The following is a 57,671-nucleotide window of genomic DNA, read 5'->3' as shown; positions in this document are numbered from 1 at the left end:
GCCGATTTTCGCTCTCGTTTCAACGACGAAAACCGGACTCTCCGTCGTCTCCGTCGAACTCGGGCATAGTCGGCTCCACGATCGTGGCTGCTCGTTTCCGCAGGTAGCAGCCGGTCCCGTCCAGCTCGGGGCGTGGCGCGGGCACTGCCCGATCCTGCTGTCAATGCTGCCCTTGCGTAGTCAACTGAGACGTAGATCTCCACCGTTGGAGTGAAAATTGCCCAGTTGGGCAGCTTAGGCTCTTACGGCGCGTTACTACTTGAGAAACATTCACTTCGGTCCGGACAGGTTCGCGACCGGATAACGAGGGAGGCGCCGTCGTGGAAACCGAACCGCAGGTCGTCCGCGCGACGATCATCTTCGGGCTGCGCACGTTCGGGTCCGTCCCGCTGCCGGTGCGCGCCGATGTGGAATACGACCCGGCGGATCCGTTCGCGGTGTCGGTCGGCTATCACGCCGGAGGCGGTGTCGTGCGCTGGCTGTTCGGGCGCGACCTGCTGGCCGACGGCCTGCTCGCCCCGGCGGGCGACGGCGACGTCCAGGTGCGTCCCGCCGCCGACGACAGCCGGGTGCTGGTGGAGCTGAACGCCCCGGACGGTTCCGCGGTGCTGGAAGCGGCGGCCAGCGAGCTCGCCGACTTCCTCGACCGCACCTACGACGAGGTCCCGGTCGGCTTCGAAGACCGGTGCTTCGACTTCGACGAGGAACTGGCGAAGCTCGCCCTGCGCGACTGACAGTCCACAGTGGACGCCCGCGTGAGCGAAGGGCGGTCGGCTCTTGAGCAGGCGGACTGATCTGCCGCAAGGGCGGCCGGGGCACGGTCGCCGCGCGGATCGGCGGGTGGAGCGCGAGCCGCGCAAGCGAGGGTTGGGCCCCCGCCGGTGGGCGGTTCGGCTCGGCACCATCCGGCTCGGTGGTTGGAGTGTGAGTGGTCCGAGCGAGGGTGTGCTCCCGCTGGTGAGCGGTTCAGCTCAGCATCACCCGGCTCGATGATTGGAGTGCGAGCGAGGGTGCGCCCCCGTTGGTGGGTGGTTCGGCTCAGCGCCGCCCGGCTCGGTGGTTGGAGTGCGAACGAGGGTGTGCTCCGACTGGTGGGCGGTTCGGCTCGGCACAGTCCGACTCAATGGTTGGAGTGCGAGCCGCGTGCATTCGCCGGAGAGTCAGGCCGCTCGGCCGCTGTCGGCGGTTCAGTTCAGCTCTGCCCGAATCGATAGTCCAAGTCGCCTGCCGTGCCGTGCTCGCTCGAAGTGCGAATCGATGACCGCCGAGCGCGCAGGCTTCATCAGGCCGCATGCACTGGAGTTTTCTCAGCAAGCAGGTGCGGTGCCCGGCGTCCCTCACGGACCACGCAGCCATGCCACCAAGCCGGACAACGCCCCGCATCCCGATGCGAAGCTACGCGCGACCGCTGCTGAGAAAACCTCCCTGCAGCCGAACGCCGCACAAGTAAGCCGCGAAAGTCGAGCGGCTAACCGTCCCGGGCGAGGCGGACGAGCCGGGCATCCCCCGCTCAGGTGTCCCCGTGAGTGAACGGCCGATGAACGAATCCCCGCACCCGCCGCATAAATCGGCACTACGCCAATAGTCCGCAAGGCAGACTCAATCACAGCGCAATCCGGCGACCACATCGAGAAACCGAGCCCCCGAACAGGCAGACGCAATCGCCACGCACCCCGGCGACCGCCTCGAGAGACCAAGCCCCGAACAGGCGGACTCAGCCTCCCCGGGGGTGAACCCGGGTTGACCGCACTGGCAGAACGCGTACGGTCGCCAGTGTTGGCTGTTGTCCAGAACCACTGCGGTCAGCGCCCCCAGCAGGTCTCTGCGAAAGGAGCGCAAAGCCATGGGTGTCCCTCTTTCCGGCGCCACCGCGCCGATGGATTTGACTATTCGCGCGGCGAGGCGGCCGGACTCGATCCATCTCGCCCTGGCCGGTGATCTCGACGCCGCCACCGCGCACGTTTTCGCCGCGGCGGTCGCGCCGTTGCGCGGGCCGGTGGTCGTCGACCTGTCCGAGATCGGGTTTTTGAGCTGCGCGGGTGTTCGCGCCCTGCTCGACGCGCACGAGCGGATTCCGTCGTTCGCGATCGTGCCTGGCGAGGCGCATTCGGTGCGGCGCTGTCTGTCGGTGACCGGCGCGGGCGCGATCCTGCGCGTGCGCGAGACGGTCGCCGCCTGATCGTGCGAGTGCGAGTTTCACCGCCGCGACCCCCGGGTAGGCCGCCGACATGACGATCGAGACGAACCGCGTTCCGCAGCTCGAACTCAATAACGGCGTCCGGATTCCGCAGTTCGGCCTGGGCGTCTTCCAGATTCCGCCGGAGGAAACGGCTTCGGCGGTGCGCGAGGCGCTGGAGGCCGGGTACCGGCATCTGGACACGGCGCAGATGTACCGCAACGAAGAAGGCGTCGGCGAGGGCATCCGCGATTCCGGCGTGCCGCGCGAAGAAATCTTCGTCACCACGAAGCTGGCGAACGACGCGCAGGGCCACGACAACGCGATCAACGCGATGGAGGGCAGCCTGCAACGGCTGGGCCTCGATTACGTCGACCTGTACCTGATCCACTGGCCGCTGCCGCACCAGGACAAGTACGTCGCCACCTGGCACGGCTTCGAGGAACTGCTGCGCGCCGGGAAAGCCCGCGCGATCGGGGTGTCGAACTTCCAGATCGCGCACCTGGAACGGCTGGCCGCCGAGTCGGCGACGGTGCCCGCCGTCAACCAGATCGAACTGCATCCCGCGCTGCAGCAACCGGACCTGCGCGCCTACCACCAGGCGCACGGCATCGTGACCGAGGCGTGGAGCCCGCTCGCCCAGGGCGAGGTGCTCGAAGACCCGCTGCTGGCCGAACTGGCCGAAAAACACGGCAAAACGCCCGCTCAGATCGTGCTGCGCTGGCACGTGCAGCTCGGCAACGTCGTGTTCCCGAAGTCGTCGTCGCCGAAGCGGATGCGGGAGAACATCGACATCTTCGACTTCTCTCTCAGCGACAGCGACCTGGACGTTCTCAGCGGCCTCGACGAGGGCCGCCGGACCGGCTTCGATCCGGACACCTTCGAAGGCTGAACCAGAACGCCCCGCCGTCCGTTGTCTCCAGTGAGGAGGGAGGCAGCGTGCGACTGTCCTGTTTCGTGGTGCCCGGCGACGTCGACGACCGCAGCGTGCCCAGCGGCGGCAATACCTACGACCGGCGCGTCGCCGAGCACCTGCCGGTCCGGTTGCGGCCGGTCGAGGGTGCCTGGCCAGACCCGGACGAGGCCGCGAAGCGCGAGCTGGACCGGGCCTTGGCCGAGGTTCCCGAGGGCGCGAAGGTGCTGCTCGACGGCCTGGTCGCCTGCGGAGTGCCCGACGTCCTCGCCCCGCACGCGGACCGGATCGAGCTGGCTGTCCTCGTCCATCTGCCGTTGGCGGACGACAGCCCGCACCGCGCGGCCGACCTCGACGCCCTCGAGCGGAAGGCACTCCAGCTGGCGCGCCAGGTCATCGTCACCAGCCCAGCCGCCGCCCGCGCCGTCGAGAAGCGGCACGGCCTCGCCACCGTCCACATCGCACCGCCCGGGACCGATCCGGCGCCGCGGGCGGCCGGGACCGACGGGGTGTCCCAGCTGATCTGCGTCGCCGCGGTGACCCCGCGCAAGGGGCAGCATGTTCTCATCGAAGCACTGTCCGAAGTGGACGATCTGCGGGTGGACTTCGTCGGCTCACGCACCCGAAACCCGGCCTACGCCAACACCTTGAGCCACTCCCGAGCCCGCTTCACTGGTCCTCTTGAGGGGGCAGCGCTCAAAGCCGCCTACCACCGAGCTGATCTGCTGGTCCTGCCCTCGCACGCCGAGACCTACGGCATGGTCGTCACCGAAGCGCTCGCACGCGGGATCCCGGTGGTGGCCTCGGACGTCGGCGGCGTACCGGACGCCCTCGGCCGCGCACCGGGCGGCGAGCAACCCGGCCTCCTCGTCCCGCCTGGCGACCCGGCTGCGCTGGCGGCCGCGCTCCGAAGCTGGCGTGATGACCCTGACCTGCGGAAACGACTCCGGGAGGCGGCTGTCGCGAGAACGCGAACCCTGGAGGGGTGGCCTGCAGCGGCGGCGAGGCTGGGCGAAATCCTGGCGGTGTCGTGATGCGGTGGCTGCGACTGCTGGCCGGGGCCGTGCTCATCGCCGCCTTGTGGTGGCGGCTCGGCACCGGGGCGTTCGCCGGTGGCCTGCGCGCACTCGGGCCGGGACCGATCGCGATAGCCCTGGTCATCGGGGTGGTGACCACGCTCGCCAGTGCCGCACGTTGGCGGCTGGTCGCGGCGCGGCTCGGCCTGCGGCTGCCGTTTCGCGAAGCCGTCGGCGATTACTACGGCGCGCAGTTCCTCAACGGCGTCCTGCCCGCGGGGGTGCTCGGCGATGTCCATCGCGCGATCCAGCACGGACGACGGTCGGGCGACGTCGGTCGCGGCGTTCGGGCGGTCGTCCTCGAACGCGCCGCGGGGCAAACCGTGGTGGTGGCCGCCGGGCTGGCTGTCGTGGTTTCCCGGCCGGAGCTGCTTCCGCGTCAGGTGCTGATCTGCCTGGGGATCGTGGTGGTGACGCTGATCGTGGTGGCAGCGGCGATGCGGCAACGGCTGCGGCACGTCTGGGCGGCCGACATCCGGACCGGCGTGCTCGAAGCGTGGCCCGGCGTCGCCGGGTGGTCGCTGGTGGCGGTGGCCGGGCATCTGACGCTGTTCGTGGTCGCCGCCCGCGCGGCTGGCGCGACCGCGCCGTTGAGCGTCCTGCTGCCGCTGCTCGTGCTCGCGTTGCTGGCAATGGGCATGCCGTTGAACGTCGGCGGGTTCGGTCCGCGCGAGGGCGTCGCGGCGGTCTCGTTCGCCGCCGCCGGGCTGGGCGCGGAGCAGGGCGTGTCGGTCGCGGTCGGGTACGGCGTGCTCGGTCTCGTCTCAACGCTCCCCGGCGGTGCGGTTCTCGCGCTCCGCCGGGTGATCCGGCGGCCGGGACCGGACGCCCGGCCGGTATCGTCCGGCCGGTGGGGGCTTTTCGGGGGATTCGGCGACGATGGTTCGCGGCACTGTCCGTCGTCCCCGTTCTGGCCGCGTCGGCCTGTGCGTCTTCGGTCGCGGCGATCAGCCGGGCAGGCGACGTCGTGCACACCGCTGCCGGTGCCGTCCGCGGCAGTGTCGCTCCCGGTCACCGGCTCTTCCAGGGCATTCCGTACGCGGCCGCCCCTGTCGGCGAGCGGCGCTGGCGGCCGCCCGCCCCGGCCGAGCCCTGGACGGGGGAGCGCGACGCCACTAAGCCAGGACCTCGCTGTCCACAGGCCGCCAGTGGAGCCCTGACCAGCGAGGACTGCCTCTACCTGAACGTCTGGACCCCGCCGGCCGGCGAGACCGGGCGGCCGGTCCTGGTCTGGCTGCACGGCGGCGCGTTCCTCAGCGGCGGTGGCGACCGCTACGGAGCCGGACGGCTCGTCGAGCGCGGCGACGCGGTGGTCGTCACGCTCAACTACCGGCTCGGCGCGCTCGGCTTCCTCGCCGACCCGGCGCTGGGCCCGGAACCGGGGAACTACGGCTTCCTCGACCAGCAGCAGGCGCTGCGGTGGGTGCGCGACAACATCGAAGCCTTCGGCGGCGATCCGAACCAGGTGACGATCGCGGGGGAGTCCGCGGGCGGGATGTCGGTGTGCGACCACCTCGTCGCCCCCGGCTCGCGCGGGCTGTTCCGGGCCGCGATCATCCAAAGTGGACCGTGCCAGGCGCAGGCCACGCTGCCCGCCGCCGAACGCAAGAGCGTCGAGTACGCCGCCGCACGCGGTTGTACGAACCGCGCGACCGCCGCGGAATGCCTGCGGGCGTTGCCAGTCAAGAAACTCCTCGCCGCCCCTGCCTACGGTTCGATCGCGGGCATCGAGATGCCGGGGCCGGTCACCGGCGGTTCGGTGCTGCCCGGCAAGGTTCCCGCGACCCCGGTGCCGGTCCTGTTGGGCACGACGCACGACGAGTTCACGTATTTCCTCGCCGAGCAGGCGGCAGCCGGGCGCGAAGTCACGCGGCACGGTTATCCGCAAGCGCTGGCCAACGTCTTCCCGAACGCGGCGGCAGTCGCTCGCAAATACCCGGTGGATGCGTTCAGCGGCAACGCTTCCCTCGCGTACGCGGCCGCTGTCACGGACTGGGCGTTCGCCTGCCCGACCGCGCGGCTCGCCAGCTCGCTGCCGAGCGTGTCCACTTACGAGTTCAACGACCCGACCTCCCCGGCGGCGGCCGAGCTGCGCGCACCGTTCCCGCTCGGGGCCACGCACACCGCGGAACTGCCGTACCTGTTCGATTTCGCTGAGCAGCCAACAGCTTTCACCCTGGCGCAGCAACGGCTGGCGGACCGGATGGTGGACGACTGGACGGCGTTCGTCCGCGGCGGTCCGGCCGGGCAGGCGGTGGCGTACCGGCCGGGTGGAGCACAGCCGTTGACCGGATTCGCGAAAGATCACCACTGCGGCTTCTGGGCGTCACTACGCTGACCGGATGACCGTGCGCGCCGAAGACCTCGACGAAGCCCTTGCCCGCGTATCCGCCGCTCTCGAACCCGCCACCGGCGGCGACTGGACGCGTCCGGCGGGCGATCTCGACTGGGATTGCCGTTACACCGCGGAGCATCTCGGCGACACACTCCTGTCCTACGCCGCCCAGGTCGTGAGCCGCCCGGCAGACCGTTACGTGCGCTTCTTCGCCAAAACCGACGCCGACGCGTCCCCGGCCGAACTGCTCGAATTCGCGCTGACCGGCGGTCGCCTGCTCGCCGCCGCGGTCCGGAACAGCCGGCCGGACGAACGCGCTTACCACCCGACCGGCCGCTCCGATCCGGCCGGTTTCGCCGCGATGGGCTGTGTGGAACTGCTGCTGCACGGCGACGACATCGCCCGGGGCCTCGGCGTCGCCATCGATCCGCCGCGCGAGGTCTGCGCCCGCGTCGTCGCCCGGCTTTTCCCCGAGCAGGGGCCGATTCCCGACGCTTGGGACGCGCTGCGCTGGTGCGCCGGCCGGATCGACCTGCCCGGACGGCCCCGGCGGACCGGCTGGAAGTGGCGAGGCAGCCCGGCCGGGGACCTCGCGGTTCCCGAGGAGTGAACACGCCTGCCCGCGGGGTGGTCACATCCGGTAGTCTTGACCACCAGGTCGAGAGGCGCTGCAACGGACCGGTGGTCCGCCACGCTCGGCCGGCACCACCATCCAAGGGCGCCTCCGTGGACTCATGCGGAGGTGGCGATGACCCAGAACCTGCGGAACCTGCTCGACCAGCGCGTCGTCGTGCTCGACGGGGCCTGGGGCACGATGCTGCAGGGCGCCGGTCTCGCTCCCGAGGACTACCGGGCGGACTGGCTCGAAGGGCACGAGAAGGACGTCACCGGCGACCCGGACCTGCTGAACCTCACGCGGCCGGACGTCGTGCTCGACGTGCACCGCCAGTACCTCGCCGCGGGCGCGGACATCACCACCACCAACACGTTCACCGCCACCAGCATCGGCCAGGCCGACTACGGGCTGCAGGACCGGGTGCGCGAGATGAACCTGCGTGCAGCGGAACTCGCGCGCCAGGCCGCGGACGAGTTCGGCGACCGGTTCGTGGCCGGGTCGATCGGCCCGCTCAACGTCACGCTGTCGCTGTCGCCGCGCGTCGAGGACCCGGCGTACCGCGCGGTCACCTATGAAGACGTCAAAGCCGCCTACGCCGAGCAGATCAAGGCGCTCGCCGACGGCGGCGTCGACCTGCTGCTGATCGAGACGATCTTCGACACCCTCAACTGCAAGGCCGCCATCACCGCGGCCCGCGAGGTCGCGCCGCACCTGCCGCTGTGGATTTCGGTGACCATCGTCGACCTGTCCGGACGCACCCTGTCCGGGCAGACCGTCGAGGCGTTCTGGACGTCGATCGCGCACGCGCGCCCGCTGGTCGTCGGCGTCAACTGTTCGCTCGGTGCCGCTGAAATGCGCCCGCACGTGGAAGAACTGGCGAAACTCGCCGACACTTACACCGCCTGCCACCCGAACGCGGGCTTGCCCAACGCCTTCGGCGGCTACGACCAGACGCCCGAGGAGACCGGCGGCATGCTCGGCGAGTTCGCCGGGGCCGGGATGGTCAACATCGTCGGCGGCTGCTGCGGCACCTCGCCCGCGCACATCGCGAAGATCGCCGAGGCGGTCAAGGGGCTTCCGCCGCGGCCGGTGCCCGCGCACGAGCCGAGCACGCGGTTCTCCGGGCTCGAGCCGTTCAAGATCGGCGCGGACACCGGGTTCGTGATGATCGGCGAGCGCACCAACGTCACCGGCTCGGCGAAGTTCCGCAGGCTGATCGAGGCGGGCGACCACCAGGCGGCCGTCGACGTCGCGCTGGAGCAGGTCCGCGGCGGCGCGAACCTGCTCGACGTCAACTTCGACGCCGACCTGCTCGAATCCGAGCGGGAGATGACGACCTTCCTCAACCTGATCGCCACCGAGCCCGAGGTCGCGCGCATCCCGGTGATGATCGACAGTTCGCGCTGGAGCGTGCTGGAAGCCGGGCTCCGCTGCGTGCAGGGCAAGGGCGTGGTCAACTCGATCAGCCTCAAGGAGGGCGAGGGCCCGTTCCTGGAGCAGGCCCGGCGCATCCACGACTATGGCGCCGGGGTCGTGGTGATGGCGTTCGACGAGAAGGGCCAGGCCGACACCGTCGAGCGCAAGGTCGAAATCTGTGCCCGCGCCTACGATCTGCTCACCCGCGAGGCCGGTTTCGCCGGCGAGGACATCATTTTCGACCCGAACGTGCTCGCCGTCGCCACCGGCATCAGCGAGCACAACGGGTACGCGAAGGCGTTCATCGAAGCGCTGCCGCTGATCAAGGAGCGCTGCCCGGGCGCGCACACCTCCGGCGGCATCTCGAACCTGTCGTTCTCCTTCCGCGGCAACAACGTCGTGCGCGAGGCGATGCACTCGGCGTTCTTGTTCCACGCCGTGCGCGCCGGGCTCGACATGGGCATCGTCAACGCCGGCCAGCTCGCGGTGTACGAGGACATCCCGAAGGATCTGCTGGAACTGGTCGAGGACGTCCTGTTCGACCGCCGCCCGGACGCCACCGACCGGCTCGTGGAGTTCGCCGAGACGGTCAAGGGCAGCGGCACCAAGCGCGTCGTCGACCTGTCCTGGCGCGACAATCCGGTGGCGGAACGGCTTTCGCACGCGCTGGTGCACGGCATCGTGGACTTCATCGAGGAGGACACCGAGGAGGCCCGGCAGCAGTTCGCCCGGCCGCTCGAGGTCATCGAGGGCCCGCTGATGGACGGCATGAAGATCGTCGGCGACCTCTTCGGCTCTGGGAAGATGTTCCTGCCGCAGGTCGTGAAGAGCGCGCGGGTGATGAAGCGTTCGGTGGCCTATCTCGAGCCGTACATGGAGGCGGAGAAGGCGAAAATGGCGGCGGAAGGTCGCATCGACACCTCGCGCGGAAACGGCAAGGTCGTGCTCGCCACGGTGAAGGGCGACGTGCACGACATCGGCAAGAACATCGTCGGCGTCGTGCTGGGCTGCAACAACTACGAGGTGATCGACCTCGGCGTGATGGTGCCCGCCGCGAAGATTCTCGACACCGCGGTGGCCGAGCACGCGGACGTCGTCGGGCTGTCCGGGCTGATCACGCCGTCGCTGGACGAGATGGTGTCGGTCGCGCAGGAAATGCAGCGGCGCGGGCTGAAATTGCCGCTGCTGATCGGCGGCGCGACGACGTCGAAGCAGCACACCGCGGTGAAGATCGCCCCGGCGTACGACCACACGACGGTGCACGTGCTCGACGCTTCGCGGGTGGTCGGCGTGGTGTCCGACCTGCTCGACACCGACCGTGCGGACGCGCTGGACACCGCCAACCGCGCGGAGCAGCAGCGCTTGCGCGTCCAGCACGAAAACCGGCACGCGACGCCGATGCTCACGCTCGAACAGGCCAGGGCGAACGCCGAGAAGGTGTCGTTCGACGAGATCCCGACGCCGGAGTTCACCGGCGTGCGCGTGGTCGAGCCGTCGATTCCGCAGCTGCGCGAGATGATCGACTGGCAGTTCCTGTTCCTGGCCTGGGAACTCAAGGGCAAATACCCGGCGATCCTCGACCAGCCGGTCGCGCGCGAGCTTTTCGACGACGCGAACCAGCTGCTGGACGAGATCATCGAGAACGGCTCGTTCACCGCGCGCGGCGCGTACGCGTTCTGGCCCGCGCATTCCGAGGGCGACGACATCCTGCTCGACGGCGAGTACTCGGACTGGAAGTTCCCGATGCTGCGCCAGCAGACGCAGAAGCCGGACGGCCGCGCGAACCGATGCCTCGCCGATTACATCGCCCCCGCCGGTTTCGGCGACCACCTGGGCGGGTTCGCCGTCGCCATCCACGGCGCGGAGGACCTGGCCGCGCACTACGAGGCCGAACACGACGACTACCGGGCCATCATGGTGAAGGCGCTGGCCGACCGGCTGGCCGAGGCGTTCGCCGAGCACCTGCACCTGGAAGCCCGCCGCCGCTGGTTCGAGCCGGACGCGCAGCCGGACCTGGCGGACCTGCACGCGGAACGCTTCCGCGGCATCCGCCCGGCGCTCGGCTATCCGGCCAGCCCGGACCACAGCGAGAAGAAGGACCTGTTCGAGCTGCTGGGCGCGAAGGAACTGGGGATCGGGCTGACCGAGTCGTACGCGATGACCCCGGCCGCCGCGGTGAGCGGGCTGATCTTCGCGCACCCGGACTCGCGGTACTTCACCGTCGGCCGGCTGGGCCGGGACCAGACGGAGGACTACGCCCGCCGCCGCGGCGAGGAACTGTCCGAAGTGGAGCGGTGGCTGCGGCCCAACCTGGCTTACTGAGGTTTTCTCCTCGCCGCGGTGCGTGGATGGTCCGTGAGGGGAACCCTGAGGGAATCAGATTCCCTCAGGGTTCCCCTCACGGACGTTCGCGGGAGCGGAGCCCGCTGGCCAGTCCGGCGCACCCGATGCCGGTGCGGTCGTTCCCCCTTTTTCAGGACAGCAGGTCGGCGAGCCGCTTCGTGTCGCGCAGGTACTGGTCGTACGGGAAACCCGCTGCCAGCAAGCTGTCGCGCAGTTCGTCCTGCAGCGGTTTCCCGCTGTCGTGGAAAGCGGCCCGCCCCGCGTCGGTGAGGGTGACGAGCCTGCGCCGGGCATGGTCGGGGTCCTGGCGCACCTGGACGAGCCCCGCCGATTCCAGCGGGCGCAGCGCGCGGCTGATCGCCGGATCGGACACCGACATGGCCTGCGCCAGCTGATGCTGCGTCGCCGGTTCGATGTCGTCCACTGTGCCCAGCAGCCTGAGCTGGCTGTAGGTCAGCCCGCCTGAGCTGTCCGCGCGCTGCCGCGCTGCCTCGCCCAGCAGGTACACCACTCGATGCAGGGCATCGCCGAGTCCGTCGTCCACGAGAACGATCCTAGCAGAGTGTTGACGGGTTAATATTAACCATGCAACACTCATCGGCATGGAGATCCCTTACGCAGCCCAGACCGCCTTCCCTCTGATCTGGCCGCTGATCGCGGTCGCCGGTGCGCTGGTCCGCACCCGGCACAGCCCGTCGCCGGAAGCGAGACTCGAAACCTGGCAGCGGTGGTGGGCCGTCGCCGCGCTCGGCTGCGGCAGCCTGTGGATGGTCTTCGCCTTCCTGGGCGCGCCGGGCGTGATGGCCGAGACGATCGGGTTCGCGCCCTCGGCGTTCCAGTTCGAGATCGCGTTCGCCAATCTCGGGCTCGCGGTGATGGGCTTCCGCGCCGCCTCGTCCTCGGCCACGGCCCGCGAGCGCATCACCGTCGGCCTCGGAGCCGGGATGTTCCTGTGGGGCGCGCTGATCGGCCACGTCTACCAATGGTTCGCGGCCGGCGACCACGCGCCGGGCAACACTGGTGGCGTCCTGGTGTGCGACCTGTTGTTCCCGGCAGTGCTGATCGTCCTCGCGGTCCGCTCGCGGCGGCTGGCCGCGGCCAAGCAGCCCGAGCTTGTCTGATCAGCCTGCGCACCCCGGCCGCTGGGGTTAGTTTCGACGCCGTGGCAAGACTCAGTGTGGTCCGATTAGGACTCGTCGCCGGGCTGGTCGTCCTTGCGGCCGGGGCGACGGCCGTCAGCGCGGCGGTGTCGGCGTGGTGGTGGTTCCTGGCGGCGCCGTCGCTGGTGCTGGCGGCGACCGGGGTGTACGACCTGATCCAGCGGCGGCATTCGGTGTTGCGAAACTATCCGGTGCTCGGGCATCTGCGGTTCTTGCTCGAAAGCATTCGGCCGGAAATGCAACAGTACTTTGTGGAGCGAAACTTCGACGGCCGCCCGTACGATCGCGACGTCCGGTCCATTGTGTACGAACGGGCCAAGGGCACTGCCGCGGAAGAACCATTCGGCACCGAGCGCGATGTGTACGCCGACGGGTACGAATTCCTCGTCCCGTCACTCGCGCCGGTGCCGGTTCCGGATGACGTGCCGCGGGTTCGGGTCGGTGGCCCGGACTGCACGCGGCCGTATGAGATGGCTTTGCTGAATGTGTCCGCGATGAGCTTCGGTTCCTTGTCCAGCAACGCGATCCTGGCTTTGAACCAAGGATCCGCGCGCGGTGGTTTCGCCCACGACACCGGCGAGGGCGGACTTTCGGAGTATCACCTGCGCGGCGGTGGCGACCTGATCTGGGAAATCGGCACCGGCTACTTCGGCTGCCGGACCTCGGACGGTGATTTCGATCCTTCCGAGTTCGCCGAAAAAGCCGCGCACGACGCGGTTAAATGCGTTTCCCTCAAACTTTCGCAAGGCGCGAAGCCCGGGATGGGCGGAGTGCTTCCCGGCAGCAAGGTGAACGCGGAAATCGCCCGGGTGCGCGAGGTTCCGGCGGGGGAAACGGTGATTTCCCCGCCGTACCACCGGGTTTTCTCAACGCCGCGCGAACTGGTGCGGTTCCTCGCCCGGATGCGCGAACTGGCCGGTGGGAGGCCGACCGGGTTCAAACTGTGCGTCGGCTCGCGCGTGCAGGTGCTGGCGGTGTGCAAGGCGATGCTGGCCGAAGGAGTCACGCCGGACTTCATCGTGGTCGACGGCGCCGAGGGCGGTACCGGGGCCGCGCCGCTGGAGTTCGCGGACCACCTGGGTACGCCGCTCACCGAGGGGCTGCACACTGTCCACAACGCACTGGTCGGCACCGGGCTGCGGGACCGGATCCGCCTCGGAGCGAGCGGAAAGGTCGCTACCGGTGCGGATGTGGTGAAGCGGCTGATCCAGGGCGCGGACTACACCAACGCCGCGCGGGCGATGATGTTCGCGGTGGGCTGCATCCAGTCGCAACGGTGCCATACGAACAAATGCCCGGTCGGCGTGGCGACGCAGGACCCGCGCCGGGGACGGGCGCTGGACGTGGCGGACAAGACCGAACGGGTGCGGCGGTATCAGGAAGCGACGGTCGCCTCGGCCATGCGCATCATGGCGGCGATGGGGGTTTCGGACCCAGCGGATCTGTCGCCGCGGATGCTGCGCAGACGCGTCGACGCGCGGACGGTGCTGTCGTACGCGGAGTGGTACGACTGGCTGGAGCCTGGGCAATTGCTGGCGGAACCGCCTGAGGGGTGGGCGAAGGACTGGGCTGCGGCTGATCCGGACCGGTTCGCCTGACCCGAGGGCGGCCGGTGGTGGTCGACGGTGCGGCGGGCTGGACCGCCGGGTGCGGGCTGGGCCGGGTGGCTTTCTGCTCCTGCGGAGAACCGGGCGGGAAGTTTTGGCGAGGCGAGGTTGGGTGGCTGCGGCGCGCTCCGGCAACTGGCTCGCCCTCGTACTTGCCGCGTCGCGTGGCTCTGTTGCGGTGGAAGCTCGGCCGGGAAGTTTTGCTGTAAGGCGATCGGCCCGCCCGCTGGCTTGCGGGGCTGTGGCTCTCGGCTTCGGTGGAGTCCGGCCGGGAAGTCTTCGTGCAGGAAGATGGTCGCGGCACGCTCCGGCAATCGGTCCGCCCTCGGGTGTGCGGAGCCGCGTGGCTCTCGGCTCGTGGGGGAGTCCGGATCTTGGTGCGGCAGGTCGGGTGGCAGCTGCCTGCCTTCAGACTCGCCACGTCGCGTGCCTCTGTTCCGTGGAAGCTCGGGCGAGAAGTCTTGAAGCAAGGTGGTCGCTGCGCGCTCCGGCAACCGGCCCGCCCCCGAGCTCGCCGCGCCCTTCCCCGCGACCGACCTCCCCTGACGGTGGAACGAACGCGCGGCCGGGCGGGTACTCGCGTGCCACCGTTCGGGCGGTTCACTGGCGATCCGTCCGCCGATCGGGCACGATCGGTAATCGTGGCTTCGGGAGACGGGCAGGACGCGGGCGACCTCGAGGTGTCCGTCCGGTGGCGGGGACCCGCCGCGGTCGTGACTGTGGGCGGGGAGATCGACCTGGTCACCGCGCCGGAACTCGGCGAGGTCGTGGGCGGGGTGCTCGAACGCGAACCCGGCGTGCTGGTGGTCGACCTGCGCGCGGTGGACTTCCTCAGTTCGTCCGGGCTGCAAGTGCTGGCCGGCGCGCATCGGAAGCTCGACGCGGGTGCGCTGCGAGTGGTGAGCACGTCCTCGATCACGTCGCGGCCGTTCACGAGCACCGGGCTCGACGAATGGATCTCGCTGTTCCCCTCGGTCGACCAGGCGCTGGCCGGGGTCGCCGGAGCGGGCGGTTGACGATGGACGTGCAGGAGGGCACCCGCGCGCTGAGCTGCCACGGGATCGTCGCGGAACCGGGGGCGTTGCGCGCGCTGCGGCACCGCTTGCTGGCCTGGGCGCTGGAGTCCGGCATTCCGGACGATCGCGCGCACGACATCGTGCTGGCCGGGTACGAGGCGCTGGCGAACGTCGCGGATCACGCCTATCCGGGGGAACCCGGGCTGGTGGACCTGGACGCGGTGTGCCGTCCGGGCAGCGTCGAGGTCGTGATCGCGGACCACGGCGAGTGGCGTCCGCCGGACGAGGCCGAGGACGATCCGGTTTCGGTGCGCGGGCGCGGATTGCTGCTGGTGCAGGCGACGGCGGATCGGGCGGAAGTGCGGACCACCGCGGACGGCACCGTGGTCACGCTGGGCTGGCAGCTCTGACGAGACCTGCTTGTCGCGGCCGAGGCAGGCGGGGGTGGCGTGCGGGCGCGGCGAGCCGGTGGACGGCAGTCCGGTTTGGTGTGTCGGCGCGGTGGTGGCGAAGGCTGTCCGGTCAGGAGGGCAGCTGAAAAACTCAGCTCACTGTCTCGGCGGCGCGACGACGCAGCAGGTACCGCTGCACCTTCCCGCTCGGGTTGCGCGGCAGGCCTGGGACGAACTCCACGCGGCGCGGGTATTTATAAGGCGCGGCAAGGGATTTCGCGAAGTCCTGCAGTTCCTTCACCTTCGCGTCGTCGCCGGTGACGCCCTCGTTGAGCACCACGTAAGCGGCGACGATCGAGCCTCGCGCGTCGTCTGGGGCGGCGACGACCGCGCATTCCAGCACGTCCGGGTGGCGCAGCAGCACCTCTTCCACCTCGGGGCCGGCGATGTTGTAGCCGGACGAAACGATCATGTCGTCGCTGCGGGCGCGGTAGTGGAAGTAGCCGTCGGGGTCGCGGACGTAGGTGTCGCCGGTGAGGTTCCAGCCGTCCTCGACGAAAACCGTCTGCCGGTCGTCGGCCAGGTAGCGGCAGCCGGTCGGGCCTTGGACGGCGAGGCGGCCCGGGGTGCCGTCGGGAACGGGGCGGCCGTTGTCGTCGACGATCTGTGCGCGGTAGCCGGGCACGACGCGGCCGGTCGCGCCCGGGCGGGCGTCCTCGTCGGCGGCGGAGATGAAGACGTGCAGCATTTCGGTGCTGCCGATGCCGTCGATGAGCCAGTGGCCGGTCGCCTCGTGGAAGTCGCGCGCGACAGACTCGGGCAGCGCCTCGCCCGCCGACACCGCGCGACGCAGACCGGACAGCAGCGGACGGCGGTCGGACGCCAGGATCGCCCGGTACGCGGTGGGTGCGGTGAACAAGACGGTCACGTGATGTTCGGCGACGAGGTCGGCGAGTTCTGCCGGGGTGGCGCGCTCGACGAGCAGCGTCGCGGCGCCGGCGTGCAGCGGGAACACCAGCAGGCCGCCGAGACCGAAGGTGAACGCCAGCGGGGGAGTGCCGCAGAACAGGTCGGTTTCCCGGGGTTTGACCAGGTGCCGGGAGAACGTGTCGGCGATGGCGAGCAGGTCGCGGTGGAAATGCATGGTCGCCTTCGGACGGCCGGTGGTGCCGGAGGTGAAGGCGAGGAGGGCTACGTCGTCCGCGGCGGTGTCGACGTCCTCGAACGTCGCGGGGCGGATGGCGCAACGGGCGGCCAGATCGTCGGGGCTGTCGCCGCCATAGGGGAGGAGAGGAAGGTCGAAGGGGCGCAGTTCTTCCGGGTATCGGTGGTCGCAGAGGGCGATGACCGGAGTGCTGGCCTCGATGATTTTCGACAGCTCGTGCGCGCGCAGCATCGGCATGGTAGCGACGGCGACCGCGCCCGCTTTCAGCACGCCGAGCCAGCACGCGGCGAGCCACGGGGTGTTGGGCCCGCGCAGTAATACCCGGTTCCCGGGCACGACGCCTTGCGCGGTGAGTTCGTGGGCGATCTGGTTGGCGCGGGCCAGCAGGTCGCCGTAGGACCAGGATTCGGTCGGGGAGAGCAGTGCGGGGCGGTCGGCTCCCCATCGGGAGACGGTGTCGTCGAGCAGGCGCGTGGCCGCGTTGAGCCGGTCGGGGTAGTGCAGTTCGGGCAGGTCGAACCACAACTGAGGCCACTGCTCGAACGGCGGGAGGTGGTCCCGGCAGAACGTGTCGACATGCGCACTCGGCTGGAGCTGCACCACGTGCCCCCAATTCGGACGACGGCCATTCACGCGTCCGGTTACTGTAATACTTTTTGCGACCGTCAGGAAGACGCAACATCGGACGGCGCTCGCGGGGGTACGGAGCGCAGTCGGGAGGGTGGTGGCGGGGTTTCGGGCGGCCGGATGGGAGCGCTCGGGGAGTCGGTGCGTGGGCGGTGAGGTGCTGGAGTTCTTGGTGTGGCTGCGGCGGAGCAGGAGTGCGGCGGCGGTCGGGGCCGAGTTGGGTTCGGGTGGTGATGCGGTGGCGGGAAGCCGGGATGCGTGGGGGTGGAGCCGGGTTTGGGTGGCAATGTGGTGGCGGGAAGTTGGGACGCTGGGGACCGGGCGGTGACGCGGTAGCGGGAAGCTGGGACGCGCGGGGCTGGGGCAGGTTTCGGGTGCCGATGTAGTGGCGGGAAACCGAAACCCGTGGGGCTGGGCGGGGTTCGGGTGGCGATGTGGTGGCGGGGAGATGGGACGCGCAAGGCTGGGGCGGGGTTCGGGTGGCGATGCGGTGGCGGGAAGTCGGGGCGCGTGGGGCTGGAGCGGGCTTCGGGGTCGCGGCATGGGGCCAATCGGCCTGGCAGGCTCGCAAAACTGGGAGATGGGCGGTGCGAGCGAGTTTCTTGGTGTGCCGGAGCCTTCGGGGCCGGGGAGTGAGCTTTCGGTGGCGCCTGGGATGCGGCGGCGCGGGCTAAGTCCTTGGCACCGGAAGTTCAGCGCGGAGCCGGAACAGGGTTCGTGCGGCTGGACGCGAGCAGACACCGGACGTTCTTGGATGCCGGTGACGCTCGGCGAGGCAAAGTCCTTACGGCGCGGAGCGCGGATTATGCGTGACAGCCTGAATCAGCGGATTAGGTGCGGAACTGCTCGCGGAACTCGGCGATGGGCTTGCGGAGCAGAAGGTCGAAGTCTTCGGCAGTGGTGTCGACCGATGCGAGGACACGTTCGAGCCGGTCCAGGTGATCCGGGTGGGCTTGCCAGCGTGAGAGCGGGACGCGCAGTGTCGACGCGAGAAGGTCGCCGGGGTAGAAATCGCCCTCGCAGAGCGGGTTTTGTTCCAGCATTTCCAGCGCTCGCGGCACGAGGAAGGGCACGCCGATGCGCTGGCCGAGCAGCAGGCGGACGTCCTCGACGGTCAGCAGGGCGAGTGGCTTGCGCCGCAAGCGATGTGCGGTCTCGATCAGGCGGGTCGCGTCGGCGGGCGGGTCGCCCCAGTCGGAGTTTTCGAGCTGTTGCAGCGACTGGGACGACCGGTCGGCTCGGCGAGACATGGGCGGTCGGCTCCTTTCCGGCCGCGCGAAACGGCTCGGCGGTCAGGCGTGGGCGTCCAGGTAGGCCGGGTCCGGGGGCGGGATCGGGACGTCCGGCTGTCCGGCCAGCAGCTGGTTCATCGCGGTGAAGTACGGCGGCGCGGCGACTGTGCCGCCGAACGCGCCGTGGCCGCAGTCGCCTAGGTGGACGGGGTTGCCGGGGCAGATTTCCTGGGGGTGCGGGCCGTCGGCGAAGACCATGGACGAGACGGCGTAGTGGTCGACTCCGCCGACGAACGCGACGGATTCGCTCTCCTGCGTGGTTCCGGTCTTGCCGATGTCGGGATGGGTCCAGCCGGCCGCCTGGGCCGCGCGGGCGGACGTGCCGACGGTGGTGTCCTGGCTCAGTCCCGCCTCCAGCGTGTTCGCGACGCCGGGCGGGATCACCTGTTCGCACGCCTGCTGGTGCAGCGAGACGGGCTGGCCGTGCCGGTCGGTGACGGACAGGATCGGGTTGGGCGGGCACCACATGCCGCCGCTCATCAAGGTGGCGGAGACGTTCGCCATCTCCAGCGGGCTGACCGGGCTGTTGCCCAGCGTGAAGGACAGCAGATTCTGGAAGTACTGCGACTGCGGTTCGTTGTACTGCGGGTTCTTCGACCGGGGATCGGCCGGGTCGGTGATCGGCTTGGTGCCCGCGTCGTTGGTCGCCATGGTGTTGCGCAGGCCCAGTTTTCGCGCCATGTCCAGCACCGCGGGCATGCCCACCTGCGCCTCCAGGCCGACGAACGCGACGTTCGGCGACGTCGCGAGCCCGGTGGCCAGCGAGATCGGGTTGGGGTAGCTCGTGCCGTCGTTGCTCACCGGATAGCAGTGCGTGTACCGGTTCATGTCGGGCGGGTTGAAACAGTCGCTGTACGGGTTCGGCAGCGGCGTGTTCAGGCCCGCTTTCCCGGTGACCATCGCCGCGGCCGAGGTGAAGATCTTGAACGACGAGCCCGCGCCGAATTTGTTGCTCGCGTCGGCGACGATGTTCGTGGACGTCTCGCCCTGGTCGGGATCGGTGCCGTAGTTGCGGTTCGAGACCATCGCGAGCACTTGGTGCCCGTCGCTGCCGGGCTGCACGACCGCGAAGGTGTTGGCGACGCCGTCCTGCGTGGTCGGGACGTTCGCGTTCACCGCGTCCTTCGTCACCTGGCTCACGTGCGGGTCCATGGTCGTCTTCACGGTGTACCCGCCGGTGTCGATCTGGTCGGCGGTGAGCCCGGACTGCACGAGATAGCGCACCGCGTACGCGCAGAAGAACCCGGCGTCCGGGGCCGCGCCGAGGCACGTGCTCGACGGTGCCTGCGGCCGCGGGCCGCTGAGGCCCAGCGGGGTGGCCTTCGCGGTTTCGCCATAGGACGCCGGAATCGAGCGTGCCGACACCATCGAATCGATCACCAGATTGCGCCGTTGGAGCGCCTTGTCCGGATGCGTGTACGGGTTGTAGATGTTGGGGTTGTTCACCATTCCGGCCAGCAGCGCGGCCTGCGGCACGGTCAGTTTGTCCGCTGTCGTCCCGAAATACGCCTGCGCGGCGGCTCCGACGCCGTACACGGTGCCAGTGAACTCGACGACGTTCAGGTAGTCGGCCAGGATCTCGTCCTTGGGCACGGTCTGGCTCAGCTGCACGGCCATCTTCGCCTCGCGCAGCTTGCGCGCCAGCGAATCCTCCTGATCCCGTTGCTGCGCGGCCTTGTCATTGCGGTCCACGACGTTCACGAGGTAGTTCTTCACGTATTGCTGCGTGAGCGTGGACGCGCCTTGCAGATTCCCGCCGGAACTGTTGTGCACCGCGGCGCGCAGCATGCCCTGCGGGTCGACGCCGCCTTCGGTGTAGAACCGGCGGTCTTCGATGTCGACGATCGCGGCCTTCATCGCCGGGGAGATCTGCGCGGCGGTGACCGGAATGCGGTACTGCGAGTACAAAGTCGCGATCGTCCCGCCCGCGCGGTCGGTGACCGTGGTGACGAGCGGCGGCTCCGCGTGCACCAGATCGGCGGAGATGGCGTCGACCGAATCGCTGACCTGGTTGGACAGCATGCCCGCCCCGATCGCGACCGGGGCCAGCGTGCCCGCGACGAGAATCCCGGCCAGCACGCACAATCCGAGGAACGGGGCTATCCCCTTGCGACGAGACACGGTCCCAACCTATGCCTGTGCCGGTGAGAAAAGAGTGTGCGGACGAGGGTGTTTCATCGAGCCAACCTTCCCAGCAGAGCCGAAGCGACCGCGATCGCCAGCGCGGTCGCACCCGTCAAGACGCCGAAGTCGGCCCACAGGTTCTCCGGGGTGCCGATCAGCAGTCCGCGCAAGGCGTCGACTTGGTAGCTGAGCGGATTCACATGGCTCAGCACCTTGAGCCAGGACGGCATCAGGTTCACCGGATAGAGCGCGTTGGACCCGAAAAACAGCGGCATCGTGATCGCCTGGCCGATGCCCATCAGTCGTTCGCGTGAAAGCACCAAACCGGCGATAATGACGGAAAAACAGCAGAAAAAGGCCGAACCGAGCACCACGGCCACCGCGGCGCCCAGCAGCCGCACCGGGTTCGCGGTCAGCCCGACGCCGAGCAGCGCGGCGAGAAGCACGACGATGAACGCCTGCACGAGCGCGCGCACTCCGGCGGCGAAAGCCTTCCCCGCGACCAGCGCCGCGCGTGGCGTGGGGGTGACGAGCAGCTTCGCGAGGACGCCCGCGTCGCGTTCCCAGATGATCTGGATGCCGTAGAAGATGGAGATGAACAACGCGGACTGGGCGAGGATGCCGGGCGCGAGGTAGTCGAGATACGGCACCGGACCGGTCGGGATCGCGCGCAGCCGGGTGAAGGTCTCGCCGAAGATGAGCAGCCACAGCGCGGGCTGGATCGCCCGGGTGAGCAGTTCGGTGCGATCGCGGCGGAGTTTCTGCAGTTCCACCAGGCACATCGCGCCGACCCGGGACAACAGCACGCGCAGCCGTCCCAGCGGGCCGGGGTCAGCCGAGACGGCGGGCGGTGCGGCGAGCGGCACGGACATCGCGGATCCCTCCTGCGTCGAGCGCGTTCCCGGTGACGGTCCGGAACACGTCGTCCAAAGTGGACTCCGGGCCGAGCCCGGCTTCGAGGTCGGCCGGGGCGCCGAGCGCGCGGATCTTGCCGGTGTGCATCAGCGCTACCCGGTCGCAGTACTGCTCGGCTTCGTCCATGTAATGAGTGGTGACGAGCACGGTCATGCCGGTCGCGGCGCGGATTTCGGAGATCCGTTCCCAGACCGCCGCGCGCGCCACCGGGTCCAGCCCGATGGTCGGCTCGTCGAGTATCAGCAGCCGGGGCGAGCTGACCAGCGCCTGCGCCAGTTCCAGCCGGCGGATCATGCCGCCGGAGTAGCGTCCCGCCGGGCGGTCCGCGTCGTTGCCCAGTCCGACCAGTTCCAGCGCCTCGCGCACCTGCCCGGCGCGTCGCGCCCGCGGCACGTCGAAGAGCCGGGCGAACAGCGACACGTTCTCGCGGCCGGTGAGCGAGCCGTCGGCGGAAAGCTGTTGCGGCACATAGCCGATCAGCCTGCGGACAGCCATCCGGCGGCGCGCGACGTCGAGCCCGAAGACGGCGATGCGTTCCGCCGGGACGGGCAGCAGGGTCGTGATCATCCGGATCGTAGTGGTTTTCCCGGCTCCGTTCGGTCCGAGCAGTCCGAAGACCTCGCCGGATTCGATGGAGAGATCCAGGCCGTCGACCGCGACGGTGGTGCCGAAGGAGTGCCGCAATCCGGTGCAGCGGACCGCCGGTTCGCTCATGCCGTCGCCTCCTTGATTCGCTGGCGAGCCGCGCTCATGCTTCCTCCTGGAGAGCTTCGATCAGCCGTTCAAGCGCGGGCAGCGCGGCGACGATCGCCGAAGTGTCCTCTTCGGACAGTTGGCCGAGCGCGGCGGAAACCAGCCCGATCCGGGTGCGCCGCCAAGTCGCCATCCGGTCCTTGGCGGCGTCGGTGAGCTGCAGCCGCGCGGCCCGGCGGTCGGCCGGATCGACTTCGCGCCGCAGCAGGCCGGCTTCGGCCAGCACGTTCACGAGCGTGCTCACCGAATTCCCGGCCAGGCTCAGTTCTTTGGCCGCGGCGGCGACGCCGATGCCCGGATTCCGGTGGACCACGCGCAGCAGTTCCACCTGCGAGCCCGGCAGATGCGGCCCGGGCAGTTCGGTGCGCGCCCGGCGGCGCACGACGCGGCGTACGCCCAGCACTGCGGTGAGAACGCGTTCGGCGAGGTCGATCCGGGAGGCGGGCACAGCGCCAAGTTAGCTCTGACCCAGAGCTATTAGCAACACTAAATGTCACGTTCGCCGGATGTCTGCCGATTCATCCCCGGCCGGCGAGCAGTGCGACGCCGAGCGCGAGCATGGTCGCCGCGATCACGCCGTCCAGGATTCGCCAGGCCGCGGGACGGGCGAAGACGTCGGACAGCCTTCGCGCGCCGAGCCCGAGCGCGCTGAACCAGACCGCGCTCGCGGCCACCGCGCCGATGCCGAAGAGCCAGCGGCCGTCGCCGTGCCCGGCCGCGACGGAACCGACGAGAAGAACGGTGTCGAGATAGACGTGCGGATTGAGCCAGGTGAGCGCGAGACAGGTGAGGAGCGTGCGTTTCGGTGAGGCCAGGTCTGCGGGCGAGACGGTCAACGTGCCTGGCCGGAGGGCGCGGCGCGCGGCGAGGATCCCGTAGCCCACGAGGAAGAGGCCGCCCACGATCGCGATCGCTTTGATCGCCGACGGCCACCGCTGCAGCACTGCCCCGATCCCGCTCACTCCGGCGGTGATGAGGACCGCGTCGGAGAACGTGCACACGAGGATCACCGGCACGACTAGACCGCCGCGCAATCCTTGGCGGAGCACGAAAGCGTTCTGCGCCCCGATGGCGACGATGAGGGACAGTCCGGTGCCGAATCCGGCGGCGAGCGCAGCGATCACCCGGCCGACGGTAGAAGCCCGTGCGGGCCTTAATCCAGGTAAAGATTCTGAACTAAGATAAGCGATCGTGATGTCCGATCTGCCGCTCGACCAGGTCCGCACGTTGCTCGCGGTGGTGGACGAGCAGTCGTTCGACCGCGCCGCGGCGGTCCTGCACGTGACGCCGCCCGCGGTGAGCCAGCGGGTGAAGGCGCTGGAACAGCGGATCGGCCGGGTGCTCGTGCTGCGGTCGAAACCGGTGCGGCTCACCGAATCCGGCGAGGTGCTGGTGCGGTTCGCGCGGCAGCTGACCCGGCTCGAAGCGGACACGCGCGCGGAGCTCGGTCTCGGCGGTCCGGGCCGGGCGGCGACTCTGCCCATCGCGGTCAACGCGGACTCGCTGGCCACCTGGTTCCTGTCCGCGCTCGAAGAAGTCCCCGCCGAGCCGCCGGTCTCGTTCGACCTCCGCAGCGACGACCAGGACCACACCGCCGCTCTGCTGCGCGAGGGGCTGGTGATGGCCGCGATCACGGCGACGCCGCAGCCGGTGCAGGGCTGCACGGTCAGCCGCCTCGGCGCGATGCGGTACCGCGCGGTGGCGTCGGCGGAGTTCGTGCGCCGCTGGCTGGACGGCGGCTCGCTCGCGGAACGGCTGCCCGCCGCGCCCGCGTTGCTGTTCGACCGGAAAGACGACCTGCAGGACCGGTTCCTGCACCGGCTGACCCGCCGCGAGCTGCCGAGCCGGGTACGGCATTACATCCCGGCGTCGGTGTCCTTCGCGGACGCGGTGGCGGCCGGGCTGGGCTGGGGGATGGTGCCGGAGCTGCAGCTGCCCGGGCGGAACCTGGTCGATCTCGCGCCGGACCGGGCGGTGGACGTGGCGCTGTACTGGCAGCAGTGGAAACTCGACTCGCCTCCGCTGGCGGCGGTGGCGGAAGCGGTCGCGAGGGCGGCCGGGCGCGCGCTCGGGCCGTAACCGGCGGATCGGGAGACACGACCCGCCCGGACCGGGCATGCTGTGCGCGGGCTTGCGAGGAAGGAACTCCCGTGACGGAACCGGCCACCGCCGAGGCGATCGACCGGCTGAGCGACGACTGGAAGCTGGACGAGGCCGAGGAACTGGGCCGCCAGGCGGTGCGGGACTTCCCGGACGACCCGGCGCGCTGGATCGCGCTGGGGAAGGTGCAGCTGATCCAGTACCGCCGGGAAGAGGCGCTGGAGTCCTTCGACCACGCGGCGAACTGCCCGGGCGCCCCTGCGCTGGCAGTGGCGTGGCAGGTGGCCGCGCTGAGCCAGCTTTACCGGTTCGAAGAGGCGGAAGCGGCGGCCGAAACGGGCCTGGCCCGGTTCCCGGACGACACGGAGATCCTGCACGCCCGGGCGCGGGTGCACTGCGACCAAGAGGATTTCGCCGCCGCGCTGCCGTGGTTCGAGCGAGCGCTGGCGACCGATCCCGCGCACGCCGGCGCGTTGCGCTGGAAAGTGATGACGCTGGCTTCGCTGAAGCGGTTCGACGAGGCGGAGGAAGCCGGCCTGCGGGCGATCGACCGGCGCCCCGGCGAACCGGATCCGCTGACGACGATGGGCTGGATGGAGGTCGAGCGCGACCGCGACGACGAAGCGCTGGCCTGGTACGAACGCGCGCTGGCGGTCGATCCGCGGAACGAGTGGGCGTCGCGGTCGCGGGTGGCCTGCCTCAGCCGGCTGGGCCGGACGGACGAGGCGGAGGCCGCGGTCGAAGCGGCTATCGCGCTGCTTCCCCGCGAACCGCGGCTGTGGCTCGCGAAAGGCTGGGCGGCCGAGGAACGAAACCAGGACGACGAGGCGCTGGCCTGCTTCGAGCGGGCGCTGGAGATGGCTCCGCGCCATGGCGCGCCGCACTGGTGGCGAGCACGGAAGCTGCGGCTGCTCAAGCGGTTCGGCGAGGCGGAGACGGCCCTGCGGAAGGCGCTCGAAATCCGGCCGGGCGATCTGGACCTGATGAAAGAGGCCAGCGCGCTGGCCGAGGACCGGTCGCGCTTGGCGGAGGCGGAGGACTGGGCCGACCGGGTGCTGGCGATCCGGCCGCGGGACAAGAGCGCCTTGCTCGCGAAGGTGGGCCTGCTGGGGAAACAGCGGGAATTCGCCGAGGCGGAGGCCGCCGCGCAGGACCTGGTCGACCGGTATCCGGACGACGTGGACTGCTTGGTGGGGGCGGGCGACGCGAGCGCGGCCCGGTTCCGCTTCGAGGACGCGCTGAGCTGGTACGAGCGGGCGCTCGCCGTCGATCCGGGCGACGCCGAGGCGTTGGAGAGCCGCGTGTTCGCGCTGCGGAGGCTGCGGCGGTTCGAAGCGGCGGAGGAAGCCGTGCGGGAGGCGACCGAGCGGCATCCCGACGACGCCGACCGCTGGGTGACCCGCGGCTGGGTCGCCGGGGACCGGCTCCGGTACGAGGAGGCGCTGCGCTGGTACGACCGGGCGCTGGAGCTGGATCCGGAGCAGGCGAACGCGCTGCGGTCGAAGATCGAGGCGCTGCGGATGCTGCGCCGGTTCCCCGAAGCCGAAGCGGCGGCGAAGGAGGCGATCGGACGGCGTCCGGAGGACGCGGGTCTGCTGGTGCAGCGGGGCTGGGTCGACGGCGACCAGTACGAGTACGGCAAGGCGCTGGACTGGTTCCAGCGGGCCGCGGACCTCGACCCGGGGTATTCCTGGGCCTGGCGCTCGCGGATCTGGGTGCTGAGCTCCCTGCGCGCGTACGACCGGGCCGGGGCCGTCTCCGAGGAAGCGCTCCGGAACTGCCCGGACGACGCGGACCTGCTGGCCCAGCGGGGCTGGCTGGCGGCCTCCCGCTTCCAGTTCGACGACGCGCTGAAGTGGTGCGGCCGGGCGCTGGCCGCCGACCCGGTGCATCTGTTGGCGCTGGGGGAGCGGGTGGCTTCGCTGCGGCAGCTGCGGCGGTTCGAGGAAGCCGACGCGGCGGCGGAGGAAGCGATCGAGCTGCAGCCGTACGAGCCGGACCTCTTGGTGCAGCGGGGCTGGGTGCACTACGACCAATGCCGGTTCGAGGAAGCGCTCGGCTGGTTCCGCCGTGCGCTGGACCTCGAACCGGGGCATTCGTGGGCGTTGCGGGCCAAGTCGGTGACCTGCTACCGGCTGCGCCGGTTCGACGAGGCGAAGGCCAGCCTCCAGGCGATCCTCGACCGGCAGCCGGACGACATCCCCGCGCTGATGCAGATGGCGCTGTTCTCCCGCGGCCAAGGCCGCCCCGGGCAAGCGTCCGAGTGGTACGACCGGGTGCTGGCGCTCGACCCCAAGCACGCCGGCGCGCTGGAATGGCGGGTCACCGAGCTGCGCCGGACGCGGCGGTTCGACGAGGCCTGGGCCGCGCTGAAGGAAGCGCTCGCGCTCTGCCCGCGCGAACCCTCCTTGCTGGTGGAACGGGCGTTGCTGCTGGGCGACGAGAACCGTTTCGACGAGGCGCTGGAAAGCCTCGCGCAGGCTCTCGACGAGGACCCGCTTCACGCGCTTGGGCTGGAATGGCGGGTGACCGCGCTGCGCCGGCTGCGGCGGTTCGAGGAAGCCGAAGCGGCGGCGAAGGAAGCGGTCGAGCGGCGTCCGGACGAACCGGATCTGCTGGTGGAGCTGGGCCGGCTGTACGACGAGCAGCTGCGGTACGACGAGAGCATCGGGTGGTTCGAGCGGGCGCTGCGGATCGATCCGTTCGTCGTCGAGGCGATCACCGGGCGGTCGGCGGCGTTGCGGTCGCTGCGCCGGTTCGACGAGGCCGAGCGCGGGGTCGCCGAGGCGCTGGAACGGATGCCGTGGAGCCGGTCGCTGCGCGAGGAACTCGTCTGGATCTACCACGACAGCCGTCGCCTGGACGAAGCCGACCAGCAGCTCGCGCGGCTGCGGGCCGACGCGCGGAATCCCGGCGAGGAAGCCGAAACGGCGGCGCAATCGGGGTGGATCCGGTTCGCCGCGGGGGATTATCCGGCCGCCGAGGAACGGTTCCGCCTCGCGTGCGAGAAGGAGCCGGACGAGGCTGACCACCAGTTCGGTCTCGCCTGGTGTCTTGTCCGGCAAGCCACCCCGCGGGGGCGGGACGAGGCCGAGAAACTGTGTTTTTCCGTGCTGGAGAAGGACAGCCGGCACCACTCGGCGCACACCTGCCTCGGTGTCCTGAACTACCAGCGGCGGCACTACGCCCAGGCGGAGCAGCACTTCCGCCGCGCGGTCGAACTGGACAGCCAGCACGCCAGCTACGTCGACCTCGGCGCGCTCTACTCCCAGCTGGGCCGGTTCGACGAGGCGGAAACCCACCTCAACGCGGCGCTGGAACGCGATTGGTACGACGCGCAGGCTCACGTGGAACTCGGTTACCTCCACCTGCAGCGCGGAATCGACGATCCGGCGGGCAAGCCCAGCGCCAGCGCCGCCCGGCATTTCCGGCAGGCCCGGCAGATCGACCCGGCCAACGGGAGCGCGAGTCTCGGGCTGGCGGTCGCGCTCATGCGGTCGGCTGGGGACTTCGTCGAGGGCGAAGACGTGCTGCAGCAAGCGTTGCGCCGCGACGACTGTGACCTGCCGAGGTGGCAATTGCTGGTGGCAGTGGCCAAATTGCTCATCGAACGCGGCGACGCCACGCAGGGCAGGCAGTTCCACGCCGACGCGCTCGCTCGCGCGCAGGAGGCGATTTCCCTTGCCTCGAACGAAGCTGAGCCGTACTTCGTGGCCGCGGTCGCGCGGTACAAGCTGGCCGAGTCCGCCGGGGATTTCCCGGCGAAGCCGATGCAGCGGCGCAGGGCGATCCGTGATCTGCGCCGGTGCGTGAAGCTCGACCCGGGCAATGTCGAGGCGCAGCGCAGCCTGCAGATCATGGAGGAAAGCCTGCGGATCACCCGGAGCAGCACGGTGGGCAGCGTCGTGGTGGTGGTCGTCGGGATCGCCGCGCTGATCGCGTTGTGGGTGGCGTTCTTCCTGTCCGACAAGATCACCGGCGTCATGCTGACCACGCTCACGCCGGTGCTCGTCGGGCTCATGGTCGTGGGGCTCGTGCTGCCCTTCCTGATCAAGCTGAAACTCCCCGGCGGGGTCGAGGCCGATCTCAGCGCGAGCATCCGGCAGATCTCGTCCGGCCCCACCGGGGAGGAAACGTTCGGGCCGGGCCGGTTCAGCGTCGCCGCGGCGGCGGCGAGCCCGGGGCCACAGGGGCAGCTGGCCCGGCTGTGAGTCAGCCTTCACTCAGCCTTGCGCGATGGGCCAGAGGTCGTCGTTGAGCAGCCGCTTGACGATCTTTCCGGTGGCGTTGCGCGGAAGCTCCGGCACGAAATAGACGTCGCGCGGCACCGCGAACCGGGCGAGCCGCTGGTGGATGTGATGCCGGATGTCTTCGGCGTGCATGCGGGCGCCGCGGCGGAGCACGACGTACGCGGCGAGGCGCTGGCCGTATTCGTCGTCCGGAACGCCGACCACGGCCGCGTCCGAGACGCCCGGCAGCGCGGCCAGCGCTTCCTCGACCGGGCGCGGGAACACGTTCTCGCCGCCGGACACGATCATCTCGTCGGCCCGGCCGGTGACGAACAGCCGTCCGGACGCGTCCTGGTACCCGACGTCGCCGGTGGCCATCAGGTCGTGGGCGCGCGGGACGCTGGAACCGTTGGTGTAGCCGTCGAACAGCATGTCGTTGCCGACGAAGATCTGGCCCTCGTCGCCGGGCGGCACCGGGCGGCGGTCCTCGTCCAGGATCGCGACCTGGGTTCCGGGCGGGCAGCGGCCCGCGGACGTCGGCGCGGCGCGCAGGTCCGCCGGATCGGCGATGCTCGCCCAGGACACCTCGGTGGAGCCGTAGAAGTTGTAGAGGACGTCGCCGAAGGTGTCCATGAACGACGTCACGAACGCGCCCGGCATCGCCGACCCGCTGCTCGCCACGATCCGCAGCGACGACAGGTCGTACCGGCCGCGCACGTGTTCGGGCAGGTCGAGGATCCGCTGCAGCATGATCGGCACCGCGAACAGCGCGTCGCAGCGGTGTTCGGCGATCGTGCGCAGCGTTTCCTCCGCGTCGAACCGGCGGATCAGCGACAGCTCCGCCCGCAGCGCCATGCCGAGCTGCATCGCGGCCAGCCCCCAGCTGTGGAACAGCGGGGCGGCCACGGCGATCTTGTCCCTGGCCCGCAACGGGATCCGCGACAGCACGGTCGCCGACGTGCTCACTCCCTTCGGCGTCGGACGGCGCGCTCCCTTCGGCGTCCCGGTGGTGCCGGAGGTCAGCACGACGATCCGGCCTTCGCGTTCGGCGGGCTTCGGCAGGGTCGTGGGGGCGTCCTGGAGCAGTTCGTCCAGCGTGCGATAGCCCTGTTCGGCGTCGTCCCACGTGCTGATCCGGGGGAATTCGCCCGGCACCGACGCGATGACCGGCGCGAACTCGTCGTCGGCGAGGACCGCGGCGGGCGGATGCTGGGTGAGCACTTCCTCGACGGCGGCGGGGGAGAGGCCGGTGTTGAGCAGGATGACGTCGGCGCCGAGCTTGCTGCAGCCGACGAACGCCTCGACCATCGCCGCGTGGTTGCGGCACATCAGCGCGACCGGTGAACCAGCCTGGACGCCGAGCGCGGCCAGGGCGTTGGCCAGCTGGTTGCTGCGCTCGTCGATCTCGCCGAAGGTGCGCGTGTGCCGCTCGTCGTGGACCGCGACGTCGTCGGCGCCGCGAGCGGTCGCGGCTAGGTACCCGCCGGCCAGCGTCGCGCCCCAGCGGGCGAGCGAACTGAGCTGCTTGACCATCTTGTCCGGTCGTCCCGCGGCGAGCACCCCGGCGCGGACCAGCGTGTTCGCCGTGCGCAGGGCGGTCGCCGGCTCGTTTTCCGGCGGGTCGCCCGGCAGTCCGGACAACTGCTGGCCGATCCGCTTCGACAGCTGTTTGAGCAGGCCTTTCACCGTGCCGCGGGCGAGCAGGCCGGAGTGTTCCGGCGGCAGCGACGGGAGCATCATCCGCAGCACGATCTCGGTGCCGCCGCGCGGGACCGGGCGCAGTTCGACCGACACCCAGGTCCGCTCGTCCGGCAGCCCGCACCAGACGACGTGCTCGCCCGGCCGGTACACCGCCGCGTGAATGGTGCCCTCGACCAGGGTTTCCCGGTCCGGGGCCAGCCGGATCAGGCAGTGCGGCCCTCGCCCCCGCTCGGCCGGGACGGTGACCTCGCACCAGCTGATCGCCGGGACGAACCTCGGGTACAGCTCGGGACTGCCGACGATCTGCCACACCTGTTCGGGCGGGTGCCCGACCACCGCACTCGCCTCGACCACATCGTCTCGCATCGCGATCCGCCTCGCCGCCGCACGCGTGTGGGCTCCCCGGTCCTTCCCGGACGCGTGTTCAGGTTGCGGGGACGCTACCAGGCAGAAGACGCCTGGGGTACTCCGAGCGACCGGAAATCCAACCAGATGGGAATTTTCTTGCGAGGTTTCGCCGCGGGCGACGGCCGCGGCCCGGCGGGTTCCGGCGTCCCGGACATAATGGGCCGGGTGGAGCATTTGGTCGAGGAATACGGACCCAGCTGGGACCCGGGCCCGTACGAACGGGGCACCGACGGGCCGCGCGTGATCCTGGTCGGCGCGGACACGTCGCCCACCGGGCTGCGCGCGACGGCGTATGGCGGCGGCCTCGCCCGGCGGCAGCGCGCGCGGCTGGTCGTGGTGTACGTGGCCGCGCCGACGGTGTGGACCGGCCTCGCCGCGTCCGCGGTCGTCGACGTGCAGCAGCAGACTTTCGAGGAAGAGATCGAGCAGCTGCGCGCGGAACTGCGCGAGCGGGCGGCCGACCTGGAAGTGCCGGTCACGTTCGTGGTCCGCCGCGGCGAGACCTTCCCCGAACTGCGCCAGGCCGCGCAGGAGGCGAACGCGGACATGGTCGTGGTCGGCGCGTCCGAACAGGGCGGGCACCGGCTCGTCGGCTCGGTCGGCAACCGGCTGGTGCGCGCCGCGACCTGGCCGGTCGTCGTCGTTCCGTGAGCGAATTCGCCGACACTGTCGCGCGCTTGCGGGGCGCGGGGTGCGTCTTCGCCGAGGACGAAGCCCGGCTCCTGCTCGGCCAACCGGGCGATGTGGCGGGGATGGTCGAGCGGCGGGTCGCCGGGGAACCGCTGGAGCACATCCTCGGCTGGGCGGAGTTCGCCGGCCGCCGGTTCGTCGTCGCGCCGGGCGTCTTCGTGCCCCGGCACCGCACCGAGTTGCTGGTGCGGCTGGCCATCGGGTTCGCGCACGAGCGGTCCGTGGTGCTCGATCTGTGCTGCGGTTCCGGTGCGCTGGGCGCGACAGTCGCGGCCGAGGTGCCCGGGATCGACCTGCACGCGGCGGACGTCGAGCCCGCCGCGGTTGCCTGCGCCCGGCAGAACGTGCCTGGTGAGGTGTACCAAGGCGATCTCTACGCCCCGCTTCCGCGGCGGTTGCGCGGCCGGGTCGACGTGCTGATCGCGAACGTCCCGTACGTCCCGACCGACGACGTCGCACTGATGCCGCCGGAGGCGCGCGACCACGAACCCCGCGTCGCGCTCGACGGGGGAGCTGATGGTCTAGACGTGCTCCGCCGGGTCGTCGCGGAGGCACCGGCCTGGCTCGCGCCCGGCGGGCACGTGTTTTTCGAGGCCAGCGAACGCCAAGCCGCCGCCGCGACCGCCGAAGTGCGCCAGGCCGGGCTGTCCGCCTCGGTCGAGGAGGATGACGAACTCGGCGCGACAGTCGTGGTAGGACAGCGCGAACACTGAGCGGCGAACCGGATTCGCCCGCCTTCCGTACTGCGTGCGCCCGGCAGGGCCGTCTAGGGTCGACGCATGAAGGTCGGCCTGCTCACCCGGGAGTACCCGCCGGACGTCTACGGGGGAGCGGGGGTGCACGTCGAGTTCCTCGCGCGGGAACTGCGGTCGCTGGTCGACCTGGACGTGCACTGCTGGGGCCCCGACCGTCCGGACGGCGCACACGGGCACCGCGACGCGCACGGATACGCCCAGCCCGCGTTCGCCACGATGGACATCGCGGTCTCGATGGCCGACGCGCTCGCCGGCCACGATCTCGCGCACAGTCATACCTGGTACGCGAACCTCGGCGGCCATCTGGCGAAGCTCGCGCACGGCATTCCGCACGTCATCACCGCGCATTCGCTCGAACCGCTGCGGCCGTGGAAAGCCGAGCAGCTCGGCGGCGGCTACCGCGTGTCGTCGTGGATCGAGCGCGACGCCTACGAGGCGGCGGACGCGATCATCGCGGTCAGCTCCGGCATGCGGCGCGACGTCCTCGAGGCATACCCGAACGTCGACCCGGCCCGGGTGCACGTGGTGCGCAACGGCATCGACACCGAGCTGTACCAGCCCGATCCCGGCACCGACGTGCTCGAGAAGCACGGCATCGATCCGAACCGGCCGTACGCGTTGTTCGTCGGGCGGATCACGCGGCAGAAAGGCGTGCCGCATCTCGTGCGCGCCGGGGCCGCGCTGGCGGAAGACGTCCAGCTCATTCTGTGCGCGGGCGGCGCGGACACGCCGGAACTGGACGCGGAGTTCCGCGGGCTGGTCGGGCAGCTGCAGGAACAACGGTCCGGGGTGCACTGGATCCCGGAAATGCTGCCGCGCACCGAAGTCGTCCAGCTGCTGACGCACGCGCTGGTGTTCGTGTGCCCGTCGGTGTACGAGCCGCTCGGCATCGTGAACCTGGAAGCGATGGCGTGCGGGACCGCGGTGGTGGCCAGCGACGTCGGCGGCATCCCGGAGGTGGTCGCCGACGGCGAGACCGGCGTCCTGGTGCATTACGACGAGAACGAGCCCGGCGCGTTCGAAGCCGGGCTCGCGCGCGGGATCAACGACCTGGCCGCCGATCCCGCCCGCGCCACCCGGCTGGGCCTCGCCGGACGGGACCGCGCGGTGGGAGAGTTCGGCTGGGCAGCGGTCGCCGCCGCGACGGTGGGGGTTTACGAGGCGTGCGGGAGGGTTTCGTGATCGACGGATCCGATGTGCTGGGAATCGTCCTCGCCGGCGGCGAGGGCAAACGGCTGATGCCGCTGACCACCGACCGCGCGAAACCCGCGGTCCCGTTCGGCGGCGTGCACCGGCTGATCGACTTCGTGCTGTCCAACCTGGTGCACGGCGGGATCCGCCGGATCTGCGTGCTGACGCAGTACAAATCGCATTCGCTGGACCGGCACATCTCGACGACGTGGCGGCTGTCGTCGCTGACCGGCGAGTACGTCACGCCGGTGCCCGCGCAGCAGCGGCTGGGCCCGCGCTGGTTCCAGGGCAGCGCGGACGCCATCCACCAGAGCCTCAACCTCGTGCACGACGAATCGCCCGCGTACATCGCGGTCTTCGGCGCGGACAACATCTACCGGATGGACCCGCGCCAGATGATCGACGCGCACATCGCGTCCGGCGCGGGCGTGACGGTCGCCGGAATCCGGGTGCCGCGCGCGGAGGCCCGGTCGTTCGGCGTGATCAGCACCGAGGACGGCACCAAGATCGACGCGTTCCTGGAAAAGCCCGAGGACCCGCCCGGCCTGCCGGATTCGCCGGACGAATCGTATGTGTCCATGGGCAATTACGTGTTCACGACGCAGGTGATGCTCGACGCGCTGCACGCGGACGCCAAGAACCCGGCGTCCAAACACGACATGGGCCGCGACATCATCCCGGCGCTGGTGGAGAAATCCGAGGCGGCGGTCTACGACTTCAACGGCAACGTGGTCCCCGGCGAAACCGGCCGCGACCACGGCTACTGGCGCGACGTGGGAACGATCGACAGCTACTACGACGCGCACACCGATCTGATTTCGACGCAGCCGATTTTCAACCTGTACAACCGGAAATGGCCGATCCTGGCCCACCCCGGCCAGCGCGCGGCGGCGAAATTCGTCGAAGGCGGCACGGCGACCCAGTCGATCGTCAGCAACGGCTGCATCATTTCCGGCGCGCAGGTAGTGGATTCCGTGCTGTCGCCGGACGTTTTCGTGGAAAACGGCGCGGTCGTGCAAGGCTCGGTACTGCTGGACGGCGCCCGGGTCGGCCGCGGCGCGGTGGTGCGGCGGGCGATCCTGGACAAGAACGTCGTCGTCCCGCCCGGCGCGCACATCGGGGTGGACCTGGCGCGGGACCGCGGCCATTACCACGTCAGCGATTTCGGGATTGTCGTGCTAGGCAAGGGAGAAACCGCGATCTAGGGCCAAGCCGGGCTGGCCCGTGCTCGGCTGGCGCAGCCGCTTGCGGGCGGATCGGGGCTCCCTGCAGTCCATTCGGGAAAGGCTTTCTGACCGGCAAAATCGATGAACGCACGGCTCTGGCCGAGAACGACCTTCGTCGCTCTCTGCCGCGCTTCACGCCCGAAGGACGACAGGCCAATCAAAAACCTGGGCGCGCTCGATGTCGAGCTGACGCCTGGCGATCTGCGGCACATCGAGAAGGCCGCGGCACAGATTCCCATCCGCGGCGAGCGCGTGCCCGAACAGCTGAAGTCGCTGTTCGGCCGTTAAGCCCGCGACAGGGGCGGAACCGAGCCAGCCGACGGCTCCCGATGCCCCGTTGTCCCGATCGTCAGGCACATTCGGTCAGTGAACGAGAGCGCGGCCGAATCCGTCCTGCCGTGCCCGTCCCGCGACGCTAAAGTCACGCGTCCGGCAGACACTTCGCAAAGGATTCCAGCACTGTGAACCAGGAGACCTCGTTCAACCCGGCACTCGGCTTCGGATCGGGCGGGCTGATCGTCACGATCCTCACCGTCGTCGCGCTGTGGCTGGTGTTCGCCAAGGCCGGACGCCCCGGCTGGGCGGCGATCATCCCGATCTACAACGTCTACGTCTGGCTGAAGATCGCCGGCCGCTCCGGGTGGTGGCTGCTCCTGCTGCTCGTCCCGCTGGTCAACCTCGTGGTCGTCATCATCGTCTCGCTCGACATCGCCAGGGCGTTCGGCAAGAGCGGCGTCTTCGGGTTCTTCGGGCTGTTCGTGTTCTCGATCATCGGTTACCTGATCCTGGGTTTCGGCCGGGCGCGGTACACCGCACCCGGCCCCCGCTGACGAACCCGGTTCAGCTCATCGCGGCGACGGTGCGCGCGACGACGTCGGAAGGGCTCGGCTGCCCGGCGATCTCCGCGCGCACCTCGGCCGCGGCCGAGGAGAACGAATCCTCTTCGAGCACCCGCCGCACCAGTTTCCGCATCGTTTCGACGTCCACAGTGGACGGATCATGGCTGAGCCCGACGCCCCGCTCGACCACTCGCTCGGCCGACATCGGATTGTCCGCGAAGCTGGGCAGCACCACTTGCGGCACCCCGTAAAACAAGGGCGCCGCGGTAGTCCCGGACCCGCCGTGGTGCACGATCGCCGAGCACCCGGGCAAGAACGCCGACAGCGGCAAGTACCCGACCGACCGGACGTTCGCCGGAAGCTCGCCCAGTTCGCTCAAGTCGGCAGCGCCCGCCGCGAGCACGACCTCGACCTCCATCCCGCCGAGCGCGTCCAGCACCACCTTCAAACTGCTGACCCCGGTCATCGCCGGAACCACCGTGCCCAGCGTGACCGCCACCCGCGGCCGCTCACTCTTTCGCAGCGTCCATTCCGGCAGCACGGCCCCGCCGTTGTACGGCACGAACTGCATCGGCCACCAAGGCGCGCCATCGCGTTCGTCGAGATGCTTTTCGTCCGCGCGCAGCCCGCCCATGCTCGGCGCCCGCGGATCGATTCGCGCGATGACGTCCGGCGGGGCGTCGCCGATGCCGAGTTTCTCGCGCATCAGCCTGCTGAGCTCGCCTTCCAGGAAGTCGTCGTGCTCGGCGCGCCACGAGAGGTCCCGGGCCGACCAGGAGATCCGGTTGCCGACCTCGAGCGCGGGCACGCCGAGCGCGACCGCGGCGAGCGCGCCGGCGCCGTGGTCGGACGGGTAGACGACGAGGTCGGCGCCGAACGCGCGGCCCGCTTCGATCGTGCCCGCGGTCATGGCGGCGGTGAAGAGGCCGAACGGTCCCTGGTGCTGCCGGGCGATCCGGTACTCCTCGGGTTCGTCCGGGTCCGGGGCGGCGTCGCCCTTGACGGTGGCCAGCAGGTCGGTCCAGATGTCCCGGCCGGGGAAGACGTCGGCGACCGGCAGCCCGGCGCGCGCGGACACCTCGGCGATCTCGGCGGTGGTGGCCAGCAGCACCTCGTGCCCGGCGGCGCGGGCGGCCCAGACGACCGGGATCAGCGGGAGCGTGAGCCCGTATCCGGGCGCGGAAGCGAACAGGATCTTCACGCTGCCGAGCCTGCCAGAAGCGTGGCGCTCGTCGCATCCCGGTTTCCGTTTCCGCACAGCGGTAACGCGCGGGGCCGCCGCGGCGACACATCCGCAGATCATCTTTCCCGGAAAGGCCCGGTCCCCCATGCGAAAAGCCCGTATCGCGGCATTGCTGACCCTGGTCGGCTTCGGCATCGCGATGTCCCCCGCCGTCGCCGCCGACGCCGGTCAGACCAGCACCTGGTGCACCAAGAAGGAGCAGGTGGCGATCCTCGGCACGTCGGCCGACACCGGCTACGGCACCACGGGCTACCAGTCCGCCACGGACACCTACGCGCCGACGACGTACGGCTGGACCACGAAGATCGCCAACGATCTGCACGCCGAGTGGAACACCACGACGAAGAACTACGCGCACAACGGCGCGATGGCCACCGACTACCTCCCCGGCGGCCGCTGGCCCGACACGACCGGCGCGCTCGCCGACATCACGCAGCGCCAGCCCGACCTGGTGCTCATCGACCTCGGCGGCAACGAGCTGATCTCGCAGACCGACCCGGCGGTGTTCAAGGCGAACCTGGGCAAGGTCATCGACAACATCCGCGCCGCGCGGCCCGGGGTGGACATCCTGCTGTCGATCTACGCCGAGCTGAAGTGGACGCCCAACCCGTGGGGCGGGCAGACGCAGAAGTACTTCTGGTCGCAGTACGCCACCGCGATCTACCAGACGGCGGTCGCCAAGGGGACGGCGCTCGTCGATCTGCGGCAGTACATCCCGCCCGCCGGGTCGGCGAATCTGCCGAACCCGAGCCCCTGGATGGCGGACAACGTGCACCTGAACGACGCGGGAAACCTCGCCGAGTACGGGATGTGGTGGGGCTGGACGTCGAGCCTGGGAAGCATTTGCTGAGCGGTTCGGCGATTGCGGTGCGGGCAGCTTCGTGAAGCCGACGTTCGAGGGCGACACGAACCTGTCCGCACCGAAGAGGGTGGAAACAGGTTCGGGCCGCGGGTCGGCGGTGGCGGAACCGGCCGTGCGCCCCGCGTTGCCGCTGCGTATGACGTTTCCGCAGGTCAATGCAGGTGGCGTAACCTCGGCGTAATCATCTTGCGGGTAGCGTCGCCGACGTGGTGACTACGCGGCGGAGGGCGGAACGGGCACGGCAGATGGCCGACGGCCTGCGGCAGCGGATCGTCGCGGGCGAGATCGGCGAACTGCTTCCGGGCGAGCGGGCGCTGGGCGAATGGTTCGGCGCGTCGCGGAACGTGGTGCGGGAAGCGCTCGGCTTGCTGCGGGACGAAGGGCTCGTCGAACGCCGTCAGGGAGTCGGGACGCTCGTGGTGCGCCCGAAATACGGCCATGGGCTCGACCGGCTCACCGGCTTGGCGGAGGCGCTCGAGGGACACGGCGAGGTCGTGAACGAGGTGCGCAAGGCTGAGACGGTCGCCGCGCCGCCTGCGGTGGCGGAACGCCTCGGCTTGGCGGCGGGCGAGAAGGTCGTGCACCTCGAGCGGGTGCGCCGACTCGGCGGGGTGCCGCTGTCTCTGGACTCGACTTACTTAGTGGCGGACCTGGGGGTTCCGCTACTGGGGAAGGATTTGGCGCACCGGGACCTGTTCGCGCTGCTGGAGGAGACGAACGGCATCCGGCTGGGCCGGGCGGAGATCGAGGTGCACGCGGTGTCCGCGGGTCCGGACACGGCCGCGTTGCTGGACATCGAGCCGGGGACGGCGGTGTTCGCGCTCGACCGGTTGACCCGGTTGCCGGACGGCCGTCCGGTGGACGCGGAGTGGCTGCATATCCGCGCGGATCGGCTGACGTTGCGGGCGACCTTGCCTCGCGGGGCGAAGTGATGCGGCGGGTTGGCCTCGGCGGGCGGGGTGAGTGCGGGGCAGTTCTGGTTGTGGGGATGTGGGGTGGGGAGCGCCTGGTTTGCGGTGGGCGTGTTGTCCGGCGGGGCGAGTGTGAATCGGTTTGCCCGGTTGTCGGTGGTCGCGTCGTGCGGTGGGTTGGTTTGGCGGGGTGGCGTGGGTGCGGGTCGGTTCTGGTTGTGGCGGGACTGGGCGGGAGTCGTCCGGCTTGCGGTGGTCGCGTTGGCTGGTGGGGCGAGTACGGGTTGGTTTGCCCGGTTGTTGGTGGCCGCGTCGTCTGGTGGGCTGGCTCGGCGGGGCGGCGTGAGTGCGGGTCGGTTCTGGTGGCGGCGGGCCTGGGCGGGGATCGTCCGGCTTGCGGTGGTCGCGTTGTCCAGTGGGGTGGTCTGAGCGAGTGTGGCTCGGTTTGCCCGGCTGTCGGCGGTCGCGTCGTGCGGTGGGCTGGCTTGGCGGGGCGGCATGGGCGCGGACCGGTTCTGGTCGCGGCGAGACGAGGTGGAAATCGTCCGGCTCGCGGTGGTCGCGTAGTCCGGCGGGATGGCTCGGCCGCGCGGCCTGAGCGTGCATCGGTTCGCCCGGCTCCCGTAGTCCGGCGGCTGGTCAGGATCGCCGCCGAAGCGGGGCGTGCGGCATCGAAGCGACAAGCGATCCGATGGGCAGTCAGCGATTTCCGGCGGCGGAATGAGCGCGCACCAGTTCACCGCGCAGGCGTGGACCGCACACCGTTTCCCCCGCGAGGGAACGACTTCCGCGGGAGCCCAAGGTGATCGCCGCGCTCATTGTCACCGGGCTGCTCGCCGGGATCGGCATCACCGCGGTCGGGCCCGGCGGGGTGCTCGCGACGGTCGGGCTGTTCGTCTTCACCTCGCTCAACCCGGCGCAGGTCGCGGGGACGGCGATCGTCACGCATGTGGCCACCGGGATCCTCGGCAGTGCCGCGTTCGTCCATTCCGGACAGTTGCGGGAGCCGGAAACCCGGCGGGCAGCGGGAGTTCTGGCAGCGGCCGCGGTCGTGGGGACTCCGCTGGGAGTGCTGCTGAACTCCGGGGTGTCCGCGAAGGCGTTCGGGATCGTGCTCGGCGGATTCGCGCTCGTCGTCGCCGTGTTTGTCGGGTTGAAGGGACGGGAGCGGGCCGTCGGGCTGCCGGTCGCGGGGGCGATCGGGGCGGGAGTCGCGGTGGTGGCGGGGCTGGTCGGGGTCGGCGGGCCGATGCTGGCGGTGCCGTTGCTGGTGGTCGCCGGGATGCCGGTGCTCGGGGCGCTCGCCGCGGCGCAGGTGCAGTCGGTGGTGATCGCGAGTGTCGGCACCCTCGGTTACGTCCTGCACGGAGCGGTCGACTGGCGGCTCGCCGCGATTGTCGGGATCCCGGAGTTGGCGGGGGTGTTGATCGGCTGGCGGATCGCGCACGCGTTGCCTGCCAAGGCGCTCAAGGCCGCTCTCATCGCGGTGCTGGTCGGGATCGCGCCGTACCTCGCGCTGCACGGCTGAGGCCGGATGGTTCACAAAGGACCATCCAGCCTCAGGAGCCGTTACCGGTCGAAGGGGAGGTGCATTACCGCTCCCGAAACGGGTTTCCCGGCGCGGACGGTGGTGAGTTCCGCAGCGGACAGAGCGCGGCGGTAGAGCCGGGTGTCGTCCAGTGCGCCGGAAAGGTGCTGTGCGCCGTCTAGACGTTCGCCAAGCCACAGCTGGAACGAGACGGTCTGGGTGACCGAACCGGGGGAGTCCGGGCCGGACGCGGCGACCGCGCCGTCGACCAGGATGCGGAGTTGGCCGTCTGATCGCTGAAGTGCCACGTGGTGCCAGGTTTGATCGTCGTACGCCGAGGGCGTACTGATCGACTTGCTTCCCGCTGCGGTGGTCATCATCGCGATCAACCGGTGCGACAAGGGTTCGGCGCGCAGCCACAACTGCGGTGCGGTCGAGCCCATTCCTCCTAGCCACAGCAGGGCTTGCGGGTCCTTTGACGAGCCGTACTTGACCCACGTGGTGAAGGTGAAGCCGCCGGAGCCGACCAGTTGCTCCGGCGAGTACGGGACGCGGACGAAGCCGTTCTCCAAGTGCAGCGCTTTGCCGAATTTGCCGGGAACAGAGCTTGCCTCGCCGAGAATGCGAGCAGGCTGTCCACTTGCGACGTCCGGAGTGGACACTCCCGATGTGCGCTTCCAGCCGAGATAGTTCTCGTCGAAGCGGGCGAAGCGAATCTCGTCGCGGGCGTCCACCGCTCCGCCCTCGTACATCAGGCCGATCTTCGCGTTCTTGTCCTCGGGGCCGCTCAGCTGGACCAGGTCGGAGTAGCCCGACCAGTCCGTCGTGATCCGGGTGCCCTGGTCGGCGTTTTCCCAGGTGCGACCGTCGTCATAGGACGAACGGATGGTCATCCAGCGTCGCCGGTCGGTGTCGGCGGGGGAGGCGAACAGGACACGCTTTCCGCCGGGGCGGTCCAGGCGCAGCAGCGAACCTTGCACCATCGGCGTCACGAGGTCGGGGATTGTGGTGAAGCGCTGGGAGAACGTCTCGCCGCCGTCCCGGCTCAGTGCGTAGTCGCGGTTGCCGATGTCGGTGCCGCTTTGTTCGCGGCCGCCCGCGTAGATGGTGCCGTCCGGCAGTTCCATCACGCTGACTTCCGACGGCTTTTGCGTGAAGGTGCCGCCGACGGGATGCAGGTAGCTGTCGACAGCGCCGACGTGCCAGGAAGCACCGCCGTCGTCGCTGTAGACGAGACCGGCGTAGTTTTCGACGGAGTTCGTGCCGTCGCTGCGCTCGGCGTTCACACCGAATACGAGCCGACCCGCGTGTCGGCCGTGGTGGAGCTGGATGCCGTGCACTGGACCGGAGGCGTACCAGGAATCCCATGCGGGCAGCTTCGCTTGCGCGCTGATGTCGACCGGCGTGGACCACGTGCGGCCGTCGTCGGTGCTGTATTGCGAGTGCGGCGTGCGCGGGCACGGCACGGCGCAACCCTTGTCGTCGGTGCGGCCCTTGTTGTAAGTGGTGATCAGGACGATCCGACCAGTTTTAGTGTCCACAATGGGCACTGGATTGCCGTGGGTGTCCCCGCCGCCGCGGTTCACGACCTGCAGCGGCGACCAGGTGGTGCCGCCGTCGGTCGAGCGTTTCAGCACCAGGTCGATGTCGCCGGTGTCGCCACAGTTGTTCTTGCGGCCTTCCGCGAAGGCCAGAAGCGTGCCCTGCGTGCTGCGGACGATCGCTGGGATGCGGAAGCACGCGTAGCCGGTTTCCTGATGCGGGTTGAAGAGTGCTTGCTGGTCGAATTGCGGCGCGGCTTGAGCCGAGGACGGGGCGAGGAAAGCCAGCAGTGCGAACGCCAGCGCCACGCGGAGAGCGGTTCTCATCTGGTCTCCGTTCTGAACTGTCCGGAAAGGACGGCCACGCCGTGCGCGGCCAATTCCACTTCGGACGATGGCTGGGCGGGATCGGTGAGCAAGTCTGTGCCGGGGGAAGGCAGGGAGACGGTGACGGATTCAGCGTTGTGGTTGAGCAGGAACAGATAGTCGTCCGCGCCGTGGCGCACGATCGCCTGGACGCCGTCGGGCAATCCGGGCAGCACGGGCGAAACTCCGGCTTCGGTGGTGATCCGGTCGAAAAGGGTACGCATGACGTCCGCGTCCGGCCGGGTGCCGAGGTACCACGCGACGCCCGAACCGAATTCGTGCCGCGTGATCGCGGGGCGACCGGCGAGCGGGCCTTCGGCGAACGAGGCGACGACGTCCGCGCCTTCGGCTTCGATCCATTCGGACCAGATCGTCGCGCCCACTGTGGCACCGTCGAGGTCGAGCGTCGTGGAACCACCTTCGGGAAGGGGCCAGAATTCGTCGACGCGCAGTCCGAGAATGTCGCGCAAGGGAGCGGGATAGCCGCCGGTGTACACCCGGTCGTTCTCGTCGGCGATGCCGGAGAAGAAGGACACCGCCAAATGCCCGCCACCCTCCACATAGGAGCGGAGATTGGCCGCGACGGCACTGTCCATCAGGTACAGATTGGGCACCACGACCAGCCGGTATCCGGACAGATCGCGGGACGGATGCACGACGTCGCAGGTGACGTTCGCGTCGAACAGCGGCGCGTAGTGCGCGAGGTGGGAATCGAGCTGGCTGAGGTCGTCCGACGGATGAGAGTTCAGCTCCAGCGCCCACCAGCTGTTCCAGTCGTGCAAGATCGCGACGTCGGCCTTGACCCGGCTGCCCGCCACTTGCGGCAGTGACGCGAGTTCCTGTCCTAGGTCGCGTACCTCGCGAAAGGTGCGGGTGTCTGGGCCGCCGTGCGGCACCATCGCGGAGTGGAATTTCTCCGCACCGCCCGGAGTCTGCCGCCACTGGAAGAACAACACCGCGTCCGCCCCGCGTGCGACGGCCTGCCAGCTGCCCAGCCGCATCGTCCCGGGCGGCTTCGGGCTGTTGCGGGTGCGCCAGTTCACCGCGCTCGGTGCCTGCTCCAGCAGCAGCCAGGGCTGATCGTCCTTAAGGGACCGGACGAGGTCGTAGGCGAAAGCCGCTTCCAGATGTCCGCGCGGATCGTAGGGATCGGGATAGGAATCGAGGCTCACGATGTCCTCGTGCGGCACCCATTTGTTCCAGTCAAGCGACTTCTGCACCAGGCCGACGAAGTTCGTGGTCACCGGCACATCCGGAGTGATCCGGGCCAGCACCTCGCGTTCGTTGAGGTAGCAGCCGAGCGACGCGTCGGAGGAGAACCGGTGGTAGTCCAGCTGGTGCGCCGGGTTCGGGAAGGTCGGCGCGACGCGGGGCGGCTGCACCTCGGCGAAGTCGGAATACCGCTGCGACCAGAAAGTCGTGCTCCAGGCTTCGTTCAACGCCTCGACGCTGCCATAGCGTTCGGTGAGCCAGCGCCGGAAGTCCACTGCGGACTCGTCGCAGTAGCAGGCGCGGATATGGCAGCCGAATTCGTTGCCGATGTGCCACATTTCCAACGCCGGATGATCGGCGTACCGAGTGGCGACCTGCTCCACCAGCCGGGCGGCGTGCTCGCGGAAAACGGGGCTGGACGGGCAGAACTGCTGCCGTGCACCGGCGGAGAGCCGGGTGCCGTCCGCGCGCACCGGCAGGATTTCCGGGTAGCGGTGGGAAAGCCAGGGCGGCGGCGAGGCCGTCATAGTGGCGAGACAGGCCCGGACGCCACTGGCGGCGAGGTTGTCCAGCACCGTGTCGAACCAGCCGAAATCGAATTCGCCGGGCCTCGGTTCGACCTGCGCCCAGGAGAAAATCCCGACGGTCACCATTGAAACCGAAGCCTCGGCCATCAGTTTCAGATCTTCGGCCCACACGTCGGGCGACCAATGCTCGGGGTTGTAGTCCCCGCCGTAATACAACCGGTCCATCAGAGCAGCCCCGCTTCCGCCAGCTTTCCCTTGATCCGCAGCAGTTCGTCGTCGTTGAGGGGGAGTTGCGGCGGCGCCATCACCGCGTTGTCGATAAATCCGCGCATCTTCATCGACGCCTTGAACGCGCCGAGCGCGGCCGAACCGCGGCCCATCCGGCTCGGCGGCGCGACCTCGGTGATGCTGAACAGCGTCAGCAGCCGTTCCTGCTCCCGCCGGGCGGCCTGCGGGTTGCCGCCGCGGAAGTGGTCGTAGATCAGCACGTAGCCGACCGGGTCGACGTTCCCGAGCCCCGGCACCGCACCGTCCGCGCCTTGCGCGAGCGCGGCGTCCACGAGGAGTTCGGAACCGGTGAACACGGCGAATTGCTCCAGCCCGCGCTCGCGCCGCTGCTGCAGCACCATCCGGAAACCGGCCTCGTCGCCGCTGGAATCCTTGAGCCCGGCCACCACGCCGTCCGCGGCCAGATTCAGCACCATGTCGCGGTCCAGTTTGGTGTGCACGGCCATCGGGATGTCGTAAGCGAAAATCGGCAGCGACGTCCGCTCGTGCAGCAGCCGGAAGTGTCGGTCGATTTCCGCGACGTGCGTGCGGGTGTAGTACGGCGCGGTCACCACGATGCCGTCCGCCCCGGCCGCCTCGGCGGTCTTCACGTGCTCCGCGACGCGCAGGGTCGTCATGTCGATGCAGCCGGCGAGCACCGGGACTCGTCCGGCGACCTGGTCGACCGTGGTTTCGACAGTGATCCGCCGCTGGTCGTCGGGCAGGAAGGCGACCTCGCTGGACGAACCGAGCACGAAGATCCCGTGCACGCCGGCGTCGAGCTGGAATTCGATGTGCCGCCGCAACGACGCGGTGTCCACCGTGAAATCGTCGTGGAACGGCGTGCACAGCGGCGGGATGATGCCGGCGAACGTGGGCGCAGTCATGAGGCGGTCACTCCGATTTCTGGGTGGATGCAGCGGTAGGTGTGCTCGTCCGGCCCGGACTGCGGCGGCAAGGCCTGGGAACACTCAGCGGTGGCTTTCGGGCAGCGGGTGTGGAACGGGCAGCCGGGCGGCGGCGCGGTCGCCGACGGCACGGGTCCACTGAGGACAATCGGTTCCACCGGGTGCAGCAGGCTCGGCGTCGCCGAGAACAGCGCCCGGGTGTAGGGATGACGCGCGTGGTGCGGCAACTCGGCGGCCGGGGCCTGTTCGACGATCCGCCCGAGGTACATCGTGACGATGTGGTCGCTCATCCGGCGCACGGTCTGGATGTCGTGCGACACGAACACCATCGCGAGTTCAAGCTGTTCGCGCAGGTCCAGCAACAGATTGAGGATTTGTGCCCGCACCGAAACGTCCAAAGCGGACGTCGGCTCGTCGGCCACCAGCAACGCGGGCCGCAGGGCGAGCGCACGGGCGATCGCCACGCGCTGCCGCTGTCCGCCGGACAGCTGCGGGGGCAGTGCGTCAGCCACGCTGGACGGCAGCCCGACGAGGTGCATCAGCTCCCGGACCCGTTCGGCTCGCTCGGCCGCGGAGCCGATGTGGTGCACGTCGAGCGGATCGCGGAGGATCTTTGAAACCGGCAGCCGCCGGTTCAGCGCGGTCGAGGGGTCCTGGAAGATCATGCCGACCGTGCGGCCCAGTTCGGCTGGGCTCAAGGCGGACAGCGGCTGGCCCGCGTAGCGCACCGTGCCCGAGGTCGGTTTCTGAAGGCCGACCAGCACTTTGGCCAAAGTGGACTTCCCGCAGCCGGATTCCCCGACTATGCCTACGGTCTCGCCCTTCTCGATGACCAAATTCGCGTCGGTGAGCGCGTACACCCGGTCATGGCCGAACAGGCTCGAGCCGCGGATCTTGTGCACCACATGCACGCCGTCGACCTCGACGAGACTCATGCCTGCGCTCCTTCCGCGAGCGCCGCGACCGGGCTCTCGGCGGGGTAGTGGCAAGCGACGAGATGCCCTTCGCCCGCCGGTTCAGGTGCGACCTCGAAGCAGTGCCCGCGAGCGGCCGGACAGCGGCTCGCGAACCGGCACCCGGGCGGGAAGTCCGCGGGCGCGGGTACGACGCCCTTGATCTGGGTGAGCGTCGCTTCGTTCTCCTCTAGCGACAGCACCGCGCTGAGCAGGCCCCGGGTGTAGTGGTGCCGCGGCGCACCGACGACGGCCGCGGTCGCGCCGGTCTCGGCGACCTGTCCGCCGTACATCACCACGACCCGGTCGGCGATGTCGGATACCAGCGCGAGGTCGTGAGATACCAGGACCAGCGCGAAGCCCAGTTCCTCCTGCAGCCGCAGCAAAAGCGCCATGATCTGCGCCTGCACGGTCACGTCGAGCGCCGTCGTCGGCTCGTCGGCCACGATCAGCTTCGGGCTTCGGGACAGCGCCATCGCGATGAGCACGCGCTGCCGCTGTCCGCCGGACAGTTCGTGCGGGTACGCCCGCAACATCCGGCCCGGGTCGAGATTGACCAGTTCCAGCAGCTCTTCCGGCGTGCGGGTGCCGCCGCGCCGGGTGAACTGCTTGAGCTGTGCGCGGATCGTCATCGCCGGGTTCAGCGAACTGAGCGCGTCCTGGTACACCATCGCCAGGTCGTGCCCGAGATGCCGGCGGCGGACGCCCGGCTTCATGGCGAGCAGGTCGTCGCCCGCGAACCTGATCTCGCCGCTGAGCCGCGCGGCGTCCGGCTGCAGGCCCATGATCGACAGCGCGGTCAGCGACTTTCCGCAGCCCGATTCGCCGATCAGCCCCAGCACCTCGCCGGAACGGACCGAAAAGGACACTCCGTCGACCACGTTCACGCCATTGTGCCGATCCGGGAACGAGATCGCGAGATTCTCCACCGCCAGCACGGTTTCCCGATTGGACAGATCCCTCGCCTTCGCCGCCAGCCGTTGTCCGGCCTCGCGCAGACCGCGCAGCGGCAACACTGCGGTGGCGGGCTCCGGGGCCAGTTCGATCTGCTGTGCCGCTTCGGCCGCCTTCGCGGTGCGAGCCGACGGCGCGGCCCAGGCGTCGGAGATCCCCTCGGACAGAATGTTCAGCGCCAGCACGGTCAGCAGGATCAGCAGACCGGGGAACAGCGTCGCCCACCAGCCGCCGGTCAGCACGAGGTCCTTGCCGTCCGACAGCACCGAACCCCACGACGGGTCGGGTGGCTGGATCCCCGCGCCGATGAACGACAGCGACGCCTCGAACACGATCGCGTCCGCGACGGTCACCGTGCAGTACACGAGGATCGGCGCGGCACAGTTGACCGCGACGTGCCGGGCGAGGATGAACAGCCGTTTCGCCCCGATCACCCGCTCGGCCGCGACATAGTCCTCGCCGTACTGCGCGAGCACGTTCGCCCGCACCACCCGCGCCACCGGGGCCATGTTGAGGAAGCCGATCGCGAGGATCAGCACGAAAATGCCGCGGCCGAACACCGCCACCAGCACCGCGGCGAGCGCGATGCCGGGGAAGGCCATCAAGACGTCGAGGACCCGCATGACCAGGCTGTCGACCCGGCGGCCGGACGTGGCCGCGAACGCACCGACGAGGACGCCCGCGACCAGCGCGAGCAGCGTCGCGCCGAGGCCGATCGCGAGCGACCAGCGGGTGCCCGCGACGAGCCGGGAGAAGATGTCGCGGCCGGACTGGTCGGTGCCGAACCAGTGCGCCGCGCTGGGCCCGCCGGTGTCGGTGCTGAGCACGTCCGGGTTGTGCGTGGCCACGGCGGTGCCGAGGATCGCGACGAGCCCGAGCACGACCAGCACGGCCAGCGCGATCCACGAGGACAGGGGAAGCCGCCGGAACCGGACGCCGGGCCGCGACAGCCGAGCGGTCAGGTTCGGGCGGAGGACGGGGCGCATCACGAGCGGCTCCGCGGACGGGGGTGGGCGGCGAGGCAGAGCAAACCGATGAAGAGGTTCGGGCGCATCATGAGCGGCTCCGCAAACGGGGGTGGGCGACAAGGCGGAACACGTCGGCGAGGAGGTTCGGGCGCATCACGAGCGGCTCCGCAGACGGGGGTTGGCGACGAGGTAGAGCACGTCGACGATCAAGTTCACGAGCACGAACCCGGCCGCGATGGTGATCACGAAGCCCTGCACCTTGGCGGTGTCTCCGTCCTGCACGGCCTGGATCATGTTCTGGCCCATGCCGGGCAGCGCGAACATCGTCTCGATCACCACCGCGCCGCCGAGCAGGTAGCCGACCCGCAGGCCGAGCACGGTCAGCGGGTTGACCAGCGCGTTGCGCAGCACGTTCCGCCCGACCACCACGACCGGTGGCAGCCCGCCGCCGCGCGCGGTCCGCACGTAGTCCTTGTCGAGTTCCTCGACCATCGACGTGCGGATCACCCGGGTCAGCTGCGCGGCGACCGGCGCGGCCAGCGCGATCGCGGGCAGCGTCAGCGAGTTCAGCCAGCCGGAGAACGAATCCGCCGGGCTGACATAGCCGCTGGTGGGGAACAGGCCCTTGCCCACGGCCAGCCATTGCACCAGCAGCAACGCGATCCAGAACGCCGGTGCGGCGACCCCGGCGAGCGTCACGAAGCGGATCAGGTGGTCCGGCCAGCGGCCGCGGAACAACGCCGAGGTGACGCCGAGGACAACCGAGATGACGAGCGCGAGCGCTAGGCCGAGCAACGTCAGCTGCACGGTGAGCGGGAGCGCGGTGGCGATGGTCTGGCCCACCGGCTCCTTGGTGATCACACTCGTGCCGAAGTCGCCTTGCAGCAGATGCCACACGAAGTGCACGTACTGCAGCGGCAACGGGTCGAGCAGGCCGTTCTGCTCACGGAACTGCTGGAGCTGATCGGCGGTGGCGTTGGCTCCGTTGAACGCGGCCATCGCCGGGTCGACCGGCGAGAACCGCATCACGATGAACACGAACAGGATCACGCCGAGCAGCAGCGGGATCAGGGCGAGGATGCGACCGGCCAGCATCCGCACGACGACTGTCACTTCGCGGGCCTCCCGTCAGACCGGTTTGGCCTGGTTGAGGTAGATGCCCGGGTAGCCCTGGGCGCGCACGCCGCTGATCGCCTTCGGGTCCCACGCGGTGCCCATCTGCGTGAAGACGATCGGGTAGATCACCGCCTGCTCGGAGATCTGGTCGAGCAGCTGTTTGTACAGCCCGGTCCGCTTCGTTTCGTCGGTTTCCGCGGCGGCCTTGTCCTGCAACGCCAGCAACGCGTCGGTGTCCGGGCCGCTCCAGCGCGCGTACCGCGTCATGAGCACTGATTGCTTGTCGTAGTAGTAGCGGATGAGCAGGTCTGGGTCGTTGCCGAATTGCAGCGGGTTGTTCGTGGTGGCCACGACCTGAAAGTCGTCGCCGTTGTCCAGTTTGGAGAACAGTGCCTTGGTGTCTTGGGAGTCCAAAGTGGTCTGTACGCCGATCGCGTCCCAGCCCTCCTTGATCACCTTGACGCAGTCGAGCACCAGTGAAGTGTTCGTAGTGGACAGTGAGATCTTCAGCCCGCTGACGCCCGCTTCGGTGAGCAGTTGCTTCGCCTTTTCCGGGTTGTACTCGAAGCTCTGCGACGCGGGCTGCGAACCGGGCAGCTTGGGGTTGATGAACGACGTGCCCGCGGTGCCGGTGCCGCGCAAGCCGATCTCGATCATCTTCTTCTTGTCGATCGCGTAATGCAGCGCTTGGCGGACCCGGTTGTCGGAGAACGGCGAATGCTTGGTGTTGAAGAGAAGGAACAAGTTGTTGCCGCCGTCGGCGAACTCGACCGTACGGCCTGCCTTGCGCAGCTGTTCGGCGTTGGCGGGCGGGATGTTCTCCGCGATCTGCGCGTCCGGCTTGGCCCCGGAGATCGCCGCGACCCGCGGCGCGGAATCCACAATGGACTTCCAGAGCATCTTGTCGTACGCGGCCGGGCGCGGACCGTTGTAGTCGGCGAACTTCTCGAACGAGGTGTGCGAAAGCGGTGCCTGTTCGGTGATCTTGTACGGCCCGGAGCCGACGACCTTGCCCGCCGCGGCGGCCTTCCAGTTGTTCTCGAACACGTGCTTGGGCACGATCTTGCAGATCTGGATCCGCTGCAGCGCGTACGGGAAGGCGAATTTCAGGCTGAACTCCACTGTCTTGGCGTCGACCTTGGTGACCGACTCGAGCCACTGCGAGAAGAAGCTGTGGATGAGCACGTTTTCTTTCGGGTCGAGTACGCGGGCGTAGGTGAACACCACGTCGTCGGCGGTCACCGGCTGCCCGTCGTGCCATTTCGCGCCGTCGCGCAGTTCGAAACGCATTTTGGTGCTCTTGAGGTCGGCCGGCAGCGCCTTGGCCAGGCCGGGGAACGGTTCCCGGGTGATCGGGTCGCCCTCGACGAGCGATTCGTAGCTGTGCAGGATGGCCGCCATCGCGAACGCCGACGCGGTCTGCAGCGGGTCCCAGGTCTGGTTGTTGCCGTACCCGAGCACCGCGGTGACGGAACCGGACGAACTGCCGGTCTTGTTGGTCGACGCGGGTCCGCCGCACGCGGCGAGTGTCGACGAAACCGCCGCGGCGGCGCCGGCGAGGCCGGCGTAGCGCAGCAGTGCGCGCCGGTTGAACGAAGTCCCCATGGCGGTTCGGGACATGGCGTCTCCTGACTTGATGCGGTGTTCCACCCAGAAAGCATCGAGAAGTAGGACGTGGGACGTCCTATGACTTGCCGGAACCCTAAGTCCCGTTCCGCGCCCGGTCAAGAGGCGCGTTCCCACCCGCGCGGGGGCGGCCGGGGGAGCCGATCATGACGTAGGATGTCCTCCGATGGCGACGTGCCAGTGCAAGAAAGACATCCGGGAGACACGTGTGGCGCGCCCGCAACGCAGCGAAGAGATCACCAAGCAGATCATCGACCTGATCGTCGACCGGCAGCTGCCGACCGGCGCGCCGATGCCGACCGAGCTGAGCCTCGCCGAGGACCTCGGGGTCAGCCGGAATTCGATCCGGGAGGCGGTCAAGGCGCTGCAGGCGCTGGGCATCGTCGAGGTCCGGCACGGCTACGGCACGTTCGTCGGCTCGGCGGGCTCCGAGGCGCTGCAGACGTGGCTGCTCTTCCGCACGCGCAGCCGCGGCAGCACCGACGCCGGGCGGCTGCGCGACCTGCTCGAGGTCCGCGAAATGATCGAAACGGAGCTGACCAGCCGGGTCGCGCGCGACCACCGGCCAGAGCTGATCGGCGAACTGCAGGCGTGCGTGGCGCGCATGCGGCGCAAGGGCCCGGACGCGGCGGTGGCCGACCGCGAGTTCCACGACCTGATCTGCGCCGAGGCGGGGTTCGACCTGGCGCGCGAGCTGACTGGGTTGTTCTGGGACGTCTACCGGGCCGCGGAAGGGGAAATGGGCGGGCCGGTGTCGTCGGCCACGGCCACCGCGAAACGGCACCAGGCGATCGTGGACGCGCTCGTGAGCGGGGACGCGGAAGCGGCCGCGCACGCGGTGCACCGGCATTTCGACGAGGTGCGCAAGCGCGCGAAAGCGGGCCGGTACGGCGGCTTCGGCGAGGCGCGGCCCGCGATATCCGGTTCGGCTGCGAGCTGATCGCGGTTAGGCTGGCCGGGTGACGACTCCGGAGATCGCTTTCCTGCCGCCGTCCGCCGCCGGGGACGCCGAGCTGGTGGCCACGCTGACCGAGCTGGTGAACACCGTCTACGCCAAGGCCGAGGCCGGGTTGTGGGCCGGCTCGGCCGATCGGACCAACGCCGGGGAGATGGCCGGGTTCGTGCGCGCGGGGGAGATCGCGGTCGCCCGGATCGACGGGGCGGTCGCGGGTTCGGTCCGGATCCAGCGGCTGGCCGAGGATCTCGGAGAGTTCGGCCTGCTCGCGGCTTCGCCGCAGGTGCGCGGCGCGGGGATCGGGCGGGAGCTGGTGCGGTTCGCGGAGGACCACTGCCGGGCTCAGGGTTGTACGCGGATGCAGCTCGAGCTGCTGGTGCCGCGGGAGTGGACGCATCCGTCGAAGGATTTCCTCGCGCAGTGGTACACCCGGCTCGGGTACCGGGTGGTGGAGACGTCGACGATCGACGGGCCGCATCCGGAACTGGCCCCGCTGCTGGCCACGCCGTGCGATTTTTTGATCTGGCACAAGGATCTTCGCTGAGCTCTGGCGCGGATTTCCGTCCGGTTCTGTCCTGGTGTCAATTCTGACCAGGTGGTAGAAATTGGCGAAAGCCCTCTACCGCTGGGAGTTGGCATGGGCGGACCTTCGGTGCAGTTGTATTCGGTGCGCGACGCGTTCGCGGCTGATCCGGACGAGACGTTGCGGCGGCTCGCCGCGATCGGGTTCCGGCGGGTGGAGCCGTATGGCGTGGTGGAGAACGTCGAGGCGCTCGGCGCGGGGTTGGCGGCGCACGGGTTGAGTGCGCCCACCGCGCATGCCGCGTTGGTCGGGAAGGACCAGGAGGCGGTGTTCGCGGCGGCTCGAGGGCTGGGGATCGGGGTGGTGATCGAGCCGCTGGTTCCTGCTTCGCGGTGGCAGAGTTCGGCGGATATCGCGGAGACTGCTTCGGCGTTGAATGCGGCGGCTGAGGTCGCTGCGCGGTATGGGGTGCGGGTGGGGTATCACAATCATTGGTGGGAGCTGGAATCGCGGATTTCCGGGCGGAGTGCGTTGGAGGTTTTCGCGGAGCGGCTTTCTCCGGAGATTGTGCTGGAGGTGGATGTTTACTGGGCTGCCGCGGGCGGGGAGGACGCGCCTGCGTTGCTGCGGCGGTTGGGGGAGCGGATTTTTGCTCTTCATGTGAAAGACGGTTCGTTGGCTGTCGATGCTTCCGGGCAGGTGCCTGCGGGGCAGGGGCGGGTGCCGATGGCGGAGGTGCTTGCTGCGGCTCCGGAGGCGTTGCGGGTGGTGGAGTTCGATCGGCATGAGGATGTTTTCGGGGGAATTGCGGAGAGTTTCGCTTATCTTGCCGGGGTGGGGGAGTGACTGTCGGGGTCGGGGTTATCGGGGCTGGGTTTATCAGTGATACCTATTTGGGGAATTTGACGGCGTTTCCGGATCTTCGGGTGGAGGCCGTCGCTGATCTCGATGTGGATCGGGCTTTGGCGCAGGCTGTGAAGTACGGGGTTCCTCGTGGCGGGTCGGTGGCGGAGTTGCTCGCGTCGCCGGAGGTTGAGATCGTCGTGAATTTGACGGTGCCCGCGGTGCATGCCGAGGTGAGTCTGGCGGCGGTGGAGGCGGGGAAGCACGTTTGGACGGAGAAGCCGATCGGGTTGGATCGGCTTACTGTGCGGAAGCTGCTGGGCCGGGCTCGGGAGAAGGAAGTGCGGGTCGCTGGGGCGCCGGACACGCTTCTCGGGGCGGGGCATCAGAGTGCGTTTCGGGCGTTGGGGCGGATTGGGGAGCCTGTTACGGCGTTGGCGTTGTTTCAGACGCCGGGGCCGGAGGGGTGGCATCCCGCGCCGGAGTTTTTGTTTCAGGCTGGGGGTGGGCCGTTGTTCGATATTGGGCCGTATTACTTGACGCAGTTGGTGCGGGTGTTTGGGGCGGTGCGGAAGGTTACCGGGGTTGGGGGGAAGGGGCGGGGGACTCGGGTGATTGGGGCTGGGCCTCGGGCTGGGGTGTCGTTTGCGGTTACTGTGCCTACTACTGTTAGTGCGTTGGTGGAGTTTGTGGGTGGGGGTAGTGCGCAGGTTTTGCTGACGTTTGATTCGGCGGTGCGGCGTACTGGGGTTGTTGAGGTTTTCGGGGCGTTGGGGACGGTGGTTTTGCCGGATCCTAATGGGTTTGGCGGGGGTGCGGTGTTGCATTTCGCCGGGGGTGGGGAAGTGGAGTCGGAGGAGGTGGGGGTGGTGGGGCATTCGGCTTCTCGGGGGACTGGGGTTCTCGATCTGGCTCGGTCGATTCGGGCTGGGGTGCGGGAGAGGGCTTCGGGGGAGTTGGCTTATCACGTGCTGGACGTGATGGTTGCGGTTGAGGAATCCATGGAGCGGGGGGTGGGGGTGGAGGTGGGAAGCCGGGTTGAGGTGGGGGAGTTGTTGCCGGTGGAGTGGGATCCGTTTGTGCGGACGTTGTGAGGGGGGTCGGCTCGTCGCCCGGGGGCGACATTGCCGTGGGTGGTTGCGTGGGGCACCCCGAAGCCCAGTGTGCTGACGGTTCGGGGGTGGTTGTCAAGGCGGGAAAGATGCCTTGACAACCACCCCCGAACCGCAGGGAAGGCTTCGTATCGGGGTGCAGGGGCGGGTGTGGGTGCCTGGATGGGGTGGGTGTGTCGGCTGCGGTGGGGTGGGTGTTCTCGGTTGCGGGGGTGTGGTTTCGGCTGTCCGTCTGCGGGACAACGAGGGATCGGTGGCGGCCATCCGGGCGAGATCTTCGGAATTCGCCTATTCCGGGAACAGGGGGACGGTCAGGAGAGTTTCCAGAGAGAGACGGAGGGAGCCGACTACATCGACTTTGGCGGGGGTGGTGAGCCACTGGACCTGGAGGCCGTCCATCAGGGCGATGAAGGTGAGTGCCGCCAAGTCCGGGTTTACGCCGGGGCGAAGCTCGCCGGATTCGGCGAGCGCGTGGAACGACTGGGCGATGCTGTCGCGGGCCTCGCGGTAGTGGCGGGCGAAGTAGGCGTGGGCCGGGTGGTCTTCGGAGATCGCTTCGGCGGCGAGGCGCGCGTACACCTCGACGATGCCGCGGTGGCGGAGGTTGTGCTCGGCCAGTGCGATGAAGCGGCGCAGGACGTCCAGGCCCGGTGGGGCGGCCAGTCGTTCGCGGGCGGCGTCCTCGGCGTCGCGGCGTTCCAGGACTGCGGCGAGCAGTGCTTCCTTCGTTGGGAAGTGGTACAGCAGGCCGGCGTGGGTGATGCCGGCTCGTTTGGCTATTTCCCGCAGCGACGACGCGTGGTAGCCAGCTTCGCCGTACACCGCTGCGGCCGCCGAAACGAGGTCGTCGCGGCGGATTCTGCCCTTCAGGTAGCCCTCGCTCACGGGGCGGCGGTCGGGTCGGCTTCCACGCGGCCATCATGCCCCAGCCCCGCCCGTGTTCCTGCCTGGACCCGACCCCGAAGAGGAGCCGAGCCCGATGACTGAGCTTTCCCCGCCCGCGGTGCTGCCCCGCGCGGCCCGCGTCGCGACCTGGATCGTGTTCGCCTTGTGCGGGTTCGCGGTCGGCATGTGGGTGGTGCACATCCCGGTGATCGAGCGCGCGACCGGCGTTTCGCACACCGCGCTCGGGGCGCTGCTGCTCGTGCTCGGCGGATCGGCGTTGATCGGGATGCAGGTCACCGGGCCGCTCGCGGACCGGTTCGGGCATCCGCGGGTCGTGTGCGTCGCGGGGGTGCTCGTCGGGGTCGCGGTCGTGCTGCCGGGGCTCGCGGCGAACTGGTGGACGCTCGGGCTCGCGCTCGCGGCGTTCGGATTTTTCAACGGTGCGCTGGACGTCGCGATGAACGCGCACGCGGTGGTTGTCGAGCGCGCCTATCCGCGACCGATCATGGCGGCGTTCCATGCGATGTGGTCGATCGGCGGTGCGATCGCGGCGGTCGTCGGCGCGGCGGTGCTGGACGTGGGCGTGCCGACGCTGGTTTCGCTTGGCGGCACGGGAATTCTGTGCATTGTGGTTTCGCTGGTGGTCCGCCGGTATCTGCTTGATTCGTCCGGGGAGACTGCCGAAGAAACCGCTGAGGAGGCCAAACCCGCTCGCACTCCGATGCGGGTGGTGTGGCTGCTCGGGCTGCTCGCCTTCGCGCTGATGCTGTCCGAAGGCGTCGCGAACGACTGGGCCGCGCTGTATCTCCGGGACGGGCTCGGAACGTCGGAAAGCACCGCCGCCTTGGCCTACGGGTCGTTCGCGGTGGCGATGACGGTCGGCCGGTTCGCGACCGACCGGGTCGCGGCGCTCGCCGGGCCGGTCGCTGTCGTGCGGTACGGCAGCGGGCTGGCCGCGCTGGGGCTGGCGGTCGCGTCGCTGGCACCGTGGGTGCCGTTGTCGTTGTGTGGCTGGGCGTTGTTCGGGCTCGGGCTTTCCGGGGGCGTCCCGCAGTTGTTCACCGCGGCGGGCAATCTGGACAAACGCGCGTCGGGGGCGTTGATGGCGCGGGTGGTCGGCGTCGGGTACGTCGGGCTGCTGGCCGGACCGGCGATCATCGGCGGGCTGGCGCACTGGGTGCCGCTGAACGTCGCGTTCCTGCTGCCGCTGGCGTTGTGCGTGGTGGCGGTGGTGTTCGCGCCCGCGATGAAGCCGCGCGGCTGAGTCAGCCGCCGCAGGCCCGCGGCCGCAGCTTCTGGCCCCCGCCGGAAAGCGTGATCGTCCCGGACGCCCCGCCGCCGCCCGCCGCGAGCACCGTGCAGACGAGCTGGGCGACCGCGTTGGGCGAGAGCTCCCGGACATTGACGCCGATCGCCGCCTCGCTCACCCCGATGGCGATCGGTTCGAACGACGACGGAAGCTCCGTTGTGTATCCGCCGGCTCGTTCGTCCTCGTCCGGACCCTGCTCCAACGCTCGCACCCGGTCCGCGGCCACGTCGCCGACTCCGGTGCGCACCACCGGCACGACTTTCCCGTTCAGCACGAAGTAGACCGTCGCCGTGTGCCCGAAAGTTCCCTTCGGCGGGCCGCTGGGCGCGTTCTCGCCGATGATCACGCCGCTGGGCCGCACTCCGCAGCCGCCCGCCAGCAGCAGTACCGCGATCAGGGTCAGCAATCGTTTCAGCACCGCACCTCCCGAGGCAGCCACAAGGTGAACACCGCACCGCCTTCGGGGCGGTTCCCGGCCACCAGTTCCCCGTGGTGCAACCGCGCGTTCTCCCAGGCGATCGCGAGCCCGAGCCCGCTTCCCTCGGACCGCTTGCGAGCGGTATCCGCCTTGTAGAACCGGGAAAACACGTGCGGAAGCACCTCCTCGTCCAGCCCGGGACCGCAGTCTTCGACGGCGAGCGTGATCCCCGCCTGTTCGCCGCGCAACCGGACCGTCACCGGCTCCGCGCCGTGCCGCAGCGCGTTCCCCACGAGATTGGCCACGATCACGTCCAGCCGGCGCGGATCGACCCGCGCCCGGATCCCGTCCGGCAGATCGGTTTCCACCGCGAATCCCCGCACCCGCAGCGTCGCGCGGACCGCCTCGGCCACGTCGACGTCGTCCACCTCGAGCGACGCGGTGCCGGAGTCGAACCGGGTGACCTCGATCAGGTCGTTCACCAGCCGCGTCAGGTTGTGCGTTTCCTGGCTGACCAGCCGCACCGCCTCGCCCGCCGCGTCCGGCAGCCGCTTCGCTTCGGCGTCGAGCATGTCGGTGACCGCGGTCATCGCGGCCAGCGGCGTGCGCAGTTCGTGCGACACGTCGGCGACGAACCGCCGGGCGTCGGCTTCCATCCGGCGCAACTCGCTGACGTGCCGTTGCAGCGAGTCGGCGGTCGAGTTGAACGTCTCGGCGACGCTGGCCAGTTCGTCGCTGCCGCGGACGGCGATCCGGGCGTCGAGGTCGCCCGCGCCGAGGCGGCGGGCCGCGCGTTGCAGCTCGCCCACCGGCCGCAGCACGCTGCCCGCGGCCAGCACGGCGAGCACCAGCGCCACCACCAGCGCGGCCCCGCCGAGGAGCCACGCGTTCCGGGCGAGCTGGTTCACCGCGTCGATTTCCGCGTTGAGATCGCGCAGTTCGTAGACCTCGATGCCGGACGGGACGGTCGGATTCGTCCGGTCGCCGGTCGCGATCAGCAACGGCGCGCCCAGCACCAGCTGCGTCACCCCGCCGACGTCCACGCGCTGCCACGCGACCTTGCCCGCCTGCACGGCGCCGCGCAGCTCCGGCGTGATCACCGAGGCCGGCAGGTAGCCCGCGCTGTGCCCGCCGCTGGTCACCAGCGCGGAGATCTTCCGGCCGTTCAATCGCTCGGCGGCCGCCTGCAGCGCGCTCGTGTCCACCGGCTGCGGGGGGAGCGGGTACAGCTGCTTGAGCTGGGTCGTCATCTCGACGGCGGCGTTGTCCTGGGTGCGCTGCAGGATCCCGTCCCTGGCCTGCACGTAGCCGATCCCGGCGACGCCCAGCGCGGTGAACACGCTCAGCAGCGCGAACGCCACCAGCAGCCGGGTGCGCAGCCCGCGCAGCCGCCAGCCGGTCACAGCGGCCCGAAGCGATAGCCGAACCCGCGCAAAGTCTGGACGTACACCGGTTTCGCCGGGTCATCCTCGATCTTCGCGCGCAACCGCTGCACACACGCGTCGACGAGCCGCGAATCGCCGAGATAGCCCTGATCCCACACGGATTCGAGCAGCTGCTGGCGGCTGAGCACGCGGCC

The 57,671-nt window shown here is 69.6% G+C and carries 49 protein-coding genes, 1 pseudogene and 1 riboswitch (1 of these 51 running past the window's edge); of the genes and pseudogenes, 29 read left to right on the top strand and 21 right to left on the bottom strand.

Annotated features, from left to right (window positions below; genetic code table 11):
• Nucleotides 1-320 precede the first annotated feature (320 nt).
• The 8 genes and pseudogenes from ACZ63D_RS04495 to metH all read left to right on the top strand — a co-directional run bounded on the left by ACZ63D_RS04495 (nt 321) and on the right by metH (nt 10,854).
• Complete coding sequence (locus ACZ63D_RS04495; RefSeq protein ID WP_465352894.1) at nt 321-734, top strand: SsgA family sporulation/cell division regulator; 414 nt, start codon at nt 321-323, stop codon at nt 732-734.
• A gap of 1,109 nt (nt 735-1,843) precedes the next feature.
• On the top strand, nt 1,844-2,179 hold the full coding sequence (locus tag ACZ63D_RS04490) for an STAS domain-containing protein (protein WP_465352893.1): 336 nt from the start codon (nt 1,844-1,846) through the stop codon (nt 2,177-2,179).
• Between the two features lie 49 nt (nt 2,180-2,228).
• On the top strand, nt 2,229-3,068 hold the full coding sequence (locus ACZ63D_RS04485) for an aldo/keto reductase (protein WP_465352892.1): 840 nt from the start codon (nt 2,229-2,231) through the stop codon (nt 3,066-3,068).
• A 47-nt stretch (nt 3,069-3,115) separates the two neighbouring features.
• Nucleotides 3,116-4,123, top strand: coding sequence for a glycosyltransferase family 4 protein (locus ACZ63D_RS04480; RefSeq protein WP_465352891.1), 1,008 nt, complete (start codon nt 3,116-3,118; stop codon nt 4,121-4,123).
• A pseudogene (locus tag ACZ63D_RS04475) lies at nt 4,123-4,932 on the top strand (lysylphosphatidylglycerol synthase transmembrane domain-containing protein); the annotation flags it as partial. The gene ACZ63D_RS04480 and the pseudogene ACZ63D_RS04475, both read left to right, overlap by 1 nt.
• A 200-nt stretch (nt 4,933-5,132) precedes the next feature.
• A complete protein-coding gene (locus tag ACZ63D_RS04470) occupies nt 5,133-6,503 on the top strand; it encodes a carboxylesterase/lipase family protein (RefSeq protein ID WP_465352890.1) in 1,371 nt (456 codons plus the stop codon).
• A gap of 4 nt (nt 6,504-6,507) precedes the next feature.
• Complete coding sequence (locus tag ACZ63D_RS04465) at nt 6,508-7,110, top strand: maleylpyruvate isomerase family mycothiol-dependent enzyme (protein ID WP_465352889.1); 603 nt, start codon at nt 6,508-6,510, stop codon at nt 7,108-7,110.
• 44 nt (nt 7,111-7,154) lie between these two features.
• A riboswitch (S-adenosyl-L-homocysteine riboswitch) is annotated at nt 7,155-7,231 on the top strand.
• A gap of 17 nt (nt 7,232-7,248) precedes the next feature.
• A complete protein-coding gene (gene metH, locus ACZ63D_RS04460) occupies nt 7,249-10,854 on the top strand; it encodes a methionine synthase (RefSeq protein ID WP_465352888.1) in 3,606 nt (1,201 codons plus the stop codon).
• A 151-nt stretch (nt 10,855-11,005) separates the two neighbouring features.
• Here the strand turns inward: metH and ACZ63D_RS04455 are convergent, their stop codons facing one another.
• Nucleotides 11,006-11,419, bottom strand: coding sequence for a MarR family winged helix-turn-helix transcriptional regulator (locus tag ACZ63D_RS04455; protein WP_465352887.1), 414 nt, complete (start codon nt 11,417-11,419; stop codon nt 11,006-11,008).
• Nucleotides 11,420-11,477: 58 nt separating this feature from the next.
• Between ACZ63D_RS04455 and ACZ63D_RS04450 the strand changes: the two genes are divergently transcribed.
• The 4 genes from ACZ63D_RS04450 to ACZ63D_RS04435 all read left to right on the top strand — a co-directional run bounded on the left by ACZ63D_RS04450 (nt 11,478) and on the right by ACZ63D_RS04435 (nt 15,068).
• Nucleotides 11,478-11,996 carry a DUF6790 family protein gene (locus tag ACZ63D_RS04450; RefSeq protein WP_465352886.1) on the top strand — a complete coding sequence of 173 codons (519 nt, stop codon included), beginning with the start codon at nt 11,478-11,480 and terminating at the stop codon, nt 11,994-11,996.
• A 41-nt stretch (nt 11,997-12,037) separates the two neighbouring features.
• On the top strand, nt 12,038-13,633 hold the full coding sequence (locus ACZ63D_RS04445; RefSeq protein WP_465352885.1) for an FMN-binding glutamate synthase family protein: 1,596 nt from the start codon (nt 12,038-12,040) through the stop codon (nt 13,631-13,633).
• A 650-nt stretch (nt 13,634-14,283) separates the two neighbouring features.
• Nucleotides 14,284-14,658, top strand: coding sequence for an STAS domain-containing protein (locus tag ACZ63D_RS04440; protein WP_465352884.1), 375 nt, complete (start codon nt 14,284-14,286; stop codon nt 14,656-14,658).
• Nucleotides 14,659-14,660: 2 nt separating this feature from the next.
• The gene (locus tag ACZ63D_RS04435; protein ID WP_465352883.1) at nt 14,661-15,068 is read left to right on the top strand and encodes an ATP-binding protein; all 408 of its coding nucleotides are present in this window, start codon (nt 14,661-14,663) and stop codon (nt 15,066-15,068) included.
• A 133-nt stretch (nt 15,069-15,201) separates the two neighbouring features.
• Here ACZ63D_RS04435 and ACZ63D_RS04430 read toward each other — a convergent pair whose 3' ends face one another.
• The 7 genes from ACZ63D_RS04430 to ACZ63D_RS04400 form a co-directional block, all read right to left on the bottom strand.
• Complete coding sequence (locus ACZ63D_RS04430; protein WP_465353693.1) at nt 15,202-16,815, bottom strand: AMP-binding protein; 1,614 nt, start codon at nt 16,813-16,815, stop codon at nt 15,202-15,204.
• Between the two features lie 857 nt (nt 16,816-17,672).
• The gene (locus ACZ63D_RS04425) at nt 17,673-18,092 is read right to left on the bottom strand and encodes a contact-dependent growth inhibition system immunity protein (RefSeq protein ID WP_465352882.1); all 420 of its coding nucleotides are present in this window, start codon (nt 18,090-18,092) and stop codon (nt 17,673-17,675) included.
• A gap of 42 nt (nt 18,093-18,134) precedes the next feature.
• A complete protein-coding gene (locus ACZ63D_RS04420) occupies nt 18,135-20,255 on the bottom strand; it encodes a transglycosylase domain-containing protein (protein WP_465352881.1) in 2,121 nt (706 codons plus the stop codon).
• A gap of 53 nt (nt 20,256-20,308) precedes the next feature.
• Nucleotides 20,309-21,130 (bottom strand): ABC transporter permease, encoded by an 822-nt coding sequence (locus tag ACZ63D_RS04415; RefSeq protein ID WP_465352880.1) that lies wholly within the window; start codon nt 21,128-21,130, stop codon nt 20,309-20,311.
• Nucleotides 21,090-21,887: an ABC transporter ATP-binding protein gene (locus tag ACZ63D_RS04410; RefSeq protein ID WP_465352879.1), complete on the bottom strand. Its 798-nt coding sequence runs from the start codon at nt 21,885-21,887 to the stop codon at nt 21,090-21,092. Before ACZ63D_RS04410 ends, ACZ63D_RS04415 begins: the two co-directional genes overlap by 41 nt.
• 34 nt (nt 21,888-21,921) lie before the next feature.
• Nucleotides 21,922-22,374: a MarR family winged helix-turn-helix transcriptional regulator gene (locus ACZ63D_RS04405; protein ID WP_465352878.1), complete on the bottom strand. Its 453-nt coding sequence runs from the start codon at nt 22,372-22,374 to the stop codon at nt 21,922-21,924.
• 70 nt (nt 22,375-22,444) lie between these two features.
• On the bottom strand, nt 22,445-23,050 hold the full coding sequence (locus ACZ63D_RS04400; protein ID WP_465352877.1) for a LysE/ArgO family amino acid transporter: 606 nt from the start codon (nt 23,048-23,050) through the stop codon (nt 22,445-22,447).
• Nucleotides 23,051-23,120: 70 nt separating this feature from the next.
• Between ACZ63D_RS04400 and ACZ63D_RS04395 the strand changes: the two genes are divergently transcribed.
• Both ACZ63D_RS04395 and ACZ63D_RS04390 read left to right on the top strand, forming a co-directional pair.
• Nucleotides 23,121-24,005: a LysR family transcriptional regulator ArgP gene (locus tag ACZ63D_RS04395; RefSeq protein ID WP_465352876.1), complete on the top strand. Its 885-nt coding sequence runs from the start codon at nt 23,121-23,123 to the stop codon at nt 24,003-24,005.
• 71 nt (nt 24,006-24,076) lie between these two features.
• Nucleotides 24,077-28,237 (top strand): tetratricopeptide repeat protein, encoded by a 4,161-nt coding sequence (locus ACZ63D_RS04390; protein ID WP_465352875.1) that lies wholly within the window; start codon nt 24,077-24,079, stop codon nt 28,235-28,237.
• A 12-nt stretch (nt 28,238-28,249) separates the two neighbouring features.
• Here ACZ63D_RS04390 and ACZ63D_RS04385 read toward each other — a convergent pair whose 3' ends face one another.
• Nucleotides 28,250-30,322 carry an AMP-binding protein gene (locus ACZ63D_RS04385; protein WP_465352874.1) on the bottom strand — a complete coding sequence of 691 codons (2,073 nt, stop codon included), beginning with the start codon at nt 30,320-30,322 and terminating at the stop codon, nt 28,250-28,252.
• Nucleotides 30,323-30,448: 126 nt separating this feature from the next.
• Here ACZ63D_RS04385 and ACZ63D_RS04380 point away from each other — a divergent pair, with 126 nt between their 5' ends.
• The 6 genes from ACZ63D_RS04380 to ACZ63D_RS04355 all read left to right on the top strand — a co-directional run bounded on the left by ACZ63D_RS04380 (nt 30,449) and on the right by ACZ63D_RS04355 (nt 35,056).
• Nucleotides 30,449-31,015, top strand: a complete 567-nt coding sequence (locus ACZ63D_RS04380; RefSeq protein ID WP_465352873.1) for a universal stress protein — start codon at nt 30,449-30,451, stop codon at nt 31,013-31,015.
• The gene (locus ACZ63D_RS04375; RefSeq protein ID WP_465352872.1) at nt 31,012-31,767 is read left to right on the top strand and encodes a putative protein N(5)-glutamine methyltransferase; all 756 of its coding nucleotides are present in this window, start codon (nt 31,012-31,014) and stop codon (nt 31,765-31,767) included. The genes ACZ63D_RS04380 and ACZ63D_RS04375 overlap by 4 nt, the downstream gene beginning before the upstream one ends.
• 66 nt (nt 31,768-31,833) lie before the next feature.
• A complete protein-coding gene (gene glgA / locus ACZ63D_RS04370; protein ID WP_465352871.1) occupies nt 31,834-32,991 on the top strand; it encodes a glycogen synthase in 1,158 nt (385 codons plus the stop codon).
• Nucleotides 32,988-34,205 carry a glucose-1-phosphate adenylyltransferase gene (gene glgC, locus ACZ63D_RS04365; RefSeq protein ID WP_167545609.1) on the top strand — a complete coding sequence of 406 codons (1,218 nt, stop codon included), beginning with the start codon at nt 32,988-32,990 and terminating at the stop codon, nt 34,203-34,205. Before glgA ends, glgC begins: the two co-directional genes overlap by 4 nt.
• Before the next feature lie 102 nt (nt 34,206-34,307).
• On the top strand, nt 34,308-34,514 hold the full coding sequence (locus tag ACZ63D_RS04360; protein ID WP_465352870.1) for a hypothetical protein: 207 nt from the start codon (nt 34,308-34,310) through the stop codon (nt 34,512-34,514).
• Nucleotides 34,515-34,687: 173 nt separating this feature from the next.
• Entirely contained in the window at nt 34,688-35,056 is a 369-nt protein-coding gene (locus tag ACZ63D_RS04355) for a DUF5684 domain-containing protein (RefSeq protein WP_465352869.1), read from the top strand.
• 10 nt (nt 35,057-35,066) lie between these two features.
• On the opposite strand, the gene ACZ63D_RS04350 is transcribed toward ACZ63D_RS04355, so the two are convergent.
• A complete protein-coding gene (locus ACZ63D_RS04350) occupies nt 35,067-36,266 on the bottom strand; it encodes a glycosyltransferase (protein ID WP_465352868.1) in 1,200 nt (399 codons plus the stop codon).
• 127 nt (nt 36,267-36,393) lie between these two features.
• Between ACZ63D_RS04350 and ACZ63D_RS04345 the strand changes: the two genes are divergently transcribed.
• From ACZ63D_RS04345 to ACZ63D_RS04330, 4 genes are all read left to right on the top strand, one after another.
• Nucleotides 36,394-37,158, top strand: a complete 765-nt coding sequence (locus ACZ63D_RS04345; RefSeq protein ID WP_465352867.1) for an SGNH/GDSL hydrolase family protein — start codon at nt 36,394-36,396, stop codon at nt 37,156-37,158.
• 218 nt (nt 37,159-37,376) lie between these two features.
• A complete protein-coding gene (locus ACZ63D_RS04340; RefSeq protein ID WP_465352866.1) occupies nt 37,377-38,102 on the top strand; it encodes a GntR family transcriptional regulator in 726 nt (241 codons plus the stop codon).
• 414 nt (nt 38,103-38,516) lie between these two features.
• Nucleotides 38,517-38,648 carry a hypothetical protein gene (locus ACZ63D_RS04335; RefSeq protein WP_465352865.1) on the top strand — a complete coding sequence of 44 codons (132 nt, stop codon included), beginning with the start codon at nt 38,517-38,519 and terminating at the stop codon, nt 38,646-38,648.
• 235 nt (nt 38,649-38,883) lie between these two features.
• The gene (locus tag ACZ63D_RS04330) at nt 38,884-39,609 is read left to right on the top strand and encodes a sulfite exporter TauE/SafE family protein (protein WP_465352864.1); all 726 of its coding nucleotides are present in this window, start codon (nt 38,884-38,886) and stop codon (nt 39,607-39,609) included.
• A 41-nt stretch (nt 39,610-39,650) separates the two neighbouring features.
• Here the strand turns inward: ACZ63D_RS04330 and ACZ63D_RS04325 are convergent, their stop codons facing one another.
• From ACZ63D_RS04325 to ACZ63D_RS04295, 7 genes are all read right to left on the bottom strand, one after another.
• Nucleotides 39,651-41,477 (bottom strand): exo-alpha-sialidase, encoded by a 1,827-nt coding sequence (locus ACZ63D_RS04325; RefSeq protein ID WP_465352863.1) that lies wholly within the window; start codon nt 41,475-41,477, stop codon nt 39,651-39,653.
• Nucleotides 41,474-43,480 (bottom strand): beta-galactosidase, encoded by a 2,007-nt coding sequence (locus ACZ63D_RS04320; protein ID WP_465352862.1) that lies wholly within the window; start codon nt 43,478-43,480, stop codon nt 41,474-41,476. The genes ACZ63D_RS04325 and ACZ63D_RS04320 overlap by 4 nt, the downstream gene beginning before the upstream one ends.
• The gene (locus tag ACZ63D_RS04315; protein WP_465352861.1) at nt 43,480-44,409 is read right to left on the bottom strand and encodes a dihydrodipicolinate synthase family protein; all 930 of its coding nucleotides are present in this window, start codon (nt 44,407-44,409) and stop codon (nt 43,480-43,482) included. The genes ACZ63D_RS04320 and ACZ63D_RS04315 overlap by 1 nt, the downstream gene beginning before the upstream one ends.
• Nucleotides 44,406-45,365 carry an oligopeptide/dipeptide ABC transporter ATP-binding protein gene (locus ACZ63D_RS04310; protein WP_465352860.1) on the bottom strand — a complete coding sequence of 320 codons (960 nt, stop codon included), beginning with the start codon at nt 45,363-45,365 and terminating at the stop codon, nt 44,406-44,408. Before ACZ63D_RS04310 ends, ACZ63D_RS04315 begins: the two co-directional genes overlap by 4 nt.
• Nucleotides 45,362-47,323: a dipeptide/oligopeptide/nickel ABC transporter permease/ATP-binding protein gene (locus ACZ63D_RS04305; protein ID WP_465353692.1), complete on the bottom strand. Its 1,962-nt coding sequence runs from the start codon at nt 47,321-47,323 to the stop codon at nt 45,362-45,364. Before ACZ63D_RS04305 ends, ACZ63D_RS04310 begins: the two co-directional genes overlap by 4 nt.
• 135 nt (nt 47,324-47,458) lie before the next feature.
• The gene (locus tag ACZ63D_RS04300; protein WP_101438811.1) at nt 47,459-48,418 is read right to left on the bottom strand and encodes an ABC transporter permease; all 960 of its coding nucleotides are present in this window, start codon (nt 48,416-48,418) and stop codon (nt 47,459-47,461) included.
• A 15-nt stretch (nt 48,419-48,433) separates the two neighbouring features.
• The gene (locus ACZ63D_RS04295; protein WP_465352859.1) at nt 48,434-50,041 is read right to left on the bottom strand and encodes an ABC transporter substrate-binding protein; all 1,608 of its coding nucleotides are present in this window, start codon (nt 50,039-50,041) and stop codon (nt 48,434-48,436) included.
• A 214-nt stretch (nt 50,042-50,255) separates the two neighbouring features.
• On the opposite strand from ACZ63D_RS04295, the gene ACZ63D_RS04290 reads away from it, so the two are divergent.
• The 4 genes from ACZ63D_RS04290 to ACZ63D_RS04275 all read left to right on the top strand — a co-directional run bounded on the left by ACZ63D_RS04290 (nt 50,256) and on the right by ACZ63D_RS04275 (nt 53,462).
• Nucleotides 50,256-50,987, top strand: coding sequence for a FadR/GntR family transcriptional regulator (locus ACZ63D_RS04290; RefSeq protein ID WP_465352858.1), 732 nt, complete (start codon nt 50,256-50,258; stop codon nt 50,985-50,987).
• Nucleotides 50,988-51,006: 19 nt separating this feature from the next.
• On the top strand, nt 51,007-51,546 hold the full coding sequence (locus ACZ63D_RS04285) for a GNAT family N-acetyltransferase (RefSeq protein ID WP_465352857.1): 540 nt from the start codon (nt 51,007-51,009) through the stop codon (nt 51,544-51,546).
• 93 nt (nt 51,547-51,639) lie between these two features.
• Nucleotides 51,640-52,371: a sugar phosphate isomerase/epimerase family protein gene (locus ACZ63D_RS04280; RefSeq protein WP_465352856.1), complete on the top strand. Its 732-nt coding sequence runs from the start codon at nt 51,640-51,642 to the stop codon at nt 52,369-52,371.
• The gene (locus ACZ63D_RS04275; RefSeq protein ID WP_465352855.1) at nt 52,368-53,462 is read left to right on the top strand and encodes a Gfo/Idh/MocA family protein; all 1,095 of its coding nucleotides are present in this window, start codon (nt 52,368-52,370) and stop codon (nt 53,460-53,462) included. Before ACZ63D_RS04280 ends, ACZ63D_RS04275 begins: the two co-directional genes overlap by 4 nt.
• Before the next feature lie 306 nt (nt 53,463-53,768).
• Here the strand turns inward: ACZ63D_RS04275 and ACZ63D_RS04270 are convergent, their stop codons facing one another.
• Nucleotides 53,769-54,365, bottom strand: a complete 597-nt coding sequence (locus tag ACZ63D_RS04270; protein ID WP_465352854.1) for a TetR/AcrR family transcriptional regulator — start codon at nt 54,363-54,365, stop codon at nt 53,769-53,771.
• A gap of 94 nt (nt 54,366-54,459) precedes the next feature.
• Here ACZ63D_RS04270 and ACZ63D_RS04265 point away from each other — a divergent pair, with 94 nt between their 5' ends.
• The gene (locus ACZ63D_RS04265) at nt 54,460-55,629 is read left to right on the top strand and encodes an MFS transporter (RefSeq protein ID WP_465352853.1); all 1,170 of its coding nucleotides are present in this window, start codon (nt 54,460-54,462) and stop codon (nt 55,627-55,629) included.
• 1 nt (nt 55,630) lies between these two features.
• Here ACZ63D_RS04265 and ACZ63D_RS04260 read toward each other — a convergent pair whose 3' ends face one another.
• The 3 genes in view from ACZ63D_RS04260 to ACZ63D_RS04250 are tightly spaced (each overlapping or abutting the next) and all read right to left on the bottom strand, a layout consistent with a single transcriptional unit that may run on beyond the window.
• Nucleotides 55,631-56,092 (bottom strand): hypothetical protein, encoded by a 462-nt coding sequence (locus tag ACZ63D_RS04260; RefSeq protein ID WP_465352852.1) that lies wholly within the window; start codon nt 56,090-56,092, stop codon nt 55,631-55,633.
• Nucleotides 56,086-57,495, bottom strand: a complete 1,410-nt coding sequence (locus ACZ63D_RS04255) for an ATP-binding protein (RefSeq protein ID WP_465352851.1) — start codon at nt 57,493-57,495, stop codon at nt 56,086-56,088. The genes ACZ63D_RS04260 and ACZ63D_RS04255 overlap by 7 nt, the downstream gene beginning before the upstream one ends.
• Nucleotides 57,492-57,671 carry the 3' portion of a response regulator gene (locus tag ACZ63D_RS04250; protein WP_465352850.1) on the bottom strand. 516 nt of this gene lie beyond the right edge of the window, so the window shows 180 of its 696 coding nt (coding positions 517-696); the start codon falls outside the window, past its right edge; the stop codon is at nt 57,492-57,494. Before ACZ63D_RS04250 ends, ACZ63D_RS04255 begins: the two co-directional genes overlap by 4 nt.

Source organism: Amycolatopsis sp. NPDC104775, assembly GCF_055583325.1.
The sequence above is the reverse complement of the archived record's forward strand: the minus strand, read 5'-3'. Positions and strand labels throughout refer to the sequence as shown.

Coding starts and splice junctions, on each gene's coding strand:
- ACZ63D_RS04490 (WP_465352893.1), top strand. CDS start 1,844: ATGGGTGTCCCTCTTTCCGGCGCCACCGCGCCGATGGATTTGACTATT.
- ACZ63D_RS04485 (WP_465352892.1), top strand. CDS start 2,229: ATGACGATCGAGACGAACCGCGTTCCGCAGCTCGAACTCAATAACGGC.
- ACZ63D_RS04465 (WP_465352889.1), top strand. CDS start 6,508: ATGACCGTGCGCGCCGAAGACCTCGACGAAGCCCTTGCCCGCGTATCC.
- metH (WP_465352888.1), top strand. CDS start 7,249: ATGACCCAGAACCTGCGGAACCTGCTCGACCAGCGCGTCGTCGTGCTC.
- ACZ63D_RS04450 (WP_465352886.1), top strand. CDS start 11,478: ATGGAGATCCCTTACGCAGCCCAGACCGCCTTCCCTCTGATCTGGCCG.
- ACZ63D_RS04435 (WP_465352883.1), top strand. CDS start 14,661: ATGGACGTGCAGGAGGGCACCCGCGCGCTGAGCTGCCACGGGATCGTC.
- ACZ63D_RS04425 (WP_465352882.1), bottom strand. CDS start 18,092: ATGTCTCGCCGAGCCGACCGGTCGTCCCAGTCGCTGCAACAGCTCGAA.
- ACZ63D_RS04415 (WP_465352880.1), bottom strand. CDS start 21,130: ATGTCCGTGCCGCTCGCCGCACCGCCCGCCGTCTCGGCTGACCCCGGC.
- ACZ63D_RS04410 (WP_465352879.1), bottom strand. CDS start 21,887: ATGAGCGAACCGGCGGTCCGCTGCACCGGATTGCGGCACTCCTTCGGC.
- ACZ63D_RS04395 (WP_465352876.1), top strand. CDS start 23,121: ATGTCCGATCTGCCGCTCGACCAGGTCCGCACGTTGCTCGCGGTGGTG.
- ACZ63D_RS04385 (WP_465352874.1), bottom strand. CDS start 30,322: ATGCGAGACGATGTGGTCGAGGCGAGTGCGGTGGTCGGGCACCCGCCC.
- ACZ63D_RS04380 (WP_465352873.1), top strand. CDS start 30,449: ATGGGAATTTTCTTGCGAGGTTTCGCCGCGGGCGACGGCCGCGGCCCG.
- glgA (WP_465352871.1), top strand. CDS start 31,834: ATGAAGGTCGGCCTGCTCACCCGGGAGTACCCGCCGGACGTCTACGGG.
- ACZ63D_RS04360 (WP_465352870.1), top strand. CDS start 34,308: ATGAACGCACGGCTCTGGCCGAGAACGACCTTCGTCGCTCTCTGCCGC.
- ACZ63D_RS04345 (WP_465352867.1), top strand. CDS start 36,394: ATGCGAAAAGCCCGTATCGCGGCATTGCTGACCCTGGTCGGCTTCGGC.
- ACZ63D_RS04325 (WP_465352863.1), bottom strand. CDS start 41,477: ATGAGAACCGCTCTCCGCGTGGCGCTGGCGTTCGCACTGCTGGCTTTC.
- ACZ63D_RS04320 (WP_465352862.1), bottom strand. CDS start 43,480: ATGGACCGGTTGTATTACGGCGGGGACTACAACCCCGAGCATTGGTCG.
- ACZ63D_RS04315 (WP_465352861.1), bottom strand. CDS start 44,409: ATGACTGCGCCCACGTTCGCCGGCATCATCCCGCCGCTGTGCACGCCG.
- ACZ63D_RS04310 (WP_465352860.1), bottom strand. CDS start 45,365: ATGAGTCTCGTCGAGGTCGACGGCGTGCATGTGGTGCACAAGATCCGC.
- ACZ63D_RS04305 (WP_465353692.1), bottom strand. CDS start 47,323: ATGCGCCCCGTCCTCCGCCCGAACCTGACCGCTCGGCTGTCGCGGCCC.
- ACZ63D_RS04295 (WP_465352859.1), bottom strand. CDS start 50,041: ATGTCCCGAACCGCCATGGGGACTTCGTTCAACCGGCGCGCACTGCTG.
- ACZ63D_RS04280 (WP_465352856.1), top strand. CDS start 51,640: ATGGGCGGACCTTCGGTGCAGTTGTATTCGGTGCGCGACGCGTTCGCG.
- ACZ63D_RS04265 (WP_465352853.1), top strand. CDS start 54,460: ATGACTGAGCTTTCCCCGCCCGCGGTGCTGCCCCGCGCGGCCCGCGTC.